The following is a 46797-nucleotide window of genomic DNA, read 5'->3' as shown; positions in this document are numbered from 1 at the left end:
TCCAAGAAACCCTTGTCTTTGCCCACGAATCAGGCGCAAACTTCAATGGAGTTCTTTGCGGCCGTGCAACTTGGGCTGGATCAGTTGAAGCCTACATCAAAGATGGTGAGGCAGCAGCTCGTGAATGGTTGCGTACAACTGGATTTGAGAACATTGACGAACTCAACAAGGTTCTTCAAACAACAGCGACTTCATGGACTGAACGTGTATAAGTTTTCCCCCCTAATCTTAGGAACATTGATCTAAATAAAAAATTTAAAAAAAGTTGAATGTAAAGGTTTACAAAAAAACTTACTTGTGCTATACTTAAATCACAAGTTAATACAAGGTGAGTGTTACTAAGTAATATTAGGCATGATCACAGGTGAATTAGAAATCAAAAGATTTTCTAGTTCATTTGTGGTCATTTTTTATACTCATATACCATTAAGAGATAAAAGGAGGTTGCCATGTATCGAATTCTAAATCCAATGAATCACAACGTCTCTCTTGTCAGAAATGATAAGGGAGAAGAAGTGATTGTGATTGGTAAGGGGATTGCATTTGGGAAAAAGAAGGGGGATTTAATTTCTGAAGATCAAGTTGAGAAAATCTTTCGGATGAAGACAGAGGAGTCTAGGGAAAACTTTATGGCTCTCCTCAAAGATGTTCCGCTTGATTTTATCACAGTGACTTATGAAATCATTGATAAGCTATCAAAGAAATATCATTATCCGATTCAAGAGTATCTCTACGTAACCTTGACAGATCATATTTACTGCTCTTACCAAGCTCTAGCACAAGGAAGGTACAAGGATAGTAATCTGCCAGATATTTCCACTAAGTATCCTGTCGCTTTTCAAATCGCAAAGGAAGCCTTTGAAATCTATCGTCAGAAGTTGACAGATCATTTCCCTGAGGATGAAATTATTCGGATCGCTTATCATTTCATCAATGCCGAAGGGGAGCATGAAGTTCAAGTGGTTGAGTCGATTGATAAGAGGAAAGAAATTCTCAGGAATGTCGAAGAAGTGCTAAAGGGTTATGCAATTCAACGAACCAAAGAGAATAATCATTTCTATGATCGTTTTATGATTCATTTGAATTATTTCTTGGATTATCTAGACAGATCTAGAGATGATAACCAATCACTTCTGGATATGGAAGATCATATTAAACAATCCTATCCAAAAGCGTTCGAGATTGGTTCCAAGATCTATGATGTGATTACGCAACATACGGGTCTTGATTTGTATAAAAGTGAACGAGTTTATCTAGTTCTACATATCCAACGTTTATTGTCATAAAAATTTAATTAAAAATACATAAGGAGAATTCTATCATGAATAGAGAAGAAGTAACATTGTTAGGTTTTGAGATTGTTGCCTATGCTGGCGATGCTCGTTCAAAACTATTGGAAGCTTTAAAGGCTGCTGAAGCTGGTGATTTTGCGAAAGCTGATACTCTCGTAGAGGAAGCTGGTGGTTGCATCGCTGAGGCTCACCACGCGCAAACAAGTCTATTAACTAAGGAAGCTTCAGGTGAGGACTTAGCTTATAGTGTAACCATGATGCATGGCCAAGACCACTTGATGACAACAATCTTGTTAAAAGATTTGATGCACCATTTAATCGAACTCTACAAGAGAGGAGTTAAGTAATGAACAAACTAATTTCATTTATCGAGAAAGGGAAGCCTTTCTTTGAAAAACTGTCTCGTAATATCTATCTTCGTGCTATTCGTGATGGTTTCATTGCAGGTATGCCTGTTATTCTCTTCTCAAGTATCTTTATCTTGATTGCTTTTGTACCAAACTCATGGGGTTTTAAATGGTCTGACGATGTTGTTAATCTCCTCATGAAACCTTACAGCTATTCAATGGGAATTTTGGCTCTCTTGGTAGCTGGTACAACAGCTAAGTCTTTGACGGACTCAGTAAACCGTAGCATGGAGAAAACCAATCAAATCAACTATATGTCAACACTTTTGGCTGCGATTGTTGGTTTGTTGATGTTAGCAGCTGATCCGATTGAAGGTGGCTTTGCGACAGGTTTCCTTGGGACAAAAGGTTTGCTTTCAGCCTTCCTTGCTGCCTTTGTTACCGTAGCAATCTATAAGGTCTGTGTTAAGAACAACGTTACCATTCGTATGCCTGACGAAGTTCCACCCAATATCTCACAAGTTTTTAAAGATGTGATTCCATTCACTCTATCAGTGGTTTCTCTTTATGCTCTTGATTTACTAGCTCGTCATTTTGTTGGTGCAAGCGTAGCTGAATCAATCGGTAAATTCTTTGCACCATTATTCTCTGCTGCTGATGGTTATCTAGGTATTACCATTATCTTTGGTGCCTTTGCCTTCTTCTGGTTTGTTGGTATCCATGGTCCATCTATCGTTGAACCAGCAATCGCAGCTATTACCTATGCAAATGCCGAAGTCAACTTGAACCTTCTCCAACAAGGTATGCACGCTGACAAGATTCTTACTTCTGGTACACAAATGTTTATCGTTACCATGGGTGGTACTGGTGCGACACTGGTTGTTCCATTCATGTTCATGTGGTTGACCAAATCAAAACGAAACCGTGCAATCGGACGTGCTTCAGTAGTTCCAACTTTCTTTGGTGTAAATGAACCAATCTTGTTTGGTGCACCACTTGTCTTGAACCCGATTTTCTTTATTCCATTTATCTTTGCGCCAATTGCCAACGTATGGATCTTTAAATTCTTTATTGAAACGCTTGGCATGAACTCATTTACTGCCAACCTTCCTTGGACAACACCAGGTCCGCTCGGTATTGTTCTCGGTACAAACTTCCAATTCTTGTCATTTGTACTTGCTGCTTTGTTAATCCTTGTTGACGTAGCCATTTACTATCCATTCCTCAAGGTTTATGATGAACAAATTCTTGAAGAAGAGCGTTCAGGTAAAGCCAATGATGAATTGAAAGAAAAAGTAGCAGCAAACTTCAATACTGCCAAAGCAGATGCTATTCTTGAAAAAGCAGGTGTAGAAACAGCGCAAAACACAATCACAGAAGAAACAAATGTTCTCGTTCTCTGTGCAGGTGGAGGAACAAGTGGCCTCCTTGCAAATGCTTTAAACAAGGCAGCTGCGGAGTACAAGGTTCCTGTTAAAGCAGCAGCTGGTGGCTATGGAGCTCACCGTGAAATGCTGCCTGAGTTTGATCTGGTTATCCTTGCTCCTCAAGTTGCTTCAAACTTTGAAGACATGAAGGCCGAAACCGACAAGCTTGGTATCAAACTTGCCAAGACAGAAGGTGGGCAATACATTAAACTGACTCGCGATGGAAAAGGCGCTCTTGCCTTTGTTCAAGCGCAGTTCGAAGAATAAAAGGTAAATAGCGAAGAAGTGAGATGGAGGAATTCCTCCCAACTCTATCTCCATCTCATTTCTATTTCTTGAAAGGTGAATCAAATGACAAAAACACTTCCAAAAGACTTTATTTTTGGTGGAGCAACAGCAGCCTACCAAGCAGAAGGTGCAACACATACTGATGGTAAAGGGCCAGTCGCCTGGGACAAATACCTCAAAGATAACTACTGGTACACTGCTGAACCAGCCAGTGATTTCTACCACAAATACCCAGTTGATCTCAAACTAGCAGAAGAGTATGGTGTCAATGGTATCCGTATTTCAATCGCTTGGTCACGTATCTTTCCAACTGGTTACGGGAAAGTCAATGATAAGGGAGTTGAGTTCTATCATAATCTATTTGCAGAGTGCCACAAACGACATGTTGAGCCCTTTGTAACTCTTCATCACTTTGATACGCCAGAAGCTCTACATTCAAATGGAGACTTCTTAAACCGTGAAAACATTGAACACTTTGTAGACTACGCGGCTTTCTGTTTTGAAGAATTTCCAGAAGTCAATTATTGGACAACCTTTAATGAAATTGGGCCGATAGGAGATGGCCAGTATTTGGTTGGGAAATTTCCTCCAGGTATTCAATATGATCTTGCCAAAGTCTTCCAATCTCATCACAATATGATGGTTTCACATGCGCGTGCAGTAAAACTTTTCAAGGACAAGGGTTATAAAGGTGAAATTGGTGTGGTTCATGCCCTGCCTACCAAGTATCCTCTGGATCCTGAAAATCCTGCAGATGTCCGTGCAGCTGAGTTAGAAGATATTATCCATAACAAGTTTATCCTAGACGCGACTTATTTAGGGCGATATTCCGAAGAAACCATGGAAGGTGTCGACCATATCCTAGCAGTCAATGGTGGTAGCTTAGATCTGCGTGAAGAAGATTTCGCTGCATTAGAAGCAGCAAAAGACTTGAATGACTTCCTTGGTATTAACTACTATATGAGTGATTGGATGCAAGCCTTTGATGGCGAAACAGAAATCATTCACAATGGTAAGGGTGAAAAAGGAAGCTCTAAATATCAGATTAAGGGAGTCGGACGCCGTGTAGCTCCTGATTATGTACCGCGCACAGATTGGGACTGGATTATCTATCCTCAAGGTTTATATGATCAAATCATGCGCGTGAAGAAAGATTATCCGAACTACAAGAAAATCTACATCACTGAGAATGGTCTTGGATACAAAGATGAGTTTGTGGATGGGACAGTCTATGATGATGGACGGATTGATTATGTTAAGAAACACATGGAAGTGATTTCAGGTGCCATCTCCGATGGAGCCAATGTCAAAGGCTACTTTATCTGGTCGCTGATGGATGTCTTTTCTTGGTCAAATGGTTACGAAAAGCGTTACGGTCTCTTCTATGTAGATTTTGAGACGCAGGAGCGTTATCCAAAGAAATCGGCTCATTGGTACAAGAAACTAGTTGAGACACAACTTATTGAATAAAATTCAACAAAAATTCCCCACCAAAAGGTAGGGGAATTTTTATGGTTTTGATAAAAGAATGGTTGTTTGTTTTGACAGGTCTTCAAATGTTTCCTGACTCAGTTTAGAATCTGAAACGATGGTATCAATCTCTGAGATATTGTAAAAAGTGTAAAAATCAAACTTATTAAACTTACTGTGGTCTGCCAGTAAGTATTTTTTATTGGCATTGTTCAAGGCGATTCGTTGAGCTTCGCCCTCTTCTTCACTAAAGGTGGCAATAGCCTTATCCTTAATACCATTACAGCTAACAAAAGCCTTAGAAAACTGAAGGTTGGTCAAATCCTGTAAGGTAAGTGTCCCTACAAAAGCACCAGTGATAGAGCGATAATTTCCACCAATCAAAATCAAATCTGTTAGTTTTCGTTCGTTTAGGATAAGAAAAACAGGAAGACTGTTTGTTACAACACGAATATTATCGATAGGAAGTTCACGAGCAAAACACTCCAAGGTCGTTCCTGGGCCGATAAAAATGGTTTCTCCTTCGTCAATCAAATGACCTGCAAAACGACTAATTTCTTGTTTTTCAGCAATCTGCAAGCCTTGTTTTTCAACGTTTGACCGTTCATTGTTTAAGAGAGAACCTGTACGAAGTTTTTCTGCCCCACCATGCACACGGACCAACAAATCCTTATCTGCTAGTTCTTGTAAATAGCGGCGAGCGGTCATATCTGACACATCAAGACTCTCCATAATCTCTTTTACAGTAATAGTACCTTTTGCGTTTACTGATTCTAGAATACTATCTAGTTTTTCTTGCTTTAGCATCCTTATCACCTCGATTTCTACTATTATTATCTTACCATAAAACGCTCAATCAATCAAATAGAAAAAAACAAAATAAAACAAAAACAAAAATACCATGGTTGTTTTAAACAAACCATGATATTTTGAATGATTGGTCAAATTAGTCTAAACCGTAGTTGTAATCCTCGTCTTGCATGGCTTCAACTTCACCAAGGAGGTAACCATTTCCGACTTGGGAGAAGAAGTCGTGGTTAGAAGTTCCTGTTGAAATACCGTTCATAACGATAGGATTGACATCATCAGATGAATCTGGGAAGAGTGGATCTTGTCCTAGGTTCATAAGGGCCTTATTGGCATTGTAGCGAAGGAAGGTTTTAACTTCTTCGGTCCAACCAACACCGTCATAGAGACTTTCAGTATAGCCTTCTTCGTTTTCATAAAGAGTGTAGAGCAAGTCGTACATCCATTCTTTGAGTTTTTCTTGCTCTTCTTCAGGCAATTCGTTAAAACCAAGTTGGAATTTGTAACCAATGTAAGTTCCGTGAACAGACTCATCACGGATGATCAGTTTGATGATTTCCGCAACGTTGGCCAGTTTGTTGTTACCGAGATAGTAGAGGGGTGTAAAGAAACCAGAGTAGAAGAGGAAGGTTTCAAGGAAAACGCTGGCAACTTTCTTTTCAAGAGGCGTACCATTGAGGTAGATTTCATTGATAATCTCTGCTTTTCTTTGTAGGTAGGGGTTAGTGTTGGTCCATTCAAAGATTTCTTCGATTTCAGCCTTGGTATTCAAGGTTGAAAAGATAGAAGAATAGGATTTTGCGTGGACAGATTCCATAAATTGGATGTTGTTAAAAACAGCTTCTTCATGTGGTGTACGGATGTCTGAACGAAGAGCCTGAACACCAGTTTCTGATTGCATGGTATCAAGAAGCGTTAAACCACCAAAGACTTTTCCTACCAAGTCTTTTTCTTTGTTTGATAGTTTTCTCCAGTCGTCAAGGTCATTTGACAAGGGGATACGAGTATCGAGCCAGAATTGCTCCGTCAATTTCTCCCAAGTTGATTTGTCGATGACATCTTCGATGGCATTCCAGTTAATGGCTTTGTAGTAAGTTTCCATAAGGTGTATTTCTCCAATGTAATAGTAATTATTATGCAGCTTTGCTTAGTTTTATAGAACCTATTTCAATGGTATCATATTTTTTTATTGCGGAGCAAGCAATAAATGTTATGAGTATAGCGTAAAGTGGCTCCCATTTACTATTTAAACAAGTAGTAAAAATTTTTTCCATTAAATCACACAGCTTTCACATTGGTTAGCACCGACTTCTCCACCGTCGTCTGTAAAGGTACGGACGTAGTAAATTGATTTGATTCCCTTGTTAAAGGCATAGTTACGAAGGATAGACAAGTCACGTGTCGTTTGTTTGTTTTCTTTCTTCCATTCGTAAAGGCCTTTTGGAATATCACTACGCATGAAGAGGGTGAGTGAAAGTCCTTGGTCCACATGCTCTGTTGCAGCAGCGTAAACATCAATCACCTTACGCATATCCATGTCATAAGCAGAAGTGTAGTAAGGAATGGTTTCTGTTGACAAGCCCGCAGCTGGATAGTAGATTTTACCGATTTTCTTCTCTTGGCGTTCTTCGATACGTTGCGTAATCGGGTGGATAGAAGCAGAAACGTCGTTGATGTAACTGATAGAACCGTTTGGTGCTACAGCAAGACGGTTTTGGTGATAAAGTCCATCTGCTTGAACCTTTTCGCGAAGTTCAGCCCAGTCAGCAGCACTTGGAATAAAGACGTCTTTGAAGAGCTCTTTGACACGGTCTGATTTTGGAACAAATTCACCTGTCACATACTTATCGAAGTAGCTTCCGTTAGCATAGTCTGATTTTTCAAAATTGTGGAAGGTGATACCACGTTCACGCGCAATATTGTTTGACTCAACTAAAGTCCAGTAGTTCATAAGCATAAAGTAGATGCTTGTAAATTCTACTGACTCAGGTGATCCATATTCGATCAGTTGTTGGGCAAGGTAACTATGAAGTCCCATGGCACCAAGACCAAAGGTGTGAGCCAAACTATTTCCGTGGTCAATAGTAGGAACAGCCACGATGTGCGAACTATCTGTAACGAAAGTAAGAGCACGTACCATTGCACGGATAGAACGACCAAAGTCAGGTGAGGTCATCATGTTGACAACGTTAGTTGAACCAAGGTTACATGAAACGTCCGTTCCCATTTGAAGGAATTCTTGAGCATCGTTGATCAAACTTGGTTCTTGAACTTGAAGAATCTCAGAACACAAGTTACTCATGATAATCTTACCATCAATAGGATTTGCACGGTTAGCTGTATCAATGTTGACCACATAGGGATAGCCAGACTCTTGTTGCAATTTAGAGATTTCAGTTTCCAAATCACGCGCCTTGATTTTTGTCTTGCGGATGTTTGGATTTGCGACCAATTCATCGTATTTTTCAGTGATGTCGATGTAGTTAAATGGCACACCATATTCAAGCTCTACAGAGTATGGGCTGAAGAGGTACATTTCTTCATTTTTGCGAGCCAATTCGTAGAATTTATCGGGTACCACAACACCAAGTGAAAGAGTCTTCACACGAACTTTTTCATCGGCATTTTCTTTCTTAGTTGAAAGGAAAGCGATGATATCTGGGTGAAAGACATTGAGGTAGACAACCCCAGCACCTTGACGTTGCCCCAATTGGTTTGAGTAAGAGAAGCTGTCCTCAAAAAGCTTCATAACTGGCACGACACCAGACGCTGCTCCTTCATAACCTTTGATAGGAGCTCCAGCTTCACGAAGGTTGCTGAGGGAAATTCCCACACCACCACCGATACGTGAAAGTTGAAGAGCTGAGTTGATAGAACGTCCGATAGAGTTCATATCATCTGTGACCTGAATCAAGAAACAAGATACCAACTCCCCACGACGGGCGCGACCAGCATTCAAGAAGGAAGGAGTAGCTGGTTGGTAGCGTTGGTGGATGATTTCATTGGCAATATCAGTCGCAATCGCCTCATCCCCGTCTGCAAAATAAAGCGCATTAAAGAAGACGCGGTCTTCCATACTTTCAAGGTAATATTCCCCATCATTAGTCTTCAAGGCGTACTGGTTGTAAAATTTATAGGCAGCCATGAATGACTTGAATTGGAAGTTTTGGTCTTTGATAAATTGGTGCAATTCTTCCAAAAACTCTGGACGGTACTTCTTGAGAAATGCAGTTTCGATATAGTTATGTTCAATGAGGTAGTTGATTTTATCAGTGATTGAATCAAAAACCATGGTATTTGGAACCACATTTTCTTTAAAGAAGGCATCCAAGGCATCCTTATCTTTATGAAGCATGATTTGTCCATTAACAGGACGGTTGATTTCGTTATTGAGACGGAAGTAAGTTACGTCCTCAAGATGTTTTAATCCCATAAAATTTCCCTTATCTAACTACAAAAGAAAGGCTTCTAAGTTAGCCCTAGAAGCGAGTTTCTTCTGGATGATGTACTAAGATTATGCTAATTGTTTCAGTTTTCCTGGTTGGAAGCCTGAAAAGACTTCAGTTGGTGTTTGGATAACAGGAGCAGCACTGAAACCGAGCTCTTTAACTTGATCGATATACTCAGGTTGCTCGTCGAGATTGATCTCACGATAAGCGACATTGTTACTATCCAAGAAACGTTTGGTCATTTTACATTGGACACAGTTATTTTTAGAATAAACGGTTACCATTTTTGTAACTCCTCTTCAAAATTTAATACTATCTTAGTATATCAGAAAAAAAAACTTTGTCAAACAATTTTGACTAAATATTGTGTTTTGAATAAAAATATTTAAAACCAGGACACTATATATAGTATGAGGCTAATGGTAAAGATTGCGTTTTCATTGACCTATCAAAGACTGATGAAAACTCAAAACTATATCCTGTATGTTGGTAATTTATATAGAAGATTTTCAGCAAGTTATCTGAAAGGAAATTGAAGAAAGTCCATAAAATACTTGAAAAATTATCTTGAAGGTGATATAATACACTATTGTAAGGGTTATCACTTATAACTCAAATAGAAAACACTTAAAGGAGAGTCAAACTATGGCTTCTAAAGATTTCCACGTAGTGGCAGAAACAGGTATCCACGCACGTCCAGCAACATTGTTGGTACAAACAGCTAGCAAATTTGCTTCAGATATCACTCTTGAGTACAAAGGTAAATCAGTAAACCTTAAATCTATCATGGGTGTTATGAGTCTTGGTGTTGGCCAAGGCGCTGACGTTACAATTTCAGCTGAAGGTGCAGATGCTGACGATGCAATTGCTGCTATCTCAGAAACAATGGAAAAAGAAGGATTGGCATAAGGAAATGACAGAAATGCTTAAAGGAATCGCAGCATCAGACGGTGTTGCAGTTGCAAAAGCATATCTACTCGTTCAACCGGATTTGTCATTTGAGACTGTTACAGTCGAAGATACAAACGCAGAAGAAGCTCGCCTTGATGTCGCTCTAAAAGCATCACAAGACGAGCTTTCTGTTATTCGTGAGAAAGCAGTAGGTACGCTAGGTGAAGAAGCTGCTCAAGTATTTGACGCTCACTTAATGGTTCTTGCTGACCCAGAAATGATTAGTCAAATCAAAGAAACAATTCGTGCTAAGAAAGTGAATGCGGAAGCAGGTCTGAAAGAAGTGACAGACATGTTTATCACTATCTTTGAGGGTATGGAAGACAACCCATACATGCAAGAACGTGCAGCGGATATCCGCGACGTGACAAAACGTGTATTGGCAAATCTTCTTGGTAAAAAATTGCCAAACCCAGCTTCTATCAATGAAGAAGTGATCGTGATTGCGCATGACTTGACTCCTTCAGATACAGCTCAATTGGACAAAAACTTTGTAAAAGCTTTTGTAACCAACATTGGTGGACGTACAAGCCACTCAGCTATCATGGCGCGTACACTTGAAATCGCGGCAGTATTAGGTACAAACAACATCACTGAAATTGTTAAAGATGGTGATATCCTTGCTGTTAACGGTATCACTGGTGAAGTGATTATCAACCCAACTGATGAGCAAGCGGCAGAATTCAAGGCCGCTGGTGAAGCTTATGCTAAGCAAAAAGCTGAATGGGCACTTTTGAAAGATGCCAAAACAGTGACAGCTGATGGCAAACACTTCGAATTGGCTGCCAACATCGGTACTCCAAAAGACGTTGAAGGTGTAAATGACAACGGTGCTGAAGCTGTTGGACTTTACCGTACAGAATTCTTGTACATGGATTCTCAAGACTTCCCAACAGAAGACGAGCAGTACGAAGCATACAAGGCTGTTCTTGAAGGAATGAACGGTAAACCAGTTGTCGTTCGTACAATGGATATCGGTGGAGATAAGGAGCTTCCTTACTTCGATATGCCTCACGAAATGAACCCATTCCTTGGATTCCGTGCCCTTCGTATCTCTATCTCTGAGACTGGAGATGCTATGTTCCGCACTCAAATCCGTGCCCTTCTTCGTGCATCAGTTCACGGTCAATTGCGTATCATGTTCCCAATGGTTGCGCTCTTGAAAGAATTCCGTGCAGCTAAAGCAGTCTTTGACGAAGAAAAAGCAAACCTTCTTGCTGAAGGTGTTGCAGTTGCGGATAATATCCAAGTTGGTATCATGATCGAAATCCCAGCAGCAGCAATGCTTGCAGACCAATTTGCTAAAGAAGTTGACTTCTTCTCAATTGGTACAAACGACTTAATCCAATACACAATGGCAGCAGACCGTATGAACGAGCAAGTTTCATACCTTTACCAACCATATAACCCATCAATCCTCCGTTTGATCAACAACGTTATCAAAGCGGCTCACGCTGAAGGGAAATGGGCTGGTATGTGTGGTGAGATGGCTGGTGATCAACAAGCTGTTCCACTCCTTGTCGGAATGGGCTTGGATGAGTTCTCTATGTCAGCAACATCTGTACTTCGTACACGCAGCTTGATGAAAAAACTCGACACAGCTAAGATGGAAGAGTACGCAAATCGTGCCCTTACAGAATGCTCAACAATGGAAGAAGTTCTTGAACTTCAAAAAGAATACGTTAATTTTGATTAATCGAAAAGTCCTTGCAACTCAGTTGCAGGGATTTTTTTGATATTTTTTAAAGAATTATCATGGTAAACTGCTTATATGAAGCCTTTTGAAGACAAAGTAGTGAGACAGAATAAAAAATACTTAACCAGTTCATAAAATTCTTGACAAGTTGTAAATTTAGGAGTAAACTATTAACCAGTTAAGTAATAGAAAGGAGTTTCTGCAATTTAGAAATGAATTGCAACAAGAAATATCAAAAAGAAAGAGAGTTTTGATGAAAGTTAATAAGAAATACCTTGCTGGTTCTGCGGCAGCTTTGATGTTAAGTGTTTGTTCTTACGAGTTGGGACTTTATCAAGCCAGAACGGTTAAGGAAAATAATCGTGTTTCCTATATAGATGGAAAACAAGCAAGGCAAAAAACGGAGAATCTGACTCCTGATGAGGTTAGCAAGCGTGAAGGAATCAATGCGGAGCAAATCGTCATCAAGATAACAGACCAAGGCTATGTCACTTCACATGGCGACCACTATCATTATTACAATGGTAAGGTTCCTTATGACGCGATTTTTAGTGAAGAATTACTCATGAAGGATCCAAACTATAAGCTAAAAGATGAGGATATTGTTAATGAGGTCAAGGGTGGTTATGTTATCAAGATAGATGGAAAGTACTATGTCTACCTTAAGGATGCAGCCCATGCAGAGAATGTTCGTACGAAAGAAGAAATCAATCGACAAAAACAAGAGCATGGTCAGCATCGTGAAGGAGGAACTTCAGCAAACGATGGAGCGGTAGCCTTGGCACGTTCACAAGGACGCTATACTACAGATGATGGTTACATCTTTAATGCCTCTGATATCATTGAGGATACTGGTGATGCTTATATTGTTCCTCATGGCGATCATTACCATTATATTCCCAAGAATGAGTTATCAGCCAGCGAATTGGCTACCGCAGAAGCCTTCCTATCTGGTCGGGGCAATCTGTCAAGTTCAAGAACCTATCGCCGACAAAATAGCGATAGCACCCCAAGAACTAACTGGGTTCCTTCTGTAAGCAATCAGGGAACTACCAATACTAACACAAGCAACAACAGCAATACTAACAGTCAAGCAAGTCAAAGTAATGACATTGATAGTCTTTTGAAACAGCTCTACAAACTGCCTTTGAGGCAACGACACGTAGAATCTGATGGTCTTGTTTTCGACCCAGCACAAATCACAAGTCGCACAGCCAGAGGTGTAGCTGTCCCTCATGGTAACCATTACCACTTTATCCCTTATGAACAAATGTCTGAATTGGAAGAACGAATTGCTCGTATTATTCCTCTTCGTTATCGTTCGAACCATTGGGTACCAGATTCAAGACCAGAAGAACCAAGTCCACAACCGACTCCAGAACCTAGTCCAACTCCACAACCTGCACCAAATCCTCAACCAGCTCCAAGCAATCCAATTGATGAAAAATTGATCAAAGAAGCGGTTCGAAAAGTAGCTGATGGCTATGTCTTTGAGGAGAATGGCAACTCTCGCTATATCCCAGCAAAGGAACTTTCAGCAGAAACAGCAGCAGCTATTGATAGCAAACTGGCCAAGCAGGAAAGTTATTCTCATGTGCTAGAAGCTAAGAAAACTGATCTCCCATCTAGTGACCGAGAATTTTACAATAGGGCTTATGATTTACTAGCAAGAGTTCATCAAGACTTACTTGATAATAAAGGGCGCCAAGCTGATTTTGACACTTTGGATAAACTGTTGGAACGTCTCAATGATACCTCAAGTGATAAAGTCAAGTTGGTGGATGATATTCTGGCCTTCCTAGCACTGATTCGTCATCCAGAACGTTTAGGAAAACCAAATGCGCAAATTGCTTACACAGATGATGAGATTCAGGTAGCTAAGTTGGCAGGCAAGTATACAACAGAAGATGGATATATCTTTGATCCTCGTGATATCACCAGTGATGAGGGGGATGCCTATGTAACTCCACATATGACCCATAGTCATTGGATTAAAAAAGATAGTTTGTCTGAAGCCGAAAGAGCGGCAGCCCAAGCTTATGCTAAAGAGAAAGGTTTGACTCCTTCTTCAACAGACCATCAGTATCCAGGAAATACGGAGGCTAAAGGAGCAGAAGCTATCTACAACCGCGTGAAAGCAACTAAGAAGGTGCCGCTTGATCGTATGCCTTACAATCTCCAACATACCGTGGAAGTCAAAAACGGTAGTTTAATCATTCCTCATTATGACCATTACCATAACATCAAATTTGAGTGGTTTGACGAAGGACTTTATGAGGCACCTAAGGGGTATACTCTAGAAGATCTCTTTGCGACTGTCAAGTACTATGTCGAACATCCAAACGAACGTCCGCATTCAGATAGTGGTTGGGGAAATGCAAGTGACCATGTTCAAAGAAACCAAAATGGTCAAGCTGATACCAATCAAACGGAAAAACCATCAGAGGAGAAACCTCGGACAAACAAACCTGAGGAAGAAAAGCCACGCGAAGAGAAGCCTCAAAGTGAGAAACCAGAATCTCCAAAACCAACTGAGGAGCCGGAAGAAGAATCACCAGAGGAAGCAGAAGAACCTCAGGTCGAGACTGAAAAGGTTGAAGCGAAGTTGAGAGAGGCTGAAGAGCTACTTGCAAAGATCCAAGACCCCATTATCAAGTCCAATGCCAAAGAAACTCTCACTGGCTTAAAAAATAACCTGCTATTTGGTGCTCGGGATAACAATACCATTATGGCTGAAGCTGAAAAGTTGTTGGCATTATTAAAGGAGAGTAAGTAAAGGTAGTAGCATTTTCTAGATCCTAAAAACAGGATAGGAGAACTAGAAAGGAAGAAAACACAAAATGAGAGCAGAATGTGAGTTCTAGTTCTCATTTTTTTTCATGAAAATATGTAAAATATCTTGACATATAGTGTAAATAAAGATAAACTATTTACTAGTTAATTAAATGGTTAAATACTAGTTAAGGAGTAATGATGAAAAAAAGAACATTTCTATTATTAGTGGCAAGTCTGCTGGTTCTTGTATTAGGAGCATGTGGTCAAAAAGAAAAACAAGAAGCAAAAGGAATGAAGATTGTAACAAGTTTTTACCCAATCTATGCCATGGTCAAAGAGGTATCGGAGGACTTGAATGATGTACGGATGATTCAGTCAAGTAGTGGGATTCACTCATATGAACCCTCCGCGAATGATATTGCTGCCATTTATGATGCGGATGTCTTTGTCTACCACTCTCATACGCTCGAATCTTGGGCGGGAAGTCTGGATCCTAACTTGAAAAACTCAAAAGTTAAAGTTTTAGAAGCTTCTGAAGGAATGACATTGGAGCGTGTACCAGGTTTGGAAGATGTTGAAGCTGGTGACGGTATTGATGAAAAAACACTCTACGACCCTCACACTTGGTTAGATCCAGAAAAAGCAGGTGAAGAGGCACAGATTATCGCTGACAAACTTTCGGAGATTGACAGTGCCAATAAGGAAGCGTATCAAAAGAATGCCAAAAACTTTATCGCTAAAGCCCAAGAATTGACTAAGAAGTACCAGCCTATTTTTGAAAAAGCGAGTCAAAAGACTTTTGTTACACAACACACAGCCTTTTCTTATCTCGCTAAACGCTTTGGATTGAAACAACTTGGTATAGCAGGGATTTCCCCTGAACAAGAGCCAAGTCCGAGACAACTAACAGAAATTCAAGAATTCGTTAAGACCTATAAGGTTAAAACCATCTTTACTGAGAGCAATGCTTCTTCTAAAGTCGCTGAGACCTTGGTCAAATCAACAGGAGTTAGCCTAAAGACACTCAATCCTTTAGAAGCAGATCCTGAAAATGATAAAACTTACTTAGAAAATCTAGAAGAAAACATGAATGTTCTTGCAGAAGAATTAAAATGAGGAGATGATGAAAATGAAGAAGAAATACCTTGCAGCAGGATCGGCTCTTGTCCTTTCCCTAAGCCTTTGCATCTATGCATTGAACCAACACCAGGTAGAAGAAAACAAAGATAATAACCGTGTGTCTTATGTCGATGGGAAGCAAGACTCTCAAAAAACAGAGAATCAGACACCAGATCAAGTTAGCAAAAAAGAAGACATTCAGGCTGAACAAATTGTTGTGAAAATCACAGATCAAGGTTATGTGACTTCACACGGTGATCATTTCCATTATTACAATGGTAAAGTTCCTTTTGACGCGATTTTCAGCGAAGAACTGTTGATGAAAGATGCTAATTATCAACTGAAAGATGCTGATATTGTCAATGAAATCAAAGGTGGCTACATTATCAAGGTTGATGGCAAGTATTATGTCTACCTTAAAGATGCGGCTCATGCTGATAATATTCGTACGAAGGACGAAATTGAGCGCCAAAAACAAGGTCATACTCATGATGCACCAACTTCTAACAGTGCAGTGGCGCTTGCTCAATCTCAAGGTCGTTATACTACAGATGACGGCTACATCTTTAATCCGTCTGATATTATCGAGGATACTGGTGATGCTTATATTGTCCCTCATGGTGGACATTACCACTATATTCCAAAGAGCTCCTTGTCTGCTAGCGAATTGGCAGCTGCCCAAGCCTACCTCTCTGGAACTAGAAAACAAGCAAGTGTGACTGACTATCGTCCGAGTCCAAACACAACTAGTCAAACTAGCAATCTGAGTCAAGAAGCTGAAACACCAAGCAATCCAGAAGAGAGCTTACAAACTCTATTGCAGCAACTCTATGCTCTTCCAAGTAGTCAACGTTATGCTGAATCAGATGGCTTGATTTTTGACCCTGCTAAGATTTCGAGCAGAACAGCAAGTGGCGTAGCGATTCCACACGGAAATCACTATCATTTCATCCCATATACAAAACTTTCTGCCTTGGAAGAAAAGATTGCACGTATGATTCCTTTATCTAGCGACAGTGGGAAACCAGCACCTTTGGAAAATCCAAGTAAACCAGTAGAACATCCTGATCAGCAAGACCATCATCATGACCAAGACGGTGACCATGGAAGTCAGGGGACCAAGCATAAAGATCATGACCACGATGGAGAGAACCATGATCACCATCATGACGAAGAGCATGATCACGACTTTGCAGCTGAACGCGTTATCAGTGAGGATGAGCAAGGTTTTGTAGTTTCTCATGGAGATCACGCTCATTATTTCTTTAAGAAGGACTTGACTGATGCTCAAATTAAAGCCGCCCAAAACCACTTGAAAGAAAATCATCAGTCTGAGCCTGTTCAACCACTCGCCAAGACTGTGGAAAGTTTCTCGAGAGATGCTAGCGATGAAGAAAAAATCAAGTATATCTCACAGACCTACGGAGTACCGCTTGAAGCGATTCGTATTTCAAATGGATTCTTTGTCTTTGGAAATCCGGATCAAGCCTATGATCCTACTCATATTCATCCCTATGCAGTACGAAAAGAACATGTTCGTATACCGCTGCAGACAGGTGATCCTGAACTTGATTTCTTAAATGAACTTTATACTACTGCCCTACGCGACAATGTGTCTCCTTATAGTTTGCAGGTTGAAAATGGTAGTTTTGTCATTCCACATGGTGATCACAATCACTACATTAAGGTTCAGACAAAGGGCTATGAAGTAGCCTTAAAGAACAAGATTCCTACTTTACAATCAAGCTACCAGCCTGGAGCTTTTGACGAGCAGACTGTTCTTTCTAAAGTTGATCAACTGTTAGCAGATAGCAGAAGTCTCTACAAAGACCAACCTATTATGCAGAGACGGGTTGAACTTGCTTTGGGTCAATTTACCGAGAACATGAAAAAACTGGCAACCAACTCAACTGCTGGTTACCTAGCAGCCTTGGATCTCTTTGATAAGCAATATATCCATGTGGATCACAGTGTGTCTCCAGTTGAAACATCACCTTTGGACAAGAAATACCAAGCCCTTGTAGATAAGATCAATACACTGGATACAGATACTTATGGTTTGCCTAAGAAGGATCTCTTGCTTCATTTGCAAGATGCGAAACTAGCACAAGATGAAACAGAGTTGGATGCGATTGAAGCGAAACTGCAAGCCTTGCAAGATTTCCGCGATCGTACAGGAGTTACAACAGTAGAGTACATCAAGTACTTCTACGAACATGTATCTGATGGCCGTCTCAGAGAAGAACTTCGGAATCGTGTTGCCAAGCTGACTTGGGAACTTTACCAGTCGCAATCTTTCCTCAAAGCAACCGACTTAAACAAGTTATTCCCAACCATCTACCAAACTAAACTAGAAGTGGAAGAAGCTCTCAAAGACGAACCAGTTTCTACAAAAGCCGGCAAAACCATTCTGGATACGGAAAAAGTGGACAGCCAAACTGCTAAGACAGCTATCTATGAATTCCTAAAAGAACTCTACGGTGATTTTATGCCAGAAGAGCGGGTTAGCCAGGTCAAAAAGGGAGAAGTGGATGCTCTCTTAACCAAAGTTGACCAACTCCTAGCGCGTGTCAAAGAAGACGGTGTCAAACAATCCCTAGCTGAAGAAGCAGCCAATATCAAAGCAGCCGCAGAAAAAGAAAATGCAGATTTTGATGAAGCAAAAACACAGCTTGAGGAACTTTTGAACCGCATTGCAACAACTATCCAACGAGAAGAAAAACAGGCAGAACAAGATCCACAAACGGTGATCATCTATCAAAAACTTTATAATGTCTTGCTCTCTCTTCACAAGTACTTGGAAGATAACAAAGGATCCGATGCTGACTTTGAACGTGTTGATGCCCTATTTGATCAACTCGCAGCCAAAAGTAGTGATAAAGAAGGTCTCCTCACTCTAGCTAAAGAGATTATTAGCTTGAACCAGGAACTCCGTTCAAAATCAAGTGAAACTGCTAACCAATCTAAGTCTGAGAAAGGCAGTGAAACAGCTGCTTCTCAAACAAGCGAAAAGCAAGAGCAAAGTGAGTCTGACTCAAGTACTCAACCAAACGAATAAAAAGAAAGGCGAAGTAGCTGAGCTACCTCGTCTTTTTTTAGTCTTTATAAGATACAATACCAATGATGGTATCCACTGCGCGCTCCATGGTCTGAAGGCTAACGTATTCAAAACGGCCGTGCATGTTTTCACCCCCAGCAAAGATATTTGGAGTTGGAATACCCATAAAGGAAATCTTAGATCCATCAGTCCCTCCGCGAATCGGTTCAATGATTGGGGTGATTCCAAGATCTTCCATAACGGCTTTGGCAATGGTAACAGGTGTCATGTCTTTCTCGATGACTTCTTTCATATTGTAGTACTGGTCTGTCAGAGTCAAGGTTACTCGATTATTTCCAAGCTCTTGATTCATCTTGTCAGCGATGTCTTGCATGGTTTCCTTACGAGCTTTAAAGGCATCTTTTTCAAAGTCTCGAATGATATAGCTTGCACGCGCCTCCTCGACACTACCTGACACATCCATGAGATGATAGAAACCTTGATAACCATCTGTCAGCTCTGGTCGGTCATTCTCAGGAAGTTGATTATGAAAATCAATCGCCAGCTGAAGGGCGTTGACCATCTGTCCTTTGGCAGTACCAGGGTGGACATTACGCCCTTGGAAATGGAGCTCAGCAGCAGCTGCTGAGAAAGTCTCGTACTGTAGTTCCCCTAGTGGTCCTCCGTCAACAGTGTAGGCAAAGTCAACATCAAAATCTTCTGCATCAAACTGATTAGCACCGACACCGATTTCTTCATCTGGTCCAAAACCGACACGGATTTCGCAGTGTTTGATTTCAGGATGAGCATTTAAGTACTCGATAGCGGTCATAATCTCAGCAATACCTGATTTGTCATCAGCACCTAGTAAGGTCGTGCCGTCAGTTGTGATAAGCGTTTGACCATGATATTTTTCAAGATTCTTGAAGTCAGCAGGATCGAGTTTGAAACCGGAAGTACCTAAGTCGATGGCTTCACCATCATAGTTTTCGATAACTTGCGGCTTCACCCCTTCAGCATTAAAATCAGCAGTATCCATGTGGGAGATGAAGCCAATTTTGCGAGTGAGATTTGGATCGTTAGCTGGTAAGGTACCAATGGCGAAACCATTTGGGAGGTAGTAAACATTTTGCAGACCAACACGTTTCATTTCAGGAATAAGAACATTGGTCGCAAAATCTACCTGGCTTTGCGTACTTGGAGTAGTAGTAGAGTGTTCATCAGAACGCGTATTGACCTTAACGTAAGTCAAGAAACGATCTAAAAGGTTGGGATAAGTCATAAAAACTCCTTTAATAATCATTTTTTTCATTGTATCATAGAATGGGGAGAAAAACAAAGAGGAGTAAATAAAAATAAAATGAATGAAAGCGTTTATTTATTATATATTTCATGGTACAATGGTAATTGAAAAAAATATCACAAGGACATATCAATGAAAAAAGCAATTTTAATGATGACATTCGGTTCGCCAGAAGAGATCACCTTTGAGAGTGTGGCGGATTTTTTTACCAACATTCGTCGTGGAGTTAGACCCAAAGATCACGAGATTCAGACTCTCTATGACAACTACGTCCTTATAGGTGGAACGCCCTTACAGCGGATTACACGTGAGGAGGTCAGTCTAGTCAAGGAACGGTTAGGAGAAGAGTATGGCATCTACTTTGCCAACAAATTTTCTCGCCCCTTTATTCCTGATGTGATCAAGCAGATGGAGGCTGATGGCGTTGAAGAGTGTATTTGTTTGATTTTAGAACCCCATTATTCCTTCTACTCGGTTATGGGGTATGAGAAGTTTCTGGAAAGCCAGCAAATCCGATTTTTAGTCATTAAGGACTGGTATCAGCAACAGTCTTTGCTGGACTTTTGGACAGATGAGATTAGCAAAATTTTACGGAACGATGTGGGAGAAGAGTCCTTTAAGGTGATCTTCTCAGCCCACAGTGTTCCAATTTTTGCCTTGGACTTTGGAGATCCTTATATCGACCAGATTTTCGATAATAGCAAACTGATAGCAGAGCAACTCAGTCTAACAGCAGATCAGTATACCAATACTTGGCAGAGCGAGAGCGATATTGGAATCCCTTGGATCAAGCCAGATGTCTTAGAATATTTGCGAGAACAAAAGCAACATCCAGAGCATTATATTTTTGTACCAATTAGCTTTATCAGTGAGCACATTGAAGTCTTGTTTGACAACGATGTAGAATGTTATGAATTATGTCAAGAATTAGGTGTAACCTACCATCGACCACCTATGCCAAATACAGATTACCGTTTAATTGACGCTTTAGTTGCTACTGTAAGGGCCAATGAACAAAAAGAATTTAAGGAATTTCTCCCAGAAGAAGAAACCTTTGACGAATTAGCTCCTTCAGCAACCACTAAGGATATTATGGAGGAAACAGACGATCTTCAAATGCCAGAATTTGTTAAAAAACTGATTGAGAAAAAAGGCCGTGAAAATGTGAAGATGCCTTACTTAATTAAAAAAATGCTAGAAAAGGCAGGTAAGTTGCCGAAAGACTAAAGAAAAAAGGATTTAGCATGAAGCTAGATCCTTTTTTGTCTTATTTTTTCTCAAGAAGGGCTTTGATTTCTTGAAGAACTTCTAGTTCAGTTGGAGCAGCAGGTGTATCTTCAGCTGGCTCTTCTTTCTTAGTAAGGTTTTGCGCTTTTTCAACAGCTTTGATAACGAAGAAAAGAACAGTACCAATCACTAAAAAGTTGATGACAGCGCTCAAGAAGCTACCATATCCAACACCATTCCATGAAAGTTCAGCGATACGCTCAACATTTGCTGCTTTCAAGGCTGGATTCAAGATAAGTGGAGTGATGATATCATTTACAAGTGAAGTAACGATAGCACCAAAAGCAGAGGCAATGATCACACCGACAGCGAGGTCAACGACATTACCACGAAGCAAAAATTCTTTAAGATCTTTTAACATTTTCATAAAATCCTTTCAAAAACTAATCTTAATTGTACCTGAAATACCTAAATATTGCAACCTTAATGCTTACTGATACCTATTTCATTTATAAAAAACGTATACTTTACTAAAAATATAGTTAAGAATGATAATCAAAACCTGAGCAATTAGCGTTTCGATGGCATTGACCTGATCTAGTTGATCGTTGACAAACTGCCCAATAATATCGGGATAAGATGTAACGAAGATATAAGTTAAAAGAACGTCAAGACCAAGTGTAGAAAGACGTGCTAAGAAAAATTTAACTAGGCGAATTGGCCAATTCCTTCTCTTTTGCTTAAAGACGATGGTGTCATTTGTGATAAAGGCAAAAAGAATACTGATAATATTTGCGAGTGCGGTTGCTAGGATTTCCTGGCGGCTGATATGGTAGATAACCAAACGTGATAAGATAGATACTAGAGTAGTAGCACCACCGAAAAATAAGTAGGATAGGATTTCATTATCAAAGAAAGCTTTTATTTGATTTTTCATGATTTTAGTATAGCATAAAGCTGGCTATTGTGCTATACTGGTAAGGTTGATTCAATCAACCCTTGGTGCTTAGCTTCTTTCACCAAGCATATTTTACGCGGGAAACCGCTAAAGGAGAAAACATGAAAAAATTAACTGTTCGTGATATGGCAGATATTGCTATCGTTGCTGCTATCTATGTGGTTTTGACCATTACCCCACCGCTGAATGCCATTAGCTACGGTGCTTACCAGTTCCGTATTTCTGAGATGATGAATTTTTTGGCCTTCTACAATCCTAAATATATCATCGGTGTGACGATTGGTTGTATGATTGCTAATTTCTTTAGCTTTGGTCTGATAGATGTCTTTGTCGGAGGGGGATCTACCCTAGTTTTCCTTAGTCTGGGTGTATGGCTCTTTAGCAAGTACAAGAAAGACTATTTGTTCAATGGTTTGATTCGAAAAGATCATTTCTTCTTTTCAATCCTATTCTCTATTTCAATGATTACCATTGCAGCAGAACTTCATATCGTTGCAGAGGCTCCATTCTTCTTCACATGGTTCTCTACAGGAATTGGAGAGTTTGCATCACTTATCGTAGGTGCGATTTTGATCAATAAACTAGGGCAGAGAATCGACCTCACAAAATAAGAAGTGTATAAGCTAGATTCTTGCTAAATCTAGCTTTTTTCATTCCATAAAATTAAAAGAGAGCGCTTGACAAGAACATAGAACTATAGTATACTTTTTAGGTAAGCTGATTTAGCTCAGTTGGCAGAGCGCATCCATGGTAAGGATGAGGTCGCCGGTTCAATCCCGGCAATTAGCATGATATAGGCAGAAAAACCTTGGTTTCCCAAGGTTTTTCTTATAGACCTGTGTAAATGAAGCCAAAGAGTTTTGGCTGTTGACAAAAGTGACTCTCTTTAGTAGAATAGTAGGTGCGATGAGTCGATAGGTAGTCTTAGGACTACTATTGAGCATAAGGAGGTCATAACGCAGGAGCGGACCTTGATGAGTTGTGTGAACCTGCTCATCACATGAAGATGCCTCTTAGTCCCTAGTCAATGGCTAGGGATTTTTTTATTTTCAGAAAATAGAACCCAAAATACTTTTCAATTTTTAGAAAAAGTAGTATAATACTTCTATTATAGAAATTTTTAGAAAATTCCGAAAGAGGTTATTTATGGGATATACAGTTGCTGTAGTCGGCGCGACAGGTGCTGTCGGAGCTCAGATGATAAAAATGTTGGAAGAATCAACACTTCCTATTGATAAAATTCGTTACCTTGCTTCTGCACGTTCAGCAGGTAAGACTTTGAAATTTAAAGATCAAGATATTACGATTGAGGAAACAACTGAGACAGCTTTTGAGGGTGTTGATATTGCTCTCTTTTCAGCAGGAGGTTCGACATCTGCTAAGTATGCACCGTACGCCGTTAAAGCTGGTGCGGTAGTAGTGGATAATACATCTTATTTCCGCCAAAATCCAGATGTGCCATTGGTTGTTCCAGAGGTCAATGCTCACGCACTTGATGCCCACAACGGAATCATTGCCTGCCCGAACTGTTCAACAATCCAAATGATGGTGGCCCTTGAACCTGTTCGTCAAAAATGGGGCTTGGACCGTATCATCGTTTCAACTTACCAAGCGGTCTCAGGTGCTGGTATGGGAGCGATTCTTGAAACACAACGTGAACTTCGTGAAGTCTTGAATGATGGTGTAAATCCACGTGATTTGCATGCGGAAATCTTGCCTTCAGGTGGTGACAAAAAACACTATCCTATCGCCTTCAATGCACTTCCACAAATCGATGTCTTCACTGACAATGATTACACTTACGAAGAGATGAAGATGACCAAGGAAACTAAGAAAATCATGGAAGATGACAGCATTGCAGTATCTGCAACCTGTGTGCGTATCCCAGTCTTGTCAGCTCACTCTGAGTCTGTTTATATCGAAACAAAAGAAGTGGCTCCAATCGAAGAAGTGAAAGAAGCTATCACAGCCTTCCCAGGTGCAGTTCTGGAGGATGATGTGGCTCATCAAATCTATCCGCAAGCTATCAATGCAGTAGGTTCACGTGATACTTTTGTTGGTCGTATCCGTAAGGATTTGGATGCCGAAAAAGGAATTCACATGTGGGTTGTTTCAGATAACCTTCTCAAAGGTGCTGCTTGGAACTCTGTACAGATCGCAGAAACGCTTCATGAGCGTGGTTTGGTCCGTCCAACAGCTGAGCTGAAATTTGAATTAAAATAATGGTTTAGGAGTTCGAATGAACTCCTTCTTTGAAATAGAGAGGTGTTTCTCATGTCCTACCAAGATCTAAAAGAGTGTAAAATTATCACTGCCTTCATCACCCCTTTCCATGAAGATGGTTCTATCAACTTTGATGCCATTCCAGCCTTAATTGAGCATTTGTTGGCCCACCATACAGATGGTATTTTGCTGGCTGGAACTACAGCTGAAAGTCCGACTTTGACTCACGATGAAGAGTTGGAGCTCTTTGCGGCTGTACAAAAAGTGCTCAATGGACGGGTTCCTTTGATTGCGGGTGTGGGTACCAATGATACGCGAGACTCTATCGAGTTTGTCAAAGAAGTGGCAGAATTTGGTGGTTTTGCTGCTGGGCTTGCTATTGTTCCTTACTACAACAAACCTTCTCAAGAAGGGATGTATCAGCACTTTAAGGCTATTGCTGATGCCTCAGATTTGCCAATTATCATTTATAACATTCCGGGGCGTGTGGTTGTCGAATTGACTCCTGAGACCATGCTTCGCTTGGCTGACCATCCTAATATCATCGGTGTTAAAGAATGTACCAGTTTGGCAAATATGGCTTACTTGATTGAGCATAAGCCAGAGGAATTTTTGATTTATACTGGTGAAGATGGTGATGCCTTCCATGCCATGAACCTTGGTGCTGACGGGGTTATTTCTGTTGCATCTCATACAAATGGAGATGAGATGTATGAGATGTTTACTGCCATTGCAGAAAGCGACATGAAGAAAGCTGCAGCAATTCAGCGCAAATTCATTCCTAAGGTCAATGCCCTCTTCTCTTATCCAAGTCCTGCACCAGTTAAGGCAGTTCTTAACTATATGGGATTTGCAGCTGGCCCAACTCGTTTACCTCTTGTTCCAGCACCAGAGGAAGATGCCAAACGCATTATCAAGGTTGTCGTAGATGGTGACTACGAAGCAACAAAGGCAACTGTTACAGGTGTCTTACGACCAGATTATTAATAAATATAAAATCCATGACCGAAACGATCATGGATTTCTTATTTTCCTAAACAGAATTGACTAAAGAGTTGGGTGATGAGTTCATCTGGAGCAGCATCACCAGTGATTTCTCCAAGGATCTCCCAAGTACGAGTCAAATCAACTTGAAGCAAATCAACTGGCATACCTAGTTCCAAGCCTTCGTTTACAGCTTGTAGGCTTTCGACTGCCTTTTCAATCAAGGAAATGTGACGGGCATTAGACAAGTAAGTAGCATCTTGCTCGACCAAGCCAGCATTTTCAAAGAAGAGGTCGTTAATGCGTTCTTCAATTTTATCAATGTTTTGGTTTTTAAGGACTGAAATACGGATGACATCATCTGGAAGTTCGGAAGTTTCAATCGCTTCAGGTAGGTCTGTTTTATTAAGTAGAATAATGCGATTAGTGTCCTGACTGATTTCAAGAAGTTGACGATCTTGGGCGGTCAGTGGCTCACTGGCATTTAGCACTAGTAGAACCAAGTCAGCTTCCTTAAGGGCTTTTTTAGAGCGTTCAACACCTATTTGTTCCACGATATCTTCCGTGTCACGAATGCCAGCTGTATCAATCAATTTGAGAGGAACCCCGTTAATGTTGACGTATTCTTCGATGACATCACGGGTGGTGCCAGCGATGTCAGTTACGATGGCCTTGTCCTCACGCAAGAGGTTATTGAGGAGGCTGGATTTCCCAACGTTGGGGCGTCCGATGATAGCAGTAGAAATTCCCTCACGAAGGATTTTACCGCGGCGGGCTGTCCTAAGGAGATTGGTTAGCAATTGTTCAAACTCCATAGTCTTTTCTCGGACTACGGCTGTAGTAGCTTCCTCAACATCATCATACTCAGGATAGTCAATATTGACCTCGACTTGCGCAAGTGTATTGAGGATTTCTTGCCGAGTATTGTTAATGAGATCAGAAAGAGAACCGTCCAATTGTTTGACGGCAATGTTCATGGCTTTATCTGTCTTGGCACGGATGATATCCATCACCGCCTCAGCCTGCGTCAAATCCACACGTCCATTTAGGAAGGCGCGCTTGGTAAATTCTCCAGGTTCTGCCAACCGAGCTCCTTCACGGATAGCTAGCTGGAGAATTTCGTTAGTCACCGCAATCCCACCATGAGTGTTAATCTCAATAATATCCTCACGAGTGAAGGTCTTTGGAGACTTCATAGCTCCAACCATAACCTCGTCCATAACCTTACCAGTTAGAGGATCAACAATGTGTCCGTAGTTCAGCGTGTGGCTAGCAACCTGACTTAAGTCTTTACCTTTAAAAATCTTTTGCGCAATAGCAAAACTATCTGTTCCACTTAGGCGGACAATCCCAATGGCCCCTTCTCCAAGAGGAGTAGAAATTGCAGCGATGGTATCAAATTCACGTGTAATCATAATATTTCCTTATTTAATAGCTCATTTCTTGGTAATATTTCCAAGTTTCTTTTCAAATTGTAACAAATTTAAACTATTTCTTCAATGGAGGCTACTTGGGGATTGAAAAAGCCTAAGCAAATCTGCTTAAGCTAGCTTATTTGGTGCGCATTTCACCCTGAGGGAAGTAAGTTCCTTCTGGCATGTCGTTGATAATGACATGAACGGCTGATTGAGGTGCTCCAGTATTACGAACAACAGCTTCCGTTACTTCCTTAGCAAGAGCTTTCTTTTGCTCGAGCGTGCGTCCTTCAAATAAATCGATGCGTACAAATGGCATAATAGCTTCCTCCACTAGTTTTGTATTTCTTCTATTTTACCACATTTTGCCGTTTAAAGCTGTCGGAAAATATGATATACTAGAATGTAGCAAAAATTTAGAAATGGACGTGAAATAGAAGCATGGCACAGTTGTATTATCGTTATGGGACCATGAACTCTGGTAAGACGATTGAGATTTTAAAAGTGGCCTATAACTACGAGGAGCAAGGAAAAGGAGTTGTGATTATGACTTCTGCTCTGGATACGCGTGACGGTGTTGGCTATGTATCTAGTCGGATTGGCATGAAACGACCAGCCATTGCGATTGAGGAAACGACGGATATCTTTGGCTTTATCCGAGACTTAGCTGAAAAACCTTACTGTGTTTTGGTCGACGAAGCCCAGTTTCTCAAGCGTCACCATGTTTACGACCTAGCTCGTGTTGTTGATGAGTTAGACATACCTGTCATGGCTTTTGGTTTGAAGAATGACTTTCGCAATGAATTGTTCGAAGGTTCCAAATATCTCTTGCTTTTAGCAGATAAGATTGACGAAATCAAGACCATCTGTCAGTACTGTAAGAAAAAGGCGACTATGGTGTTGAGAACTCAAGATGGCGTGCCAGTCTATGATGGCGAACAAATTCAGATCGGTGGAAATGAAACTTATATCTCAGTCTGCCGTAAACATTATTTTGCCCCTGAAATCAATAAGGAGAATGAAGAAAAATGAACATCTATGATCAACTACAAGCTGTAGAAGACCGTTATGAAGAATTAGGAGAATTGCTGAGTGACCCTGATGTGGTATCTGATACCAAGCGTTTCATGGAGCTTTCAAAAGAAGAGGCTTCTACTCGTGATACCGTAACAGCCTACCGTGAATACAAACAGGTCCTTCAAAACATCATCGATGCCGAAGAGATGATTAAAGAATCTGGCGGAGATGCGGACTTGGAAGAAATGGCCAAGCAGGAACTCAAAGATGCTAAGGCCGAAAAAGAAGAATACGAAGAGAAACTAAAAATCTTGCTCCTTCCAAAAGATCCAAATGATGATAAGAACATCATCTTAGAAATCCGTGGAGCAGCAGGTGGTGACGAAGCGGCGCTTTTCGCTGGAGACCTTCTAACCATGTACCAAAAGTATGCTGAAGCACAAGGCTGGCGCTTCGAAGTCATGGAAGCTTCTATGAACGGTGTCGGTGGTTTCAAAGAAGTGGTTGCCATGGTTTCTGGTCAATCCGTTTACTCCAAACTTAAGTATGAATCAGGTGCCCATCGTGTGCAACGGGTCCCTGTGACAGAAAGCCAAGGTCGTGTTCATACCTCTACAGCGACAGTTCTTGTTATGCCTGAAGTCGAAGAAGTAGAGTACGATATTGATCCAAAAGACCTTCGTGTTGACATCTATCACGCATCTGGTGCTGGTGGACAGAACGTCAATAAGGTTGCGACAGCCGTTCGTATCGTTCACTTGCCAACCAATATCAAGGTTGAAATGCAGGAAGAACGTACCCAGCAGAAAAACCGTGAGAAGGCCATGAAAATCATTCGTGCGCGTGTTGCTGACCACTTTGCTCAGATTGCACAAGACGAGCAAGACGCTGAGCGTAAGTCAACAATCGGTACTGGTGACCGTTCAGAACGGATTCGCACTTATAATTTCCCACAAAACCGTGTCACAGACCACCGTATTGGCTTGACTCTCCAAAAACTAGATACCATTTTGTCTGGTAAATTGGATGAAGTTGTGGATGCCTTGGTTCTTTATGACCAAACACAGAAATTAGAAGAATTAAACAAATAATGAAATTAGCTCAATTATTTTCAGATTTTGAAGAAGAGTTGATAAGACAAGGAGAGGAAGCTGAAAGCCTCTCTTTTGTCTATCGTAGCCTGAAAAATCAATCCTTTACAGACTTTGTCTTTGCCCTCCAGCAAGAGGTAACAGCGGAAGAAAAGGAATTTGTAAAAGAAATTTACCTGCAGTTAGCAGCTCATAAACCTGCCCAGTACATCATCGGTCATGCAGACTTCTTTGGTATGCAGTTAACAGTTGATGAGCGGGTTTTGATTCCTCGTCCAGAGACAGAGGAGTTAGTGGAACTTATCTTGGCAGAAAATCCTGAGACGAATCTTTCAGTACTCGATATCGGTACGGGAAGTGGTGCCATTGCCCTTTCTTTAGCAAAGAATCGTCCAGACTGGTCAGTGACAGCAGTTGATATTTCACAGGATGCACTAGATTTGGCAACTGAAAACGCTAAAGTTCAGAATATCCAGATATTTTTAAAAAAATCCGATTGTTTTACAGAAATTTCTGAAAAATATGATATAATTGTATCCAATCCACCCTATATCTCTCGTAAAGATGAGTCAGAGGTTGGTTTGAATGTTTTGCATTCAGAACCTCATCTAGCTCTCTTTGCGGATGAGGATGGCCTAGCTATTTACCGCAGAATTGCGGAAGATGCAAAGGAATATCTCAAAGATGGTGGTAAGATTTACCTTGAAATTGGATACAAGCAAGGTCAAAGTGTTTCCGATCTTTTTAGGAAACATCTTCCTGAAAAACGAGTTCGAACACTCAAGGACCAGTTTGGTCAAGATAGGATGGTTGTAGTTGATGATGGACAGGATTAGACAAGAGTTAGAAAAGAGTGGGGCAGTTGTCTTACCTACTGAGACAGTTTATGGTCTCTTTGCCAAAGCTCTAGACGAAAAAGCGGTTGACCATGTTTACCAGCTCAAGCGTCGTCCTAGAGACAAGGCGCTTAACCTCAATGTCGCCTCTCTAGAGGACATCTTGCACTTTTCTAAGAATCAGCCAACTTATCTAAAAAAGCTTGTGGAGACCTTTTTACCAGGTCCCTTGACCCTTATCCTTGAAGCAAATGACAGAGTGCCCTATTGGGTCAATTCTGGTCTTGCAACTGTTGGATTTCGGATGCCTAGTCACCCTATCACACTAGATTTGATTCGAGAGACAGGTCCCTTGATTGGGCCGTCTGCCAATATTTCTGGTCAAGCAAGTGGAGTAACCTTTCAGCAAATTCTAGAAGATTTTGACCAAGTGGTTTTAGGTCTGAAAGACGATGCTTTTCTAACTGGACAGGATTCTACTATTTTGGATCTGTCTGGAGACAAGGTGAAAATCTTACGCCAAGGGGCGATCAAGCGAGAAAACATTCTTGCTCAGTTGCCAGAGATTCCTTTTGAGGAGAAATGAGATGCTAAGAGATTTGCAAGAAACAGATGTGAAAGCTATATGTGAGATTAACCAAGAGACTTTGGGCTATACTTTTAGTACAGAGGACACAGCTAGTCAACTAGCTAGACTATCTCAGGATTCACATCATTTCCTTCTTGGCTATGAGGATGAAGCCAGTCATGTCCTACTTGGATATGTCCATGCTGAGGTCTATGAGTCCCTTTATTCCAAAGCAGGATTTAATATCTTAGCTTTGGCAGTTTCACCTCAAGTACAAGGGCAAGGTATTGGTAAAAGCTTAATGCAAGGGTTGGAAGAAGAGGCAAAAAGACGTGGTTATGGGTTTATCCGCTTAAACTCTGCTGATCATCGTCTGGGAGCTCATGCATTTTATGAAAAAGTTGGTTATACTTGTGATAAAGTGCAGAAACGGTTTATTCGCATCTTTTAGTTTATTTTCTTAAACTAAAGGACCAGTCACACTATAAAAGGAGAAGACCTATGATTTTTGACAAAGATGATTTTAAAGCATACGATGCTGATCTCTGGAATGCTATTGCCAAAGAAGAAGAACGCCAACAAAACAACATTGAGTTGATTGCTTCGGAAAACGTGGTTTCCAAGGCTGTTATGGCTGCTCAAGGGTCTATCTTGACCAACAAATATGCCGAGGGTTACCCAGGACGCCGTTATTATGGTGGAACTGATGTAGTAGACGTAGTAGAGACTCTTGCTATTGAACGCGCGAAAGAAATTTTCGGTGCTAAATTTGCCAATGTTCAACCTCACTCAGGAAGTCAAGCTAACTGTGCGGCTTACATGGCCTTGATTGAGCCAGGTGATACCGTTATGGGAATGGATTTGGCAGCAGGTGGACACTTGACCCACGGAGCTCCTGTCAGCTTCTCTGGCCAAACCTACAACTTTGTTTCTTATAGTGTAGATCCTGAAACAGAACTCTTGGACTTTGATGCGATCTTGAAACAAGCCCAAGAAGTAAAACCAAAATTGATCGTAGCTGGTGCTTCAGCCTATTCTCAAATTATCGACTTCTCAAAATTCCGTGAAATCGCTGATGCTGTTGGTGCTAAGCTCATGGTCGATATGGCCCATATCGCTGGTTTGGTTGCAGCTGGTCTTCACCCAAGCCCAGTACCATACGCTCATATCACCACAACAACGACCCATAAAACCCTTCGTGGACCACGTGGTGGCTTGATTTTGACCAATGATGAGGATCTAGCTAAGAAAATTAACTCAGCTATTTTCCCTGGTATTCAAGGTGGTCCTTTGGAGCATGTTGTGGCTGCTAAGGCTGTTTCCTTCAAAGAAGTTTTGGACCCAGCCTTCAAGGAATATGCTGCTAATGTTATCAAAAACAGCAAGGCTATGGTTGAAGTCTTCTTGCAAGATCCTGATTTCCGTATCATTTCAGGTGGGACTGAAAACCACCTTTTCCTCGTTGATGTGACTAAGGTTGTTGAAAATGGAAAAGTTGCTCAAAACTTGTTGGATGAGGTTAATATTACCCTAAATAAAAACTCAATCCCATACGAAACCTTGTCACCATTCAAGACAAGCGGTATTCGTATCGGATCTGCAGCCATCACTGCACGTGGATTTGGTGAAGAAGAAAGTCGTAAAGTTGCTGAACTCATCATTAAAACCCTTAAGAATGCAGAAAATGAAGCTGTCTTAGAAGAAGTGAGAAGCGCAGTCAAAGAATTGACAGATGCCTTCCCATTATACGAGGACTAATACTTTTATGGACATTTATATTAAGAAAGCCATTATCCATCAGTTCAGCCCAGATGATACTGAGTTGTTTCTAGCGGATAAGTTTCTCAATATCACTCCAAAAATCGAAGAATACCTGCGTAAAAAAATTGAACGTGTGTATTCAGATGAAGCCAAGACTGGGATTTTCGAGGAAGAAAATCCCTTCTTCAATCATATCACAGACGATCTGTTGGAGACATCAGTAACGCTGGCTAATCTCTGGAAAGAGGAGTTCAGTATTTCTGAAAATCTCAAGACCAATGACTTGGTTTTTGTTCAGTTTTCTAAAGAAGGTGTAGAGCATTTCGCTTTCTTACGAATCGCCCTACGGGAAACCTTGACCCACCTTGGGGGAGAAGTTGATAATCCAATCAAGCTAACTCAGAATAATCTGCCAGGTTTTGGAACGGGAGCGGATGAGGCTTTGGTGATTAATCTTCAAAGTCGCAAGTATCACCTGATTGAAAAACGAATCAAGTATAATGGGACTTTTTTGAACTACTTTTCAGAAAATCTTCTCGCTGTCGCTCCTAAGATTTCTCCCAAGAAATCCATCAAGGAATTGGAAAAAACAGCCCAGAGAATTGCAGAGTCCTTTAACACAGATGATTTTCAGTTTCAATCCAAGGTCAAATCAGCGATTTTCAATAATTTAGAAGAAAGCAATGAATTGTCGCCTGAGAAATTGGCTAATGACCTTTTTGACAACAACCTGACAGCTCGTCTAAGTTTTATCGATCAAGTCAAGGAAGCTGTACCTGAACCAGTTCAGTTTGATGAAATTGATGCCAGTCGTCAGCTCAAGAAATTTGAAAACCAAAAACTTTCCTTGTCAAACGGAATCGAACTCATCGTTCCAAATAATGTTTACCAAGATGCGGAGTCTGTTGAGTTTATCCAAAATGATAATGGAACCTATTCTATTTTAATCAAAAATATCGAGGATATTCAAAGTAAATAATGTTTAAATTACTACGAAGAGTGCTAATGCTAGCAGTCTTCCTTTTCGCTGTCTATAAAGTCTATCATATACACCAAGATGTGAAGCAAGTCATGACCTACCAACCCATGGTTCGAGAAGTCCTCAGTGAAAGAGACACTCCAGCCAATGAAGAGCTTGTGCTCGCCATGATTTATACCGAAACTAAAGGAAAAGAAGGCGATGTCATGCAGTCTAGCGAGTCTGCTAGCGGCACTACAAATACTATCAATGACAATGCCTCTAGTATTCGACAAGGGATTCAAACTCTAACAGAGAACCTTTATCTAGCTCAGGAAAAGGGCGTTGATGTCTGGACAGCCGTGCAAGCCTATAATTTTGGCCCCGCTTATATTGATTTTATCGCTCAAAATGGCAAGGAAAACACTCTCGCCTTGGCCAAACAATATTCTCGTGAAACCGTCGCTCCCATTCTTGGAAATACCACTGGGAAAACCTATACCTATATCAACCCGATTTCTATCTTCCACGGAGCAGAACTTTATGAAAATGGTGGAAATTATTACTACTCGAGACAGGTTCGCTTTAACCTCTATATCATGAAATTCTTTAATTTCTTTTAAGCATCTGGTTTTGCCAGGTGTTTTTCACTATAAGCTTTCTTTAAGATTGTTTTATTACCCTAGAAAGGTAAAGGAGGGAATACCCTATGAGAAAGAAATTCTTTCTAACAAGCGCTGCAATTCTGTGGGCAGCAACAGCTATGACGAGCGTCCACGCAGCAACCGATGTTCAAAAAGTAATCGATGAAACCTATGTACAACCTGAATATGTCCTAGGTTCTTCTCTATCTGAAGACCAGAAAAATCAAACGCTTAGCAAACTTGGCTATGATGCATCAAAAGACACCAAAGATATCAAAACCATGACGCCTGATATCTACTCAAAAATCATGAATGTGGCTAATGATGCTAGCCTACAGCTCTATTCGTCAGCCAAGATTCAAAAGCTGGGTGATAAGTCGCCTCTAGAGGTCAAGATTGAAACGCCTGAAAATATCACCAAAGTGACGCAGGATATGTACCGTAACGCAGCAGTGACGCTGGGAGTGGAGCATGCCAAAATCACAGTTGCAGCTCCCATTCCAGTTACGGGTGAGAGTGCGTTGGCAGGGATTTACTACTCGTTAGAGGCCAATGGTGCTAAAGTACCGCAAGCCAATAAAGACTTGGCTCAAGAAGAACTAAAAGCCTTGTCCGATATCAATGCTGAAAACAAGGACAAGTCAGGTTACGATGCCAATAAACTCAATGCGGCTATGACAGATATCAAGGCAGGAATCGCAAAGGCAAAAGAAGCCAAAGGAAGTCTGACAGAAGAAGATGTCCGCAAAATCGTTGAAGATATCCTAAAAAACTACAAACTTGATCAGGTTATAACAGGAAACCAGGTCAATATCATCATCAATTTTGCCCTCAACCTCTCAAAGAGTGACATTTTGAACAATGCTGATTTCACTAAAACCCTAAATGATCTCAAGGAAAGCATCGTTTCCCAAGCTGGAGATAGTTTTAAAAATATCAACCTCAACTTTGATGCTAATAAAGCGCTAGAAGAGGGGGGCAACTTCTTTAGTTCCCTTTGGCAAGCCATTGTCAATTTCTTCAAGAGTTTTGGTGCTTAGGTCATTTCATGATATAATAGATGGTAACAGAAATGTTGCCGTCTTTTTTTTGTTGGCCGATAGAAAGTGAAGAATATTATGTTAAAGAAAAATGATATTGTAGAAGTTGAAATTGTTGATTTGACCCATGAAGGGGCGGGAGTTGCCAAGGTAGATGGTTTGGTTTTCTTTGTAGAAAATGCTCTACCAACTGAGAAAATCCTCATGCGTGTCCTTAAGGTCAATAAAAAGATTGGCTTTGGGAAAGTTGAAGAATACCTTGTTCAGTCACCTCATCGTAATCAAGACCTTGACCTAGCTTATCTACGTTCAGGTATCGCTGACTTGGGGCATCTTGCCTATCCAGAACAGCTCAAGTTTAAAACCAAGCAAGTCAAGGATAGTCTCTACAAGATTGCTGGCATTAGGGATGTAGAAGTTACTAAAATGCTGGGTATGGAAAATCCAGTCAAGTATCGAAATAAGGCGCAGGTGCCTGTTCGTCGTGTCAATGGTGTCTTGGAAACTGGCTTTTTCCGTAAGAATTCGCATGATCTCATGCCTCTCGAAGACTTCTTTATCCAGGATCCAGTGATTGATGATGTAGTAGTAGCGCTACGTGACTTACTCCGTCGTTATGATTTGAAACCTTATGACGAAAAGGAACAGTCTGGCTTGATTCGCAACCTCGTTGTGCGTCGCGGGCACTATTCAGGACAAATCATGGTCATTTTGGTAACCACTCGTCCGAAAGTTTTCCGTGTTGACCAATTGATTGAACAACTAATCAAGCAGTTCCCGGAGATTGTCTCTGTCATGCAAAATATCAACGACCAGAATACCAATGCGATTTTTGGGAAAGAATGGCACACACTTTATGGTCAAGATTACATTACCGACCAAATGTTGGGAAATGACTTCCAAATTTCAGGACCTGCCTTCTATCAGGTCAATACAATCATGGCTGAAAAACTCTATCAAACAGCCATTGACTTTTCAGAATTAAAATCAGATGATGTGGTCATTGATGCCTATTCTGGTATCGGGACGATTGGACTCTCTGTTGCGAAACATGTCAAGGAAGTCTATGGTGTTGAAGTCATTCCAGAAGCGGTTGAAAATAGCGAAAAAAATGCTCAGCTAAACAATATTTCAAACGCCCACTATGTCTGCGACACGGCTGAAAATGCTATGAAGAATTGGCTTAAAGAAGGTATTCAACCAAGTCTTATCCTAGTAGATCCACCAAGAAAAGGCCTCACTGAGAGCTTTATCAAAGCTAGCGCCCAAACAGGAGCAGACCGTATTGCCTATATCTCCTGCAATGTCGCAACCATGGCGCGTGATATCAAACTCTATCAAGAGTTGGGGTATGAGTTGAAGAAAGTACAGCCAGTGGATCTTTTTCCGCAGACGCATCATGTTGAGTGTGTAAGCTTGTTAGAGAAACGTAGTTAATCCTCAAAAGGTTTCCCAAACCTTTTGAGTCCCGCAGACGCATCATGTTAAGGCCGTATCACTGCTTGTACGAGCTGATTCATCGGTGAAGTAGAAGTAGATGCTCCCCGCCCATGGGATAGGACTCGTAGAATGAGGAGGGAAACCGACGAAATGATACGGTAAGTCCGAACCGCTGAGTGCGTGGCTCTGCTCTTCCGATCTGAGACAGTCAAAAAGTCGAAGGGGATGGTATTGGTATCAATCAATGAGTAACAAAGTAACAGCATGATTCGAAACATTTGCTTGTAATTTGCGGAGGAACATCAATATGGATGGAATAACAAAAGATTCTATAAAAACGGCTAAACTAATGAAACAATTATGGCCCCAATTGACCGATAAAGAAGCTATTGATGAAGTAAAAAAAAATACGAATGGCAAAAATACTGCAATCTTTACTGAAGTTGAAGGTGACACAATTGTAGGTCTAGCACTATGTTCACTCAGATTTGATTATGTTGAAGGTTGTAAATATAGCCCTGTTGGATTCTTAGAAGGGATTATTGTCGATGAGGAATATCGTTTAAAGGATATTGCTAAAAATCTCTGTACAAAATGTGAGGAATGGGCGAAAAATAAAGGATGTAAGGAATTTGCAAGTGACTGTACTTTAACGAATACGGATTCTATAAGATTTCATCTTAATATTGGATTTCAGGAGGCAAATAGAATTATTCATTTTAAGAAAAAATTATAATTTCTAAACATGAATAAACATGTTTAAACTTTATGTATCTTTAGAAAGTGTGATAACTTGAAAGAACAAATTTTTTTGATGGGTGGGAATCCACCAATAATGAAATATAGCATTGTTGATAAAATAGTATTATCAAGCAAGATTAAAAGAATTATCATTTTTACAGTTTTTCGAGAAAATTGGGAACCGTACATGAAAAAGTACACGGAAGTTTTTCAAAGTCATTTTCCTAATCTAAACGTTGATTACTTGCTCCTGGACACTGAGCAGATTGATTTTGATAGCTATCTAGATGTTGATCTAATTATCATCGGTGGTGGAAATACGGAAAAATATATAGCTACTTATGTCAATCAGGAGTTCAAAAATTATATCGAGCTTATGCTGAAAAAAGGGGCGAAAGTTATAGGATTTTCTGCAGGAGCCTTATTATTAGGAGAGAAAGTCTATATCTCACCTAATGATAATTCAGATCATCAGATAAAGATAAAAAATGGATTAGGACTCTTTAGTCAGTTTTTAATTAGTGTCCATTATGATTCATGGAATGATAAAGCTAATAAGAATAGAGCTGAAGAACTCGTTAATGTTCCCATAATTCCACTAAATGATCATTCATGTCTTGTATTGGATAAACTTGGAAATATCATAGAGAAAATTGACTAGTTTTAATCATGCGAATCTGAATCTACGAAACTAAAGTATTGACGAAATGAATAATGAAAAGCCTTGATTGTAAGGCTTTTTTGTGTTTTTATGATAGAATATAGGTAGTTATAATCGAGAACAACTAAGAAGTAGTAACAAATATTACATATAAAATAATCAAAATAAGGAAGATAAAATGACAGAAATTGACAAAAAGAATTTAAAAAATTATCTTTATTGTACATTTGGAATTACTTATATAGCTTGGGGGATTCTGGCCATCTTTACGCAATCTCATATTTTTGGATTAGAAACGATTATAGGAAGAACATTGCATATAGTAGGTGCACTTGGACCAGCTATTGCAAGTGGCTTTTATTTGAAAAGGAATAATATAAAATTTAAACATTTTGTATTTAGTAAGAAAGAAAATAGTAGAATTTATTTCATTATTCATTTGTTAGCAATTTTGATACTATTCTCTGTATCTTCCTTAGAATTAAACGGAGTATCCATTTATCTGATGCCACTATTCTTTATTCAATTAATTTTTTTTGGTGGCGGTCACGAAGAATTAGGATGGAGAGGAATATTACAACCATTACTTGATAAAAAATATACTTATTGGCAATCTAATTTGATTGTAGGATCAATTTGGGGAATATGGCATCTACCTTTATGGTTTATAGTTGGAGAAAGTCATCAAGAATTTCCTTTTATTTTATTTTTTATATATACATTATTTTTAAGTTTTGTTTTAGGAGTTCTTTACCGTCAAACGAAATCTGTGGGATACTGTATATTATTTCATGCGTTCGCAAATTTGTTAAATCTCTATTTTGTGTTAAAAATTAATCTTATTTTTATTATCATTTTTATTGGTTATTTGACTTATACTATATTGGCGAGTAATAGAATTAGTAAGGAAAAGTAATTTTAACTTTAGATTAGTATAAAAGAAGAATATTACCACACGTGGAGTGTGTAAATTTATTAGAGAAACGTAGCTAATCCTCAGAATAAAGAAACTAAAACTCCATTATTTAGAAATGAAAACCTAAACTGTTTTTAAGGAGGTGTTATATTGATAGAAAGCAGACCTGAGTTCAATAAAGTCGTATCCTTTGATGAATTTAATAAATACTATTGGTATCGGGATGAACTTTCACAGATATGCAGGTCATTAGGACTTGAATATAGAGGTACAAAACAGGAACTCAATGATATTATTGAGCAGTACTTCAAGGGGAATTTGATTAAAAAATCATTAATAAAAAGCAAGAAGAAACGAGTAGAAGTCATTACCTTAGATACGCCCTTACTTGAATGTGGATTCTCCTTTAATGCACACTTTAGAGAATATTTCTCAATTTTAACAGGTGTTTCGCCCTTTAAATTTACTGCTGATATGGCAACTGCTTGGAGAAAAGTAAAAAGAGAAAATGATTTGAGATTTACAATTCAAGATATGCTAAAAGTTTATTATGGAGATTCAGATTATGCCAAGTATGACCATTCGGTTTGTCAATGGAATCAATTTTTAAAGGATTTCTGTGCAGACGAAAACAGTCGTAACTACTCAAACAAGTTAAAAGTTGCTTCTATTCTTTGGAAAGAAGTCAGAAATTCAAAAAATGAAAAAATTTATTCAAAGAATCTTTTGACCGAATACGCTGATAAAATAAAAGAGTATGGTAAGGTAGTTCAATAGAAGTGACCTCATTTTGATATTTTTGATTTGGTTGCTGTTGACTTAGCTGAATTAAAGCAGTATCTAAGTTTAAAGTAAGCTACAATCATTTTAAGCGATTTTGAGCAAGTCAAGGATATTTATTCTGAAGACGGAGTAAGTAGTGAGCTAGTGTAAATTTACACACATCTATTTGTCTTTTTAAACGGATTTATATAATAAAAAATATGGAGGATATTTTATGATACAAGTAAATGAGTTTATTAATAAAGTAGATATTACAGATAGTGATAATGTCAATTGTGAATTTGAAGTACGTAAAAAGGCAATGGATTTTTATAAGAAGTATCCTTTTTATGAGGAAGATGATTGGAAGATTATTAAGTTTCAAAACTCAGTTAATCAATATAATAATTTAAAGGATACCCAAAAATATAATGAGATTGAAGCATACAAAGAAAAATCAAAATCAGGATATAAGGGGGCTCATTTGCTTGGCAATAAATCGAAAGGTATAGCACTTACGGCTGACATCCTTACTTCAATTACTGTTCCGTATAAAAAAATTACCAATGTTGAACCTAACTTGAAAGGTGGTAAAGAGATAAAAGACGGAATATTAAAAGGTGATTTAGAGATACCAAATGGTTTGGAGCCTTATTTTAAAGCTTTTGCCATTGTTTACTATTGGTGTGGAAATATGATGCCAGTGGTGGAAAGTTTCCCCCCTGGAAGTCATGGAGCAGATAACTGGCTTCTAAAAATGGATACAATAATGGATTGTCATAAAGCTGGTTCCCATCAAAACTGGAGAGATTGGATTAAAGAAAGCTGGGGAGAAGATCTAAACAAATTCATCATGGATTACTATTTTGAAGATTGTTTTGACAAGGATAGATTAATCATAAAGAATATTGTTCCAAGTTTCAAAGAAGACTATGTTTTTTCATTAAGTGGTCGTTACTTAGGTCGTCTTCAAAAAAATAATAATAAATTAGCAAAAGAATTTTTAATCAATCATGTAAAAGTGATTATTCAAAGAAGTTACCGAATCGAGAATAAATTTCATGGGGATTGGAAGAAAAAGGAAGAGGATGAGGTAAAAGGAATTTTTAAAGAAATTTTCGCGCAAGCTGGATTTAATGGTGGACAGATTAATAAAATGGTTTCTTTATTTTAGATAGGTAACTGACAATATTTTGGAGCTATTCGTCTGATATTATCTGCTAATCTTTATTTAACCTATGTTTTATATGCTTGAAATTATTAGTAAACTCTTTGTCTATGTTTTAATAAATCAATCTCCAGTACGTCAGGGTTCTCTTTTCTGAGGTTTCATTATATAATATCATTATATGTAATGACTGATGTAGTTACACTAACATTTCTATTTAAAAATAAAGGAGTATTATCAATGAAAAAAGCAATGGTAATTATCAACCCTACCTCTGGTGGGGAAAAGGCTTTGGATTATAAAGTCAAACTGGAGAATAAAGCCAAAGATTATTTTGAGCACGTAGAAACCAAAATCACTGAAAAAGCGCTTGATGCAACACACTTTGCTGAGGAAGCTTCACGTGAGAAGTACGATGCAGTGATTGTGTTTGGTGGAGACGGGACGGTTAATGAAGTGATTTCAGGTATTGCTGAGAAAGACTACATTCCTAAGTTAGGGATTATCCCTGGTGGGACGGGTAACCTCATTACGAAGCTGTTGGAAATCAATCAAGACATCGATGGTGCGATTGATGAACTCGATTTTAACTTAACCAACAAGATTGATATCGGTAAAGCGAATGACAATTATTTCGGTTATATCTTTAGTATCGGTTCTCTGCCTGAAGCGATTCATAATGTTGAAATTGAAGACAAGACAAAATTTGGTATTCTTGCCTATGCTGTAAATACCATGAAGTCTGTCATGACGGATCAGACCTTTAACATTAAGGTTGAGACTGAAAATGGAAATTATGTTGGTGAAGCTAGTCATGTTTTGGTTCTATTAACAAATTACTTCGCTGATAAGAAAATCTTCGAAGAAAACAAAGATGGCTATGCCAATATTTTGATTCTAAAAGATGCTTCTATATTTTCTAAATTATCCGTTATTCCTGATTTACTAAAAGGAGATGTTGTCGGCAATGATAATATTGAGTATATCAGAGCGCGTACTATTAAGATCTCTTCAGATAGTGAATTGGAGTCAGATGTTGACGGCGATAAATCTGATAACCTACCTGTAGAAATTAAAGTCCTAGCTCAGCGAGTAGAAGTATTTTCGAAACCGAAAGAGTAGAAGGTAGAAGTTAGTTTATCTTTCACAAAGAAATCGATTTTATATCAACGATTGGAGGAGGAATGAATTCTCTATTTGATGAATTTCGAATAATTTGTTCTCATTTAAACCAAGTTGGAATCACACCGACGCTAATGGGGTCTTTGGGGTTTGAATACCGTTCAAATGAAGAATGGGGGCCGTCTGACATTGACATTCATGTGCCTGGTGACCCTAGAGGTTGGGAAGCACCTGATCATCTCAGGATTTATGACTGGGACAAGATAATGAAAGTTATGAAACACTTAGGCTACGCCTTAATAGATATTCATGAGCATGAATTCCAAAAGGATGGTGTGAGCGTTGAATTTGGAAGTATCGATTCCTTACCTGATTTTGCAGGAGTTTTGGAATCGGATATAGAGATTATTCATCTCGAAGATATCACGTTTCGTGTCCCAAATCTAGAACAGTATTTAAGTATTTACAAGGCTTCTTCCCAAGATTCTTATCGAAATGAGCACAATAACAATAAGGATTTTAAAAAAATTGAGTGGCTGGAAAGTCATTTGTAAATCATCATTTGAAAAGTAGTAAGTTGTAAGACTGGCTGATTTTTTATTTATAGAAACAAACCACTCGAAACTACGAGCAAACCTTGCAAATAAAATACGAAAGTAGTATACTAGGGTTACGATTATGAAAACGTTTGCGCATTAAGATGAATAGAAGTAAATTAGGAGACAGAACAATGGAATTAACAGCCATTTACCACAGACCAGAGTCGGAGTATGCTTATCTTTATAAAGACAAGACAATGCACATTCGTATCCGGACCAAGAAAGATGATATCGAAAGCATTAACTTACATTATGGAGATCCGTTTATCTTTATAGAGGACCGTTATGAAGCAATCAAGGAGATGACCAAAGTTACCTCCGATGTTTTGTTTGATTACTGGCAGGTGGAGGTTACAGTCGGCTATGCACGACTCCAGTATCTCTTTGAACTCAAGGATAAGAAAGGTCAGAAGATTTTATATGGCGACAAGGGATGTGTTGAAAATACGCTAGAAAACCTTCATTACGAAGGAAACGGCTTTAAAATTCCCTATATCCATGAGATTGATGCTTGCCATGTTCCTGACTGGGTAGCAGAGACGGTATGGTACCAGATTTTCCCAGAACGCTTTGCTAATGGCAATCCTGAGATTTCACCAGAAGGTTCTCTAGCTTGGGATTCCTCTATCAAACCTAAAAGTAAGGATTTCTTTGGTGGTGATTTACAGGGGATTATTGACCATCTGGATTACTTGCAGGACTTGGGCATTACGGGTCTTTATCTCTGTCCGATTTTCGAATCTCCAAGCAATCACAAGTACAATACGACGGATTATTTTGAAATTGACCGTCATTTTGGAGACAAGAAAACCTTCCGTAAACTGGTAGATCAGGCCCATCAGAGAGGCATGAAAATCATGCTGGATGCTGTTTTCAACCATATCGGAGACCAATCTCCACAGTGGCAGGATGTCCTCAAACACGGTCAAGATTCCTTTTATAAAGACTGGTTCCATATTCAAGACTTTCCAGTAGTTAAAGAAAATCTTGTTAATAAAAGAGAACTATCCTACCATACCTTTGCCTTTGAGAGCTATATGCCCAAGCTCAATACGGCAAATCCTCAAGTGAGGGACTATTTGCTAAGCGTTGCGACCTACTGGATTGAAGAGTTTGATATCGATGCTTGGCGCTTGGATGTGGCAAATGAAGTCAACCACCAATTTTGGAGAGATTTCCGGAAGGCTGTCTTGACTAAAAAGCCTGACCTTTATATCCTTGGAGAGGTCTGGCACACTTCTCAGCCTTGGCTAAATGGCGATGAATTTCACGCAGTCATGAACTATCCTCTCTCTGACAGCATCAAGGATTATTTCTTACGAGGGGTTAAGAAGCCTTATCAATTTATCGATGAAATCAATAGCCAGTCTATGTACTATAGACAGCAGATTTCGGAAGTGATGTTCAATCTTCTGGATTCTCACGATACGGAGCGCATTTTGGCAACGGCCAAAGGAGATACCCAGCTTGTTAAGTCTGCTCTCGCCTGCCTCTTCTTGCAAAGGGGGACGCCGTGTTTCTACTATGGAACTGAGTTAGAGTTAGATGGAGGACCAGATCCAGATTGTCGTCGCGTTATGCCTTGGGAACGTGTTTCCGAAAGCAACGAGATGCTTAATTTCATGAAGAAATTGATTCAGATTCGCAAGAGTGTTTCAGACATTATCCAACATGGAACATATAGCCTGAAAGAAATCAAGTCGGACGTGCTTGCTCTCGAAAGGAATTATGATAGACAAAAAATCCAAGCTATTTTTAACCAATCAACTGAAACCTATCTTGTAGATCGTAATTCTGTAGCACTAGCCAGTCATTGCCAAGAATTGGAGCAGCAACTGGTGATTTTGCCAAAAGGATTTGTCATTCAATAAAAAATATGATTAAAAAGACTGTAATGACGGGCAACCATTCGTTCCAGTCTTTTTTCTATTTATGTAGTATAATATAGCTAAGTCACAGATTACTGGATGAGGGATTAGTGAAGGGTGTTTAAAGAGAAAGAGAGACTTGTGCTTTAGAAGGAGAATTGCATGAAACGAACGAAAAAAGTAGTAGCCATAGGACTGTGCTTGTCGTTATTTCTTGGATTGGCTGCTTGTCACCAAAATAATACGAGTACTGAAGCTACAAATCAGTCACAGACCAGTTCAGATAAAGTTCCTTGGAAGGCTTCATATACCAATCTAAACAGTCAGGTCAGTACCGAAGAGGTCAAATCTCTCTTATCAGCTCACTTGGATCAAAACAGTGTTGAGGCATTTTTCAATCTTGTTACAGACTATAATGCGACTGTCGGCTCCACTGGTTTAAGTGGTGATTTTGCCTCCTTTACAAAAACGGAATACGATGTAGAGAAAATCAGCAATCTCTGGAATCAAAAAAAGGGTGACTTTGTCGGGACCAACTGCCGTATTAATAGCTATGCGCTCTTGAAAAATTCGGTCACAATTCCAAAACTTGAAAAGAATGATCAGCTTCTTTTTGTTGATAACGATGCTATCGATAAGGGAAAGCTATTTGATGAGAAAGACAAGGAAGAGTTTGATATTCTATTTTCTAGGGTGGAGACGGAACCAACGACGGATGTAAAAGTACGCGCGCAGAAGATGGAGAAATTCTTCTCCCAGTTTAAATTTAATGACAAGGCTCGAATGTTGTCTGTTGTGTTGCATGACAATTTGGATGGAGAGTATCTTTTTGTCGGGCACGTTGGTGTTTTAGTGCCAGCTGATGAGGGTTTCTTATTTGTTGAAAAACTGACTTTTGAAGAGCCTTATCAAGCCATCAAATTTGCGACCAAGGAAGACTGTTACAAGTATCTATCCACCAAATATGCGGATTACACAGGTGACGGACTAGCTAAGCCTTTCATCATGGACAATGAAAAGTGGGTTGAAGGGTATTAAGGTAGGCAAAGGTGATGAGATGGAAACAGTAATGGCGCTTTTAGTTGTCCTTCTTATTGGATTCTGGGCTGTAAACATTCTCAAGCCTCGTAAGGCAATAAAAAGGAAAATTTATAGGCTATATGCAGCGCTATGATATTGACGGCGAGGGATACCAGTCAGAAGTCTGGGAAGTGACGGAAGATGAGGATTTGAAATAAGGAGGAGAGTCCAAAAACAGTATTATGTCTTTTCAAGAAAGCTAACTAGTAAAATTAGTGCTATCCTAAGAAACGAATAGGAGGAAACTTTATGGGAATGATTGCTAATTATCAATATCTATCTGACAATGAATTAAGCCAAATAGTGCCAGATTCTCGTCAGGAAGAGGAATTGTTTGACTTAGTAGAGGATTCTACTAAGGAAAATGAGACGTTAATAGATATTGACAAAATGTGGGACGCCTTACTCTTTGTTATGACAGGCTTTAGTAGTTCAGAATTTATGGATGACGATCCTTTGAGAGAAGCTGTCTTGGGAGTGACTCCTTTAGAAGAAGTGTCTGAATACATAGCCTATACTGAAAAAAACAAGATAGCCGAGATCGTAGAAGCTCTAGAAAGTTTTGACATGGATAGGGCTCTGGGAGACTTTAGCATGGAAGCATGCAAGAAGGCAGAGTTATACCCCGATATTTGGGATTATCTTGAAGAAGAGGAAGAAATCAAGGATGATATTCGAACCAGCTTTGTAAAAATGAAAGACTTTTACAAGAAAATCTTAGATTTCAAGGGAAATGTCTTAGTGACTATTTGTTAAGGTTTTTATAATCCATTAGAAAGGTAATCCTATGAATCCATATTTACAAAAATACATTACTTTAAAGAAGCAATATATAGCCCAGGAGGGCAATCTACCAAGTGTCTCAGCTCTTTATGAATTAGTTGATGAATTAGCTAAGTCTGATGATTTGGAAGCGAAGAAAGTCTTAGTAGATCTCTATGAGCAATTAGGTCTCTACGCTAGTGCCTATGATTTATTTACCAAAATAATCACTAAGCCAGATCGAAAACAAATTAAAAAATTAGCTCACTTAGCAGAGATGAGTCAAAGCCATGGAGATCGCTTTGCCCTTCCTCGTCCTCTAAGAAAAGAAGAGAAGAAGCAGAGAACAGAGCTATCACAGTCTTTGCCACATTTTATCTACCATCCAGATCCTCTATCAACGGGAGCTTTTGTAGAGGGAGAAGCCAAGCTTTGTCCATCTTGTGGGAAAGAAAGCAATATATTTTATAACTTGATGCCTTATTGTATTGACAACATCAAAAATCTTTGTCCATTTTGTATTGCAAACGGGCTAGCAGCAAAGAAATTCGATGCAGAATTTGTTCAAGATGCTGAGTGTCAGGGTGAATTGGATCCAGAAAAAGACCAGGTGCTTTTTTGCCAGACTCCTGGCTACTCTAGTTGGCAGGGAGAAAATTGGCTTTCTTGTTGCCAGGATTATTGTGCTTATTTGGGTACAGTTGGCACTCGAGAATTAAAGGCCATGGGAATTGCCGAGCAAGTCTTGGCAGACTATGAAGAGCGTGGAGAATATCAAGATATTGAAGAATACTTGGTTAAGGATGGCTCTCTTTGTGGCTACCTTTTTAGATGCCTTCACTGTCAAAAATACCAGATCGGGGTTGATACTGATTAAATTTTAATGATACAATTACATTAATATACATTCCTTTGTATTCTTTTAATGTCTAATCTCTAATTTAATTTTAGAATATGAAAACTGGTGCATTGTTTCATAGTATACTTTTATTATC

43 protein-coding genes, 1 tRNA gene, 2 pseudogenes and 1 riboswitch are annotated in these 46797 nt (G+C 39.6%); of the genes and pseudogenes, 37 read left to right on the top strand and 9 right to left on the bottom strand.

From position 1 onward, the window contains the following. The 5 genes and pseudogenes from HMPREF9184_RS09965 to lacG all read left to right on the top strand — a co-directional run. Positions 1 to 212: pseudogene (locus HMPREF9184_RS09965) on the top strand (tagatose-bisphosphate aldolase); the annotation flags it as partial. Positions 213 to 449: 237 nt separating this feature from the next. Next, a complete protein-coding gene (locus tag HMPREF9184_RS06440; RefSeq protein WP_000285732.1) occupies positions 450 to 1286 on the top strand; it encodes a PRD domain-containing protein in 837 nt (278 codons plus the stop codon). Positions 1287 to 1321: 35 nt separating this feature from the next. Further along, on the top strand, positions 1322 to 1639 hold the full coding sequence (locus HMPREF9184_RS06435; protein WP_001078328.1) for a PTS lactose/cellobiose transporter subunit IIA: 318 nt from the start codon (positions 1322 to 1324) through the stop codon (positions 1637 to 1639). Continuing rightward, complete coding sequence (locus HMPREF9184_RS06430) at positions 1639 to 3333, top strand: lactose-specific PTS transporter subunit EIIC (RefSeq protein ID WP_001037489.1); 1695 nt, start codon at positions 1639 to 1641, stop codon at positions 3331 to 3333. The genes HMPREF9184_RS06435 and HMPREF9184_RS06430 overlap by 1 nt, the downstream gene beginning before the upstream one ends. Before the next feature lie 84 nt (positions 3334 to 3417). Further along, positions 3418 to 4824, top strand: coding sequence for a 6-phospho-beta-galactosidase (gene lacG, locus HMPREF9184_RS06425; protein WP_000169300.1), 1407 nt, complete (start codon positions 3418 to 3420; stop codon positions 4822 to 4824). A gap of 39 nt (positions 4825 to 4863) precedes the next feature. Here lacG and HMPREF9184_RS06420 read toward each other — a convergent pair whose 3' ends face one another. The 4 genes from HMPREF9184_RS06420 to nrdH all read right to left on the bottom strand — a co-directional run bounded on the left by HMPREF9184_RS06420 (position 4864) and on the right by nrdH (position 9364). Continuing rightward, the gene (locus HMPREF9184_RS06420) at positions 4864 to 5631 is read right to left on the bottom strand and encodes a DeoR/GlpR family DNA-binding transcription regulator (protein ID WP_000917590.1); all 768 of its coding nucleotides are present in this window, start codon (positions 5629 to 5631) and stop codon (positions 4864 to 4866) included. Positions 5632 to 5770: 139 nt separating this feature from the next. Further along, a complete protein-coding gene (nrdF, locus tag HMPREF9184_RS06415) occupies positions 5771 to 6733 on the bottom strand; it encodes a class 1b ribonucleoside-diphosphate reductase subunit beta (protein WP_000451381.1) in 963 nt (320 codons plus the stop codon). Positions 6734 to 6904: 171 nt separating this feature from the next. Then, positions 6905 to 9064: a class 1b ribonucleoside-diphosphate reductase subunit alpha gene (gene nrdE, locus HMPREF9184_RS06410; protein ID WP_000523234.1), complete on the bottom strand. Its 2160-nt coding sequence runs from the start codon at positions 9062 to 9064 to the stop codon at positions 6905 to 6907. An 81-nt stretch (positions 9065 to 9145) separates the two neighbouring features. After that, entirely contained in the window at positions 9146 to 9364 is a 219-nt protein-coding gene (nrdH, locus tag HMPREF9184_RS06405) for a glutaredoxin-like protein NrdH (RefSeq protein ID WP_000259240.1), read from the bottom strand. 361 nt (positions 9365 to 9725) lie between these two features. Here nrdH and HMPREF9184_RS06400 point away from each other — a divergent pair, with 361 nt between their 5' ends. The 5 genes from HMPREF9184_RS06400 (at position 9726) to HMPREF9184_RS06380 (ending at position 18679) form a co-directional block, all read left to right on the top strand. Beyond that, complete coding sequence (locus tag HMPREF9184_RS06400) at positions 9726 to 9989, top strand: phosphocarrier protein HPr (RefSeq protein WP_000146947.1); 264 nt, start codon at positions 9726 to 9728, stop codon at positions 9987 to 9989. A 4-nt stretch (positions 9990 to 9993) separates the two neighbouring features. After that, a complete protein-coding gene (ptsP, locus tag HMPREF9184_RS06395; protein WP_033585964.1) occupies positions 9994 to 11727 on the top strand; it encodes a phosphoenolpyruvate--protein phosphotransferase in 1734 nt (577 codons plus the stop codon). Positions 11728 to 11980: 253 nt separating this feature from the next. Continuing rightward, a complete protein-coding gene (locus HMPREF9184_RS06390; protein ID WP_000867582.1) occupies positions 11981 to 14503 on the top strand; it encodes a pneumococcal-type histidine triad protein in 2523 nt (840 codons plus the stop codon). 197 nt (positions 14504 to 14700) lie between these two features. After that, on the top strand, positions 14701 to 15618 hold the full coding sequence (locus HMPREF9184_RS06385; RefSeq protein ID WP_000747423.1) for a metal ABC transporter solute-binding protein, Zn/Mn family: 918 nt from the start codon (positions 14701 to 14703) through the stop codon (positions 15616 to 15618). A 13-nt stretch (positions 15619 to 15631) separates the two neighbouring features. Next, positions 15632 to 18679 carry a pneumococcal-type histidine triad protein gene (locus tag HMPREF9184_RS06380; protein WP_000731452.1) on the top strand — a complete coding sequence of 1016 codons (3048 nt, stop codon included), beginning with the start codon at positions 15632 to 15634 and terminating at the stop codon, positions 18677 to 18679. A 37-nt stretch (positions 18680 to 18716) separates the two neighbouring features. On the opposite strand, the gene pepT is transcribed toward HMPREF9184_RS06380, so the two are convergent. Continuing rightward, entirely contained in the window at positions 18717 to 19940 is a 1224-nt protein-coding gene (gene pepT / locus HMPREF9184_RS06375) for a peptidase T (protein WP_000222021.1), read from the bottom strand. Positions 19941 to 20093: 153 nt separating this feature from the next. On the opposite strand from pepT, the gene hemH reads away from it, so the two are divergent. Continuing rightward, on the top strand, positions 20094 to 21188 hold the full coding sequence (gene hemH, locus HMPREF9184_RS06370; RefSeq protein WP_000709268.1) for a ferrochelatase: 1095 nt from the start codon (positions 20094 to 20096) through the stop codon (positions 21186 to 21188). A 40-nt stretch (positions 21189 to 21228) separates the two neighbouring features. Here hemH and mscL read toward each other — a convergent pair whose 3' ends face one another. Together mscL and HMPREF9184_RS06360 are read right to left on the bottom strand one after the other, a co-directional pair. Continuing rightward, positions 21229 to 21609 (bottom strand): large conductance mechanosensitive channel protein MscL, encoded by a 381-nt coding sequence (gene mscL, locus HMPREF9184_RS06365; protein ID WP_000910209.1) that lies wholly within the window; start codon positions 21607 to 21609, stop codon positions 21229 to 21231. Between the two features lie 84 nt (positions 21610 to 21693). After that, the gene (locus HMPREF9184_RS06360; protein WP_000795756.1) at positions 21694 to 22125 is read right to left on the bottom strand and encodes a GtrA family protein; all 432 of its coding nucleotides are present in this window, start codon (positions 22123 to 22125) and stop codon (positions 21694 to 21696) included. Between the two features lie 28 nt (positions 22126 to 22153). Then, a riboswitch (PreQ1 riboswitch) is annotated at positions 22154 to 22250 on the top strand. Here HMPREF9184_RS06360 and HMPREF9184_RS06355 point away from each other — a divergent pair. The 4 genes from HMPREF9184_RS06355 to dapA all read left to right on the top strand — a co-directional run bounded on the left by HMPREF9184_RS06355 (position 22248) and on the right by dapA (position 25356). Beyond that, on the top strand, positions 22248 to 22757 hold the full coding sequence (locus tag HMPREF9184_RS06355) for a QueT transporter family protein (protein ID WP_000737306.1): 510 nt from the start codon (positions 22248 to 22250) through the stop codon (positions 22755 to 22757). (Overlaps the previous riboswitch by 3 nt.) 105 nt (positions 22758 to 22862) lie before the next feature. Beyond that, positions 22863 to 22935: transfer RNA gene (locus tag HMPREF9184_RS06350), tRNA-Thr, on the top strand. A gap of 357 nt (positions 22936 to 23292) precedes the next feature. Continuing rightward, complete coding sequence (locus HMPREF9184_RS06345; RefSeq protein ID WP_000542488.1) at positions 23293 to 24369, top strand: aspartate-semialdehyde dehydrogenase; 1077 nt, start codon at positions 23293 to 23295, stop codon at positions 24367 to 24369. Positions 24370 to 24420: 51 nt separating this feature from the next. Beyond that, positions 24421 to 25356, top strand: a complete 936-nt coding sequence (dapA, locus tag HMPREF9184_RS06340) for a 4-hydroxy-tetrahydrodipicolinate synthase (RefSeq protein WP_000121612.1) — start codon at positions 24421 to 24423, stop codon at positions 25354 to 25356. A 38-nt stretch (positions 25357 to 25394) separates the two neighbouring features. Here the strand turns inward: dapA and mnmE are convergent, their stop codons facing one another. Together mnmE and HMPREF9184_RS06330 are read right to left on the bottom strand one after the other, a co-directional pair. Then, positions 25395 to 26768, bottom strand: coding sequence for a tRNA uridine-5-carboxymethylaminomethyl(34) synthesis GTPase MnmE (gene mnmE, locus HMPREF9184_RS06335; protein WP_000632749.1), 1374 nt, complete (start codon positions 26766 to 26768; stop codon positions 25395 to 25397). A gap of 136 nt (positions 26769 to 26904) precedes the next feature. Further along, positions 26905 to 27087 carry a 4-oxalocrotonate tautomerase gene (locus HMPREF9184_RS06330; protein ID WP_001117401.1) on the bottom strand — a complete coding sequence of 61 codons (183 nt, stop codon included), beginning with the start codon at positions 27085 to 27087 and terminating at the stop codon, positions 26905 to 26907. Positions 27088 to 27209: 122 nt separating this feature from the next. Between HMPREF9184_RS06330 and HMPREF9184_RS06325 the strand changes: the two genes are divergently transcribed. The 22 genes and pseudogenes from HMPREF9184_RS06325 (at position 27210) to HMPREF9184_RS06220 (ending at position 46679) form a co-directional block, all read left to right on the top strand. Further along, the gene (locus tag HMPREF9184_RS06325) at positions 27210 to 27800 is read left to right on the top strand and encodes a thymidine kinase (RefSeq protein ID WP_000068118.1); all 591 of its coding nucleotides are present in this window, start codon (positions 27210 to 27212) and stop codon (positions 27798 to 27800) included. Continuing rightward, on the top strand, positions 27797 to 28876 hold the full coding sequence (gene prfA, locus HMPREF9184_RS06320) for a peptide chain release factor 1 (RefSeq protein WP_001028810.1): 1080 nt from the start codon (positions 27797 to 27799) through the stop codon (positions 28874 to 28876). The genes HMPREF9184_RS06325 and prfA overlap by 4 nt, the downstream gene beginning before the upstream one ends. Continuing rightward, entirely contained in the window at positions 28876 to 29712 is an 837-nt protein-coding gene (gene prmC, locus HMPREF9184_RS06315; protein ID WP_000761880.1) for a peptide chain release factor N(5)-glutamine methyltransferase, read from the top strand. Before prfA ends, prmC begins: the two co-directional genes overlap by 1 nt. Then, positions 29696 to 30298, top strand: coding sequence for an L-threonylcarbamoyladenylate synthase (locus HMPREF9184_RS06310; protein ID WP_000969290.1), 603 nt, complete (start codon positions 29696 to 29698; stop codon positions 30296 to 30298). Before prmC ends, HMPREF9184_RS06310 begins: the two co-directional genes overlap by 17 nt. 1 nt (position 30299) lies before the next feature. Beyond that, a complete protein-coding gene (locus HMPREF9184_RS06305; protein WP_000942946.1) occupies positions 30300 to 30731 on the top strand; it encodes a GNAT family N-acetyltransferase in 432 nt (143 codons plus the stop codon). A 50-nt stretch (positions 30732 to 30781) separates the two neighbouring features. After that, complete coding sequence (gene glyA / locus HMPREF9184_RS06300; RefSeq protein ID WP_000575497.1) at positions 30782 to 32038, top strand: serine hydroxymethyltransferase; 1257 nt, start codon at positions 30782 to 30784, stop codon at positions 32036 to 32038. Positions 32039 to 32045: 7 nt separating this feature from the next. Beyond that, on the top strand, positions 32046 to 33020 hold the full coding sequence (locus HMPREF9184_RS06295; protein ID WP_000356107.1) for a nucleoid-associated protein: 975 nt from the start codon (positions 32046 to 32048) through the stop codon (positions 33018 to 33020). Beyond that, on the top strand, positions 33020 to 33622 hold the full coding sequence (locus HMPREF9184_RS06290; protein WP_009444288.1) for a lysozyme family protein: 603 nt from the start codon (positions 33020 to 33022) through the stop codon (positions 33620 to 33622). The genes HMPREF9184_RS06295 and HMPREF9184_RS06290 overlap by 1 nt, the downstream gene beginning before the upstream one ends. An 86-nt stretch (positions 33623 to 33708) precedes the next feature. After that, positions 33709 to 34683, top strand: coding sequence for a DUF1002 domain-containing protein (locus HMPREF9184_RS06285; protein ID WP_001227372.1), 975 nt, complete (start codon positions 33709 to 33711; stop codon positions 34681 to 34683). A 78-nt stretch (positions 34684 to 34761) separates the two neighbouring features. Beyond that, positions 34762 to 36120 (top strand): 23S rRNA (uracil(1939)-C(5))-methyltransferase RlmD, encoded by a 1359-nt coding sequence (rlmD, locus tag HMPREF9184_RS06280; RefSeq protein WP_000914604.1) that lies wholly within the window; start codon positions 34762 to 34764, stop codon positions 36118 to 36120. A 310-nt stretch (positions 36121 to 36430) separates the two neighbouring features. Next, the gene (gene aac(6'), locus HMPREF9184_RS06275; protein WP_000348728.1) at positions 36431 to 36859 is read left to right on the top strand and encodes an aminoglycoside 6'-N-acetyltransferase; all 429 of its coding nucleotides are present in this window, start codon (positions 36431 to 36433) and stop codon (positions 36857 to 36859) included. 57 nt (positions 36860 to 36916) lie between these two features. Next, positions 36917 to 37525 carry a Type 1 glutamine amidotransferase-like domain-containing protein gene (locus HMPREF9184_RS06270; protein WP_000662940.1) on the top strand — a complete coding sequence of 203 codons (609 nt, stop codon included), beginning with the start codon at positions 36917 to 36919 and terminating at the stop codon, positions 37523 to 37525. Positions 37526 to 37703: 178 nt separating this feature from the next. Beyond that, positions 37704 to 38441, top strand: coding sequence for a CPBP family intramembrane glutamic endopeptidase (locus HMPREF9184_RS06265; RefSeq protein ID WP_000134970.1), 738 nt, complete (start codon positions 37704 to 37706; stop codon positions 38439 to 38441). Positions 38442 to 38591: 150 nt separating this feature from the next. Beyond that, positions 38592 to 39218, top strand: coding sequence for an SAP domain-containing protein (locus HMPREF9184_RS06260; RefSeq protein WP_000573129.1), 627 nt, complete (start codon positions 38592 to 38594; stop codon positions 39216 to 39218). A 220-nt stretch (positions 39219 to 39438) separates the two neighbouring features. Further along, positions 39439 to 40377, top strand: a complete 939-nt coding sequence (locus tag HMPREF9184_RS09960; protein WP_000616903.1) for a hypothetical protein — start codon at positions 39439 to 39441, stop codon at positions 40375 to 40377. Between the two features lie 234 nt (positions 40378 to 40611). Beyond that, positions 40612 to 41493: a diacylglycerol/lipid kinase family protein gene (locus HMPREF9184_RS06250; RefSeq protein WP_000710120.1), complete on the top strand. Its 882-nt coding sequence runs from the start codon at positions 40612 to 40614 to the stop codon at positions 41491 to 41493. 62 nt (positions 41494 to 41555) lie between these two features. Beyond that, positions 41556 to 42047 carry a hypothetical protein gene (locus HMPREF9184_RS06245; protein WP_001086570.1) on the top strand — a complete coding sequence of 164 codons (492 nt, stop codon included), beginning with the start codon at positions 41556 to 41558 and terminating at the stop codon, positions 42045 to 42047. 176 nt (positions 42048 to 42223) lie between these two features. Then, positions 42224 to 43963 (top strand): glycoside hydrolase family 13 protein, encoded by a 1740-nt coding sequence (locus tag HMPREF9184_RS06240; RefSeq protein WP_000423949.1) that lies wholly within the window; start codon positions 42224 to 42226, stop codon positions 43961 to 43963. Positions 43964 to 44122: 159 nt separating this feature from the next. Further along, on the top strand, positions 44123 to 44998 hold the full coding sequence (locus HMPREF9184_RS06235) for a DUF4300 family protein (protein ID WP_000831508.1): 876 nt from the start codon (positions 44123 to 44125) through the stop codon (positions 44996 to 44998). A 19-nt stretch (positions 44999 to 45017) separates the two neighbouring features. After that, positions 45018 to 45198 (top strand): annotated as a pseudogene (locus tag HMPREF9184_RS09955) (hypothetical protein). A 91-nt stretch (positions 45199 to 45289) separates the two neighbouring features. Beyond that, the gene (locus HMPREF9184_RS06225; protein WP_000525333.1) at positions 45290 to 45796 is read left to right on the top strand and encodes a YfbM family protein; all 507 of its coding nucleotides are present in this window, start codon (positions 45290 to 45292) and stop codon (positions 45794 to 45796) included. Between the two features lie 31 nt (positions 45797 to 45827). Continuing rightward, positions 45828 to 46679: a CbrC family protein gene (locus HMPREF9184_RS06220; protein WP_001070499.1), complete on the top strand. Its 852-nt coding sequence runs from the start codon at positions 45828 to 45830 to the stop codon at positions 46677 to 46679. The last annotated feature ends 118 nt before the right edge of the window (positions 46680 to 46797 follow it).

It is taken from the genome of Streptococcus sp. oral taxon 058 str. F0407 (genome assembly GCF_000235485.1).
Lineage (GTDB): Bacteria > Bacillota > Bacilli > Lactobacillales > Streptococcaceae > Streptococcus.
Note: the sequence above shows the minus strand (reverse complement) of the source record. Positions and strands in the feature narration are given on the sequence as shown.

Bases quoted from the DNA above. Each gene is read 5' to 3' on its own strand.
- HMPREF9184_RS06440 (WP_000285732.1), top strand. From the start codon at position 450: ATGTATCGAATTCTAAATCCAATGAATCACAACGTCTCTCTTGTCAGA.
- HMPREF9184_RS06435 (WP_001078328.1), top strand. From the start codon at position 1,322: ATGAATAGAGAAGAAGTAACATTGTTAGGTTTTGAGATTGTTGCCTAT.
- HMPREF9184_RS06430 (WP_001037489.1), top strand. From the start codon at position 1,639: ATGAACAAACTAATTTCATTTATCGAGAAAGGGAAGCCTTTCTTTGAA.
- lacG (WP_000169300.1), top strand. From the start codon at position 3,418: ATGACAAAAACACTTCCAAAAGACTTTATTTTTGGTGGAGCAACAGCA.
- HMPREF9184_RS06420 (WP_000917590.1), bottom strand. From the start codon at position 5,631: ATGCTAAAGCAAGAAAAACTAGATAGTATTCTAGAATCAGTAAACGCA.
- nrdF (WP_000451381.1), bottom strand. From the start codon at position 6,733: ATGGAAACTTACTACAAAGCCATTAACTGGAATGCCATCGAAGATGTC.
- nrdE (WP_000523234.1), bottom strand. From the start codon at position 9,064: ATGGGATTAAAACATCTTGAGGACGTAACTTACTTCCGTCTCAATAAC.
- nrdH (WP_000259240.1), bottom strand. From the start codon at position 9,364: ATGGTAACCGTTTATTCTAAAAATAACTGTGTCCAATGTAAAATGACC.
- HMPREF9184_RS06400 (WP_000146947.1), top strand. From the start codon at position 9,726: ATGGCTTCTAAAGATTTCCACGTAGTGGCAGAAACAGGTATCCACGCA.
- ptsP (WP_033585964.1), top strand. From the start codon at position 9,994: ATGACAGAAATGCTTAAAGGAATCGCAGCATCAGACGGTGTTGCAGTT.
- HMPREF9184_RS06390 (WP_000867582.1), top strand. From the start codon at position 11,981: ATGAAAGTTAATAAGAAATACCTTGCTGGTTCTGCGGCAGCTTTGATG.
- HMPREF9184_RS06385 (WP_000747423.1), top strand. From the start codon at position 14,701: ATGAAAAAAAGAACATTTCTATTATTAGTGGCAAGTCTGCTGGTTCTT.
- HMPREF9184_RS06380 (WP_000731452.1), top strand. From the start codon at position 15,632: ATGAAGAAGAAATACCTTGCAGCAGGATCGGCTCTTGTCCTTTCCCTA.
- pepT (WP_000222021.1), bottom strand. From the start codon at position 19,940: ATGACTTATCCCAACCTTTTAGATCGTTTCTTGACTTACGTTAAGGTC.
- hemH (WP_000709268.1), top strand. From the start codon at position 20,094: ATGAAAAAAGCAATTTTAATGATGACATTCGGTTCGCCAGAAGAGATC.
- mscL (WP_000910209.1), bottom strand. From the start codon at position 21,609: ATGTTAAAAGATCTTAAAGAATTTTTGCTTCGTGGTAATGTCGTTGAC.
- HMPREF9184_RS06360 (WP_000795756.1), bottom strand. From the start codon at position 22,125: ATGAAAAATCAAATAAAAGCTTTCTTTGATAATGAAATCCTATCCTAC.
- HMPREF9184_RS06355 (WP_000737306.1), top strand. From the start codon at position 22,248: ATGAAAAAATTAACTGTTCGTGATATGGCAGATATTGCTATCGTTGCT.
- HMPREF9184_RS06345 (WP_000542488.1), top strand. From the start codon at position 23,293: ATGGGATATACAGTTGCTGTAGTCGGCGCGACAGGTGCTGTCGGAGCT.
- dapA (WP_000121612.1), top strand. From the start codon at position 24,421: ATGTCCTACCAAGATCTAAAAGAGTGTAAAATTATCACTGCCTTCATC.
- mnmE (WP_000632749.1), bottom strand. From the start codon at position 26,768: ATGATTACACGTGAATTTGATACCATCGCTGCAATTTCTACTCCTCTT.
- HMPREF9184_RS06330 (WP_001117401.1), bottom strand. From the start codon at position 27,087: ATGCCATTTGTACGCATCGATTTATTTGAAGGACGCACGCTCGAGCAA.
- HMPREF9184_RS06325 (WP_000068118.1), top strand. From the start codon at position 27,210: ATGGCACAGTTGTATTATCGTTATGGGACCATGAACTCTGGTAAGACG.
- prfA (WP_001028810.1), top strand. From the start codon at position 27,797: ATGAACATCTATGATCAACTACAAGCTGTAGAAGACCGTTATGAAGAA.
- prmC (WP_000761880.1), top strand. From the start codon at position 28,876: ATGAAATTAGCTCAATTATTTTCAGATTTTGAAGAAGAGTTGATAAGA.
- HMPREF9184_RS06310 (WP_000969290.1), top strand. From the start codon at position 29,696: ATGATGGACAGGATTAGACAAGAGTTAGAAAAGAGTGGGGCAGTTGTC.
- HMPREF9184_RS06305 (WP_000942946.1), top strand. From the start codon at position 30,300: ATGCTAAGAGATTTGCAAGAAACAGATGTGAAAGCTATATGTGAGATT.
- glyA (WP_000575497.1), top strand. From the start codon at position 30,782: ATGATTTTTGACAAAGATGATTTTAAAGCATACGATGCTGATCTCTGG.
- HMPREF9184_RS06295 (WP_000356107.1), top strand. From the start codon at position 32,046: ATGGACATTTATATTAAGAAAGCCATTATCCATCAGTTCAGCCCAGAT.
- HMPREF9184_RS06290 (WP_009444288.1), top strand. From the start codon at position 33,020: ATGTTTAAATTACTACGAAGAGTGCTAATGCTAGCAGTCTTCCTTTTC.
- HMPREF9184_RS06285 (WP_001227372.1), top strand. From the start codon at position 33,709: ATGAGAAAGAAATTCTTTCTAACAAGCGCTGCAATTCTGTGGGCAGCA.
- rlmD (WP_000914604.1), top strand. From the start codon at position 34,762: ATGTTAAAGAAAAATGATATTGTAGAAGTTGAAATTGTTGATTTGACC.
- HMPREF9184_RS06265 (WP_000134970.1), top strand. From the start codon at position 37,704: ATGACAGAAATTGACAAAAAGAATTTAAAAAATTATCTTTATTGTACA.
- HMPREF9184_RS09960 (WP_000616903.1), top strand. From the start codon at position 39,439: ATGATACAAGTAAATGAGTTTATTAATAAAGTAGATATTACAGATAGT.
- HMPREF9184_RS06250 (WP_000710120.1), top strand. From the start codon at position 40,612: ATGAAAAAAGCAATGGTAATTATCAACCCTACCTCTGGTGGGGAAAAG.
- HMPREF9184_RS06245 (WP_001086570.1), top strand. From the start codon at position 41,556: ATGAATTCTCTATTTGATGAATTTCGAATAATTTGTTCTCATTTAAAC.
- HMPREF9184_RS06240 (WP_000423949.1), top strand. From the start codon at position 42,224: ATGGAATTAACAGCCATTTACCACAGACCAGAGTCGGAGTATGCTTAT.
- HMPREF9184_RS06235 (WP_000831508.1), top strand. From the start codon at position 44,123: ATGAAACGAACGAAAAAAGTAGTAGCCATAGGACTGTGCTTGTCGTTA.
- HMPREF9184_RS06225 (WP_000525333.1), top strand. From the start codon at position 45,290: ATGGGAATGATTGCTAATTATCAATATCTATCTGACAATGAATTAAGC.
- HMPREF9184_RS06220 (WP_001070499.1), top strand. From the start codon at position 45,828: ATGAATCCATATTTACAAAAATACATTACTTTAAAGAAGCAATATATA.